Annotated in this window: 49 protein-coding genes, 1 pseudogene and 2 riboswitches (2 of these 52 running past the window's edge); of the genes and pseudogenes, 28 read left to right on the forward strand and 22 right to left on the reverse strand. The window is 64.0% G+C overall.

What is annotated here, in order from left to right:
- Positions 1-1,174: the 5' portion of a TonB-dependent receptor domain-containing protein gene (locus E1N52_RS12350; protein ID WP_133183073.1), read on the reverse strand. Its footprint begins 770 nt before the window's first position; 1,174 of the gene's 1,944 nt are visible here — the first part of the coding sequence; the start codon lies at positions 1,172-1,174; the stop codon falls past the left edge of the window.
- A gap of 103 nt (positions 1,175-1,277) precedes the next feature.
- Positions 1,278-1,459, reverse strand: a riboswitch (cobalamin riboswitch).
- A 107-nt stretch (positions 1,460-1,566) separates the two neighbouring features.
- Positions 1,567-1,718, forward strand: a riboswitch (adenosylcobalamin (AdoCbl) riboswitch).
- A 217-nt stretch (positions 1,719-1,935) separates the two neighbouring features.
- On the opposite strand from E1N52_RS12350, the gene E1N52_RS12355 reads away from it, so the two are divergent.
- Positions 1,936-3,030: a porin gene (locus E1N52_RS12355; RefSeq protein ID WP_133183074.1), complete on the forward strand. Its 1,095-nt coding sequence runs from the start codon at positions 1,936-1,938 to the stop codon at positions 3,028-3,030.
- 58 nt (positions 3,031-3,088) lie between these two features.
- Here E1N52_RS12355 and E1N52_RS12360 read toward each other — a convergent pair whose 3' ends face one another.
- Both E1N52_RS12360 and E1N52_RS12365 read right to left on the reverse strand, forming a co-directional pair.
- Positions 3,089-5,050 (reverse strand): acid phosphatase, encoded by a 1,962-nt coding sequence (locus E1N52_RS12360; protein ID WP_133183075.1) that lies wholly within the window; start codon positions 5,048-5,050, stop codon positions 3,089-3,091.
- Positions 5,051-5,209: 159 nt separating this feature from the next.
- On the reverse strand, positions 5,210-6,793 hold the full coding sequence (locus E1N52_RS12365) for an MFS transporter (protein WP_133183076.1): 1,584 nt from the start codon (positions 6,791-6,793) through the stop codon (positions 5,210-5,212).
- A gap of 311 nt (positions 6,794-7,104) precedes the next feature.
- Here E1N52_RS12365 and E1N52_RS12370 point away from each other — a divergent pair, with 311 nt between their 5' ends.
- The 3 genes from E1N52_RS12370 (at position 7,105) to E1N52_RS12380 (ending at position 9,570) form a co-directional block, all read left to right on the forward strand.
- Positions 7,105-7,500, forward strand: a complete 396-nt coding sequence (locus E1N52_RS12370) for a DUF305 domain-containing protein (protein WP_133183077.1) — start codon at positions 7,105-7,107, stop codon at positions 7,498-7,500.
- A gap of 40 nt (positions 7,501-7,540) precedes the next feature.
- Positions 7,541-9,013 (forward strand): YncE family protein, encoded by a 1,473-nt coding sequence (locus E1N52_RS12375; protein ID WP_133183078.1) that lies wholly within the window; start codon positions 7,541-7,543, stop codon positions 9,011-9,013.
- Positions 9,014-9,147: 134 nt separating this feature from the next.
- Positions 9,148-9,570 (forward strand): hypothetical protein, encoded by a 423-nt coding sequence (locus E1N52_RS12380; protein ID WP_133183079.1) that lies wholly within the window; start codon positions 9,148-9,150, stop codon positions 9,568-9,570.
- 16 nt (positions 9,571-9,586) lie between these two features.
- Here the strand turns inward: E1N52_RS12380 and E1N52_RS12385 are convergent, their stop codons facing one another.
- A complete protein-coding gene (locus tag E1N52_RS12385) occupies positions 9,587-10,498 on the reverse strand; it encodes a CHAD domain-containing protein (protein ID WP_133183080.1) in 912 nt (303 codons plus the stop codon).
- Positions 10,499-10,730: 232 nt separating this feature from the next.
- On the opposite strand from E1N52_RS12385, the gene E1N52_RS12390 reads away from it, so the two are divergent.
- Positions 10,731-11,099 carry an NUDIX hydrolase gene (locus E1N52_RS12390; protein WP_069263547.1) on the forward strand — a complete coding sequence of 123 codons (369 nt, stop codon included), beginning with the start codon at positions 10,731-10,733 and terminating at the stop codon, positions 11,097-11,099.
- A gap of 110 nt (positions 11,100-11,209) precedes the next feature.
- On the opposite strand, the gene E1N52_RS12395 is transcribed toward E1N52_RS12390, so the two are convergent.
- Entirely contained in the window at positions 11,210-11,695 is a 486-nt protein-coding gene (locus E1N52_RS12395) for a hypothetical protein (RefSeq protein ID WP_133183081.1), read from the reverse strand.
- Positions 11,696-11,934: 239 nt separating this feature from the next.
- Here E1N52_RS12395 and pstS point away from each other — a divergent pair, with 239 nt between their 5' ends.
- Positions 11,935-12,960 carry a phosphate ABC transporter substrate-binding protein PstS gene (gene pstS, locus E1N52_RS12400; protein WP_133183082.1) on the forward strand — a complete coding sequence of 342 codons (1,026 nt, stop codon included), beginning with the start codon at positions 11,935-11,937 and terminating at the stop codon, positions 12,958-12,960.
- Positions 12,961-13,041: 81 nt separating this feature from the next.
- Here the strand turns inward: pstS and E1N52_RS12405 are convergent, their stop codons facing one another.
- The 3 genes from E1N52_RS12405 to E1N52_RS12415 all read right to left on the reverse strand — a co-directional run bounded on the left by E1N52_RS12405 (position 13,042) and on the right by E1N52_RS12415 (position 15,545).
- The gene (locus tag E1N52_RS12405; RefSeq protein WP_133183083.1) at positions 13,042-13,239 is read right to left on the reverse strand and encodes a DUF3562 domain-containing protein; all 198 of its coding nucleotides are present in this window, start codon (positions 13,237-13,239) and stop codon (positions 13,042-13,044) included.
- Between the two features lie 136 nt (positions 13,240-13,375).
- The gene (locus tag E1N52_RS12410; RefSeq protein ID WP_133183084.1) at positions 13,376-14,095 is read right to left on the reverse strand and encodes a response regulator; all 720 of its coding nucleotides are present in this window, start codon (positions 14,093-14,095) and stop codon (positions 13,376-13,378) included.
- Positions 14,088-15,545, reverse strand: coding sequence for an ATP-binding protein (locus tag E1N52_RS12415; protein ID WP_133183085.1), 1,458 nt, complete (start codon positions 15,543-15,545; stop codon positions 14,088-14,090). Before E1N52_RS12415 ends, E1N52_RS12410 begins: the two co-directional genes overlap by 8 nt.
- Before the next feature lie 232 nt (positions 15,546-15,777).
- Between E1N52_RS12415 and E1N52_RS12420 the strand changes: the two genes are divergently transcribed.
- The 4 genes from E1N52_RS12420 (at position 15,778) to E1N52_RS12435 (ending at position 19,926) form a co-directional block, all read left to right on the forward strand.
- The gene (locus E1N52_RS12420; RefSeq protein WP_165979365.1) at positions 15,778-16,509 is read left to right on the forward strand and encodes a response regulator; all 732 of its coding nucleotides are present in this window, start codon (positions 15,778-15,780) and stop codon (positions 16,507-16,509) included.
- A gap of 287 nt (positions 16,510-16,796) precedes the next feature.
- Positions 16,797-17,762 (forward strand): glycosyltransferase family 9 protein, encoded by a 966-nt coding sequence (locus E1N52_RS12425; protein ID WP_246089039.1) that lies wholly within the window; start codon positions 16,797-16,799, stop codon positions 17,760-17,762.
- Positions 17,763-17,873: 111 nt separating this feature from the next.
- A complete protein-coding gene (locus E1N52_RS12430) occupies positions 17,874-18,746 on the forward strand; it encodes a glycosyltransferase family 9 protein (protein ID WP_133183087.1) in 873 nt (290 codons plus the stop codon).
- 67 nt (positions 18,747-18,813) lie between these two features.
- Positions 18,814-19,926, forward strand: a complete 1,113-nt coding sequence (locus E1N52_RS12435; protein ID WP_133183088.1) for a glycosyltransferase family 4 protein — start codon at positions 18,814-18,816, stop codon at positions 19,924-19,926.
- 9 nt (positions 19,927-19,935) lie between these two features.
- On the opposite strand, the gene E1N52_RS12440 is transcribed toward E1N52_RS12435, so the two are convergent.
- The 3 genes from E1N52_RS12440 to E1N52_RS12450 form a co-directional block, all read right to left on the reverse strand.
- Positions 19,936-20,847: a transglutaminase family protein gene (locus E1N52_RS12440; protein WP_133183089.1), complete on the reverse strand. Its 912-nt coding sequence runs from the start codon at positions 20,845-20,847 to the stop codon at positions 19,936-19,938.
- Positions 20,844-23,477: a circularly permuted type 2 ATP-grasp protein gene (locus tag E1N52_RS12445; protein WP_133183090.1), complete on the reverse strand. Its 2,634-nt coding sequence runs from the start codon at positions 23,475-23,477 to the stop codon at positions 20,844-20,846. The genes E1N52_RS12440 and E1N52_RS12445 overlap by 4 nt, the downstream gene beginning before the upstream one ends.
- A 77-nt stretch (positions 23,478-23,554) precedes the next feature.
- Positions 23,555-27,013: a transglutaminase family protein gene (locus tag E1N52_RS12450; RefSeq protein WP_133183091.1), complete on the reverse strand. Its 3,459-nt coding sequence runs from the start codon at positions 27,011-27,013 to the stop codon at positions 23,555-23,557.
- A gap of 173 nt (positions 27,014-27,186) precedes the next feature.
- Between E1N52_RS12450 and E1N52_RS12455 the strand changes: the two genes are divergently transcribed.
- The gene (locus E1N52_RS12455; RefSeq protein WP_133183092.1) at positions 27,187-28,260 is read left to right on the forward strand and encodes a zinc-binding metallopeptidase family protein; all 1,074 of its coding nucleotides are present in this window, start codon (positions 27,187-27,189) and stop codon (positions 28,258-28,260) included.
- Positions 28,261-28,297: 37 nt separating this feature from the next.
- Here E1N52_RS12455 and E1N52_RS12460 read toward each other — a convergent pair.
- Together E1N52_RS12460 and E1N52_RS12465 are read right to left on the reverse strand one after the other, a co-directional pair.
- A pseudogene (locus tag E1N52_RS12460) lies at positions 28,298-29,770 on the reverse strand (circularly permuted type 2 ATP-grasp protein).
- Positions 29,771-29,925: 155 nt separating this feature from the next.
- Positions 29,926-30,585, reverse strand: coding sequence for a glutathione S-transferase family protein (locus tag E1N52_RS12465; protein ID WP_069263162.1), 660 nt, complete (start codon positions 30,583-30,585; stop codon positions 29,926-29,928).
- Between the two features lie 312 nt (positions 30,586-30,897).
- On the opposite strand from E1N52_RS12465, the gene E1N52_RS12470 reads away from it, so the two are divergent.
- Positions 30,898-32,238, forward strand: a complete 1,341-nt coding sequence (locus tag E1N52_RS12470; protein ID WP_133183093.1) for a polyhydroxyalkanoate depolymerase — start codon at positions 30,898-30,900, stop codon at positions 32,236-32,238.
- A gap of 19 nt (positions 32,239-32,257) precedes the next feature.
- Here E1N52_RS12470 and E1N52_RS12475 read toward each other — a convergent pair whose 3' ends face one another.
- Complete coding sequence (locus E1N52_RS12475; protein WP_133183094.1) at positions 32,258-32,695, reverse strand: cupin domain-containing protein; 438 nt, start codon at positions 32,693-32,695, stop codon at positions 32,258-32,260.
- 207 nt (positions 32,696-32,902) lie between these two features.
- Between E1N52_RS12475 and E1N52_RS12480 the strand changes: the two genes are divergently transcribed.
- From E1N52_RS12480 to E1N52_RS12495, 4 genes are all read left to right on the forward strand, one after another.
- Positions 32,903-34,015: a BMP family ABC transporter substrate-binding protein gene (locus E1N52_RS12480; RefSeq protein WP_133183095.1), complete on the forward strand. Its 1,113-nt coding sequence runs from the start codon at positions 32,903-32,905 to the stop codon at positions 34,013-34,015.
- 26 nt (positions 34,016-34,041) lie between these two features.
- Positions 34,042-34,578: a nucleoside deaminase gene (locus E1N52_RS12485; protein WP_133183096.1), complete on the forward strand. Its 537-nt coding sequence runs from the start codon at positions 34,042-34,044 to the stop codon at positions 34,576-34,578.
- Positions 34,579-34,930: 352 nt separating this feature from the next.
- Positions 34,931-35,698, forward strand: a complete 768-nt coding sequence (locus tag E1N52_RS12490; RefSeq protein ID WP_133183097.1) for a ParA family protein — start codon at positions 34,931-34,933, stop codon at positions 35,696-35,698.
- A gap of 101 nt (positions 35,699-35,799) precedes the next feature.
- Entirely contained in the window at positions 35,800-37,155 is a 1,356-nt protein-coding gene (locus E1N52_RS12495; protein ID WP_246089040.1) for a tryptophan leader peptide, read from the forward strand.
- Positions 37,156-37,202: 47 nt separating this feature from the next.
- Here E1N52_RS12495 and E1N52_RS12500 read toward each other — a convergent pair whose 3' ends face one another.
- Both E1N52_RS12500 and E1N52_RS12505 read right to left on the reverse strand, forming a co-directional pair.
- Positions 37,203-37,964, reverse strand: coding sequence for an ABC transporter permease (locus tag E1N52_RS12500; RefSeq protein WP_042270119.1), 762 nt, complete (start codon positions 37,962-37,964; stop codon positions 37,203-37,205).
- On the reverse strand, positions 37,961-38,956 hold the full coding sequence (locus E1N52_RS12505) for an ABC transporter ATP-binding protein (protein WP_133183098.1): 996 nt from the start codon (positions 38,954-38,956) through the stop codon (positions 37,961-37,963). Before E1N52_RS12505 ends, E1N52_RS12500 begins: the two co-directional genes overlap by 4 nt.
- A gap of 171 nt (positions 38,957-39,127) precedes the next feature.
- Here E1N52_RS12505 and E1N52_RS12510 point away from each other — a divergent pair, with 171 nt between their 5' ends.
- The 7 genes from E1N52_RS12510 to hutG all read left to right on the forward strand — a co-directional run bounded on the left by E1N52_RS12510 (position 39,128) and on the right by hutG (position 45,027).
- On the forward strand, positions 39,128-39,877 hold the full coding sequence (locus E1N52_RS12510; RefSeq protein WP_133183099.1) for an IclR family transcriptional regulator: 750 nt from the start codon (positions 39,128-39,130) through the stop codon (positions 39,875-39,877).
- Positions 39,878-39,947: 70 nt separating this feature from the next.
- On the forward strand, positions 39,948-40,703 hold the full coding sequence (locus tag E1N52_RS12515) for a transporter substrate-binding domain-containing protein (RefSeq protein ID WP_133183100.1): 756 nt from the start codon (positions 39,948-39,950) through the stop codon (positions 40,701-40,703).
- A 17-nt stretch (positions 40,704-40,720) separates the two neighbouring features.
- The gene (locus tag E1N52_RS12520; protein ID WP_133183101.1) at positions 40,721-41,389 is read left to right on the forward strand and encodes an amino acid ABC transporter permease; all 669 of its coding nucleotides are present in this window, start codon (positions 40,721-40,723) and stop codon (positions 41,387-41,389) included.
- Positions 41,386-42,153, forward strand: a complete 768-nt coding sequence (locus E1N52_RS12525) for an amino acid ABC transporter ATP-binding protein (protein WP_133183102.1) — start codon at positions 41,386-41,388, stop codon at positions 42,151-42,153. The genes E1N52_RS12520 and E1N52_RS12525 overlap by 4 nt, the downstream gene beginning before the upstream one ends.
- Complete coding sequence (locus E1N52_RS12530; protein ID WP_133183103.1) at positions 42,150-42,767, forward strand: HutD/Ves family protein; 618 nt, start codon at positions 42,150-42,152, stop codon at positions 42,765-42,767. The genes E1N52_RS12525 and E1N52_RS12530 overlap by 4 nt, the downstream gene beginning before the upstream one ends.
- A gap of 4 nt (positions 42,768-42,771) precedes the next feature.
- A complete protein-coding gene (locus E1N52_RS12535) occupies positions 42,772-44,190 on the forward strand; it encodes a formimidoylglutamate deiminase (protein ID WP_425468045.1) in 1,419 nt (472 codons plus the stop codon).
- A 27-nt stretch (positions 44,191-44,217) separates the two neighbouring features.
- Entirely contained in the window at positions 44,218-45,027 is an 810-nt protein-coding gene (gene hutG, locus E1N52_RS12540) for an N-formylglutamate deformylase (RefSeq protein WP_133183104.1), read from the forward strand.
- 59 nt (positions 45,028-45,086) lie between these two features.
- On the opposite strand, the gene E1N52_RS12545 is transcribed toward hutG, so the two are convergent.
- On the reverse strand, positions 45,087-45,800 hold the full coding sequence (locus E1N52_RS12545; protein ID WP_133183105.1) for a Type 1 glutamine amidotransferase-like domain-containing protein: 714 nt from the start codon (positions 45,798-45,800) through the stop codon (positions 45,087-45,089).
- Between the two features lie 216 nt (positions 45,801-46,016).
- Between E1N52_RS12545 and E1N52_RS12550 the strand changes: the two genes are divergently transcribed.
- Positions 46,017-46,820 (forward strand): transporter substrate-binding domain-containing protein, encoded by an 804-nt coding sequence (locus tag E1N52_RS12550; protein WP_133183106.1) that lies wholly within the window; start codon positions 46,017-46,019, stop codon positions 46,818-46,820.
- Positions 46,821-46,890: 70 nt separating this feature from the next.
- Here E1N52_RS12550 and E1N52_RS12555 read toward each other — a convergent pair whose 3' ends face one another.
- From E1N52_RS12555 to E1N52_RS12570, 4 genes are all read right to left on the reverse strand, one after another.
- Positions 46,891-48,213 carry a c-type cytochrome gene (locus tag E1N52_RS12555; protein ID WP_133183107.1) on the reverse strand — a complete coding sequence of 441 codons (1,323 nt, stop codon included), beginning with the start codon at positions 48,211-48,213 and terminating at the stop codon, positions 46,891-46,893.
- 11 nt (positions 48,214-48,224) lie between these two features.
- Positions 48,225-50,489, reverse strand: coding sequence for a xanthine dehydrogenase family protein molybdopterin-binding subunit (locus E1N52_RS12560; RefSeq protein ID WP_133183108.1), 2,265 nt, complete (start codon positions 50,487-50,489; stop codon positions 48,225-48,227).
- 1 nt (position 50,490) lies between these two features.
- Positions 50,491-50,946: a (2Fe-2S)-binding protein gene (locus E1N52_RS12565; protein ID WP_133183109.1), complete on the reverse strand. Its 456-nt coding sequence runs from the start codon at positions 50,944-50,946 to the stop codon at positions 50,491-50,493.
- A 192-nt stretch (positions 50,947-51,138) separates the two neighbouring features.
- Positions 51,139-52,680, reverse strand: a complete 1,542-nt coding sequence (locus tag E1N52_RS12570) for a methyl-accepting chemotaxis protein (RefSeq protein ID WP_133183110.1) — start codon at positions 52,678-52,680, stop codon at positions 51,139-51,141.
- 366 nt (positions 52,681-53,046) lie between these two features.
- Between E1N52_RS12570 and E1N52_RS12575 the strand changes: the two genes are divergently transcribed.
- From E1N52_RS12575 to E1N52_RS12590, 4 genes are all read left to right on the forward strand, one after another.
- Positions 53,047-53,619 (forward strand): TetR/AcrR family transcriptional regulator, encoded by a 573-nt coding sequence (locus tag E1N52_RS12575; RefSeq protein ID WP_133183111.1) that lies wholly within the window; start codon positions 53,047-53,049, stop codon positions 53,617-53,619.
- A 76-nt stretch (positions 53,620-53,695) separates the two neighbouring features.
- Positions 53,696-54,577: an NAD(P)H-binding protein gene (locus E1N52_RS12580; RefSeq protein ID WP_133183112.1), complete on the forward strand. Its 882-nt coding sequence runs from the start codon at positions 53,696-53,698 to the stop codon at positions 54,575-54,577.
- Positions 54,578-54,621: 44 nt separating this feature from the next.
- Positions 54,622-55,338, forward strand: coding sequence for an SDR family oxidoreductase (locus E1N52_RS12585; RefSeq protein WP_133183113.1), 717 nt, complete (start codon positions 54,622-54,624; stop codon positions 55,336-55,338).
- Between the two features lie 373 nt (positions 55,339-55,711).
- On the forward strand, positions 55,712-56,548 hold the full coding sequence (locus E1N52_RS12590) for a hypothetical protein (RefSeq protein WP_133183114.1): 837 nt from the start codon (positions 55,712-55,714) through the stop codon (positions 56,546-56,548).
- Between the two features lie 12 nt (positions 56,549-56,560).
- Here E1N52_RS12590 and E1N52_RS12595 read toward each other — a convergent pair whose 3' ends face one another.
- Positions 56,561-56,591, reverse strand: the 3' end of a protein-coding gene (locus E1N52_RS12595; protein WP_133183115.1) for an ATP-binding protein. 1,379 nt of this gene lie beyond the right edge of the window; the window shows 31 of its 1,410 coding nt (coding positions 1,380-1,410); its start codon lies beyond the right edge, outside the window; it ends in the stop codon at positions 56,561-56,563.

Genomic DNA, 56,591 nt, shown 5'->3' on the forward strand with positions numbered 1-56,591 from the left:
CGGCCGAATCGTTGCGCGCGGGCAGGCCGCCCGGCACGTCCACGGGCAGGAACGCCAGCTCGCGCGTGTAGTCGTAGGCGAGCTTGGTCTCGCCGTCGAGCGGCATGCCGAAGAGCGTGTGGCCCCTTTCCTGATGTGTGATCGACGTGGAGGTGGAAAAGCGCGTCGAGTCGATCTCGTCGGTCGGGATCGTCGGGTCGTTCGAATAGATGAATTGACGGTCCGTCGCGTAGCCCACCGACTGGTCGAACTGCGTGGTCGGCGTAATGTCGAGGTGGAACGCGAGGCCGGTCGTGAGCTGGTTGTCGCGCTGGCGGTCGTTGCCCCCCGCGTTGTCGTAGGAGAGATCGGAGCGGTGGTAGAGCGCGAAGGTCGAGATCGACCAGTTGTCGTGCGCGTAGCCAAGGCGCGCGTCCAGATTCTGTGCGTGGTACGGGTTGCGGCCGTCTTCGTGGCCATAGGCCCAGGGCTGCGTCGCGTCGATGCCCGCCGTGTTGTAGTCGTGCAGCCCCAGCGAGTAGGTGAGGCCGCTCAATGCGGAAAGCGGTCCTGTCGAGCCGATCGTGCCCGAGGTGCGAACCTGCGTGTCGAAGGTCTTGTTCGAGCCGCCGCCGAACGAGACGGTGGTCTGGTTCGGCTGGTTCGACGCGTGGCGCGTGAAGAGCTGCACGACGCCGCCCATGGCATCCGCGCCGAACGACGCGGCCGCGGGGCCCGAGATCACCTCGACGCGGTCGAACGAGGCAGTCGCCAGATCGGCCCATTCGGCCGTGCCCGTGGTGACGGAGCCCACGCGTATGCCGTCGATGAACACGGCCACCTGTTCGGCCGACGATCCGCGGATGCTCACTCCCGTGTACGAACCCGGCCCGCCATTCTGCGAGACGGTGACGCCCGGCAGCGTGGCGAGTGCCTGCGCGATGCCCGGATCGATGGGAGAAACGCGGTCGAGGTCTTCGCGCATGAGCACCTGGGTGGTTGCGTAGCGTTGGTCGAACGATTGCGGCAGATGCTGCGTGTCGCCCACGACGAGGATATTGGGCAGCGTGGTGTAGTCGCCGGCTTGCTGCTGCGCCTGGGCGGGCGATGCGTTGGCGCCATCGGTGGCGGCATGCGCGGTTTGCCACGCACAGGCGAGCGCGGCGGAAGTCAAAACGAATTGGCGAAACTTCATGATGCGGTGGCTGGAAACAGCTCCTGAAATACGGGCTGTCCGTGCAACGGGCGACCGGCGCGTGGGCGGTGCTTGCGCATTGGGGATCCCCGCCCGCTGCGGCTGCTGGACTCGGCTGATGGCAGGTCTCCTGGCTCGCGGGTCGACATCCGTTGCCGGCCTTCCCGGTTTCCCAGTGGCACGTTCTGGCATGGACTCGCCGCTAACAGTTGCGGGGGCAGCCGCAGTCTTGCACTGCGTTCCCTTTTGATCCCGTCGCCGGGAACCATCAGCGCGCAAGGGTAAGGGCCGCGCATTCGGCGCGTCAACCTTTGATGAATGTGGTGTGGCGAAAACACCCGGTTTGGCCTCCCTCTCGACTTACGCTATCCTTTCGGCTGTTTTCTGCCCGTAAGCGTTGCACGAGCGAAACGCAGCAGGGAAGCCGGTGGGAATCCGGCACGGTCGCGCCACTGTGACTGGCTCTCAGTCAATCGAGCCAGAAGTCAGGCCTCGCTGCGTTCTCTTCACGACTCATTCCAGGGCGCGTAACCCAAGGAGCCGTCAATGCACACCCTCAAGCCTTAGAAAAGCGGTCCATTCCGGCCGCAACCTCCGGCTCCCAAGCGGCGAAAGACCGTTCACGGGCCGCAATGCGTTCGCTGTTCAATGGCGCGCTGGATAACAACGAATTAACGACGACGTCGGGGCACCTCGCCGCATCGAGCGAGGGCGGATGGCGCTCGTCCATGCATTTCCCACAAACAGAAACAAGAAGACTCATGAACAAGAACATTCTGGCCGTCCTCGGTGGGGCGGCTTTGGCATTCACGGGCGCCGAAGCCTCGGCGCAGCAGGTGACGCTGTACGGTGAGATCGACGCGAGCGTCGACTATGTCAGCGACGTTGGCGGCCGCACCCAGTATCGCGCGGGCTCGGGCCTTATCGATGGCAGTTTCTGGGGCCTGCAGGGCACCGAGGATCTCGGCGGCGGCAACGCTGCGATCTTTCGCCTCGAGCGCGGCTTCTCGGTCACGTCCGGCGAAGCCTTCAACGACCACCCATTCTATGTTGGTTTGCAATCCGAACGACTTGGCACGATCACGCTAGGCCGCCAGTACGACACGATGCACGACTACTTCGCCCCGTTCACGCTCACGGGCGGCGCGGGTGGCACGGCATTCGCGCATCCGTTCGACAACGACAACGCCAACAATTCGTGGCTCGCCTCGAACGCCGTGAAGTTCGCGAGCGCAACGTACGGTGGTTTTAGCGCCGGCGCGATGTACGCGTTTTCGAACGAGGCGGGACGCTTCGCGCAAAATCGCGCTTACGGCTTCGGCGTCCATTACGAAGGCGGCCCGTTCAGCGCAGGTGTGGCGTGGATGCACATTAACGGACGCGGCGCTTCTTCGGTGGGTGCGTACGATACGTCGGTGCTGCCGGGTGCGGGTCTCGTGCCGACCGAGGTCGCGGTGCAGCGCGAAGACACCATTGGCGCGGGCATGAGCTACGCGCTCGGCGACGTGACGCTCGGCGCGGCCTGGTCTCGTTCCATTCATACCGGAGTAAGCGAGGCCGACGGCGGCGCACCGTTGCCGTCGATCGCCTTCAGCAACTACGAAGTGAATGCGCTTTGGCAGGTGACGCCCGCGTTCTCGCTGGCAGGCATGTATGCCTATACGGGCGCGACCTCCGCGCATTGGCATCAAGGCGCGCTGCAGGCCGACTATCAACTGTCGAAACGCACGGACGTTTATACCGAGGCGATCTATCAGCGCGCGTCGTCCGGTGCGTTCGCGATGATCAACACCTGCGACCCGTCGGGTGGCCGCAACCAGGTGCTCGTGGCGGCGGGCATCCGGCATCGCTTCTGACGCATAAAAAAAGGCCCCGAACCGTTGCGATTCGGGGCCTTTTTACTGCGTGGTTACATCACGAAGCCGACAGTTTCACCGAAACGCCGGTCGAAGAATAAACGGGCGTGGCCTTGAAGCCATCCACCGTGACCGTCGCGAACTTCACCGATGCGCCGCTGCCGTCGATCACGTCGATCGTGTCGCCCGCTTTCGGCACATAGCCATTCACGAATTTCACATGCAGCGTGCCGCCCGCCACCGTGAGCTGGCCGCCAACACGCAGGCGACCGCCGCCGTTGCCGTCGATGTCGAGTTCGAGCGTCGTGCCGTCGAGCTGCGTGTACTTGCCCGCCACCGTCAACGGCGCGCTCGTCGCCACGGCAACGCCGCCGCCGGACCCAACGTACACATCGCCGTTGCCGAAGGCCGTGGTTGACGCTGCGGCGAGCACGCCGCCGCTCACCTGCGATCCGCCCGTGTAGCTGTTATTGCCCGCGAGCGTGAGCGTGCCGCTGCCCTGCAGCGTGAGCTTGCCCGAGCCGGCGATGTCGTTGCGCCACGTGTCGGCGGCATTGAAGCTGCCCTGGGATGCGTCCATTGCCACGATCACGTTGCCGTTGAATGCGCCATAACCATCTGCAGCACTAAACATGTTCAGACGGCCCCAGCCTTCGGCGTCGTCCATGACCGGATAGCCCGAGACGACTTCGGTCGTCTTCAGCACGACGCGGCGCTGGTCGGCGCTCAGATATGGGAAGCGCGTTTCGAGCAGCACCTCGGCGCCCTTGGGCACGACGGGCGGCGCTTCGGTGGATTCGATCTGGCTGAAGCCGAACGTCATGCGGCGCACGAATTCCGACTTGTTGGTCGCATAGTCGGCAAAGCGATCGGTCGCGGTCGTGGCCGAATGCGCGAACGCGGCGAAGGTCGTGGCGTTCGTGCCGGTGGCCTGTTCGAGCGCGCTGTGCGCCTGCGTGTAGGCCGCGCTCTTGAGCGTGGCGTTCGTGGGGTCGTAGAGATTCGCGGCAGTGGCGGCCAGCGCGAACATGCGGCCGCCGATCACGTCGAGCGGCGAATGCATGCCCGCGAGAATGCGGTTTTCGCCGAGTTCGAGGCCGCGGCTCGCCATTTCCTGGTAGCGCTCGGGCACGAGGTACGCCATGGTCAGCGCGTCGCGCATGGCTTCGGCTTCGTGGCCGCTGATAAAGCCGCCGTCTGTCGAAGGCGTCGTGCTGATGGCCGGCACGAGCGTGGGATCGACCACGACGCTCGTGCTCCAGCGGAACGGTCGCGCGTATTTGTAGAAGCGCTTGGCGGGCTCGGTGGAAGCGTTGTTGCCCATCGTGTTGAGCAGATCGACCACCTTGCCGAACGTCGCGTTGGTCGTGCTGCCTACGCCCGTGTTGTTGCCCGAGTCGTTGTAGAGCGTCGTGGTCGCGTCCGCGGGAATCGACGTGATGCTCGTCGTTTGCTGTGCAGCCGAGCGCCAGGCGGCGGTGAGCGGACCCATGCCGTCGGTCACGCTGTAGCCCTTGCCGCGGCGGTCGTCGTAGTAGGCCGCGTCGGCTTGCGCCTGGGTGCGCTGGGTCGTCGCGGTCACGACGTACTGAATGTTCGCGTTCAGCACGGTGCTGTTGAGGATCGTGCCGTTGGGCGTGCCGTCGGTGGGGACGCCCGTCCACGTCGACTGCACGACCGCAGGGAACGTGCCGTTGGCGGGCGCGGAAACGCCTGCGTCCACGAGCAGCGTGAGCGGCTGCCAGAGATCGAGAAAGCGCGCCACCACGCGCACGCCCGCATTGGTCGCGAGCGTGGCGTAGCGCGCGTCGCCGCGCTGGTTGGTGGCGATGTTGTCGACGAAAGCGGGGACGTCGGGAATCGGTGCGTTGTCCACGAAGCCGGGGTCGGCGGGCGGCGCGGGAACGGCGGCGGTCGTGGCGGGATCGCTGTTGCCGCCTCCGCAGGCGGTCAGCGCGGCTACGCTGGTAAGCACTGCCAGGCAGAGTGGCAGCGGAATTCGATGGCGTGATGCGGGCATGCTGAGGGCTCCGTCGTCGTGATTGATGCTGTGTGGTTATTTCTGACTGACGGCGGCGAATTATGCTTACCCTCGATTACTCCCTAATTACTAATTTATTACGCGGATGTTAAACGGTAATGGAAATGAAGCATGGGTGAAATATTATTGGTCGCTCATTTACTGCCTCGCTTCGAGATAGCCGACTCGCACGGGCGGCACGAACCACGCGAGACACAGGCCGGCCAGCGCGGCCACGGCGGCGACGATGAGGCCCATGTGGATCGAATCCACGAGCGCGCCGCGCGCCGAGTTCATCATCGCGTCGCCGGCATGGCCCGCGCTCACGAGTCGATTGATCAGTGCGGCCTGATCGGCGCGGTCCACGAGCAGTTCGGGACTCGCAAACGACTTGAACCACTGCGTCGCCTGATACGAGTCGAGCGAGCGATTTACGCCCATGGTGTAAAGGTGTCCGAGCAGCGCGCCCGTCATCGCCGTGCCCAGCATGCCGCCGAATGTGCGCAGCGATTGCAGCATCGCCGTGGCGGCGCCGAGATGGTCTCGCGAGACGATCTGCTGCGAGCAGACCGTGAGGCTCGTGCCCACGAGGCCCAGCCCCAGGCCGCTCGCGCCCATGCACGCCATCCACACGAGATGCGGCTCGTTGCCTCGCAGCACGACCACCGCGAGGCTCGCGAAAGCGGACAACGCGAAGCCGACGTAGAGGATCGCGTTGGCCCGCCGGATGCGTGTGACCACGCGATTGTTCACGAAACTGCCGACCGTCGTGCCGAGCAGGAGCGGCGTGATCAGCATGCCCGAGGCGCGCGGCGACATCGCATAGCCGCCCTGGAACAGCAGCGGCACATAGAAAACGAGCGAGAACAACGCAAATCCGCCGAGCACCGACATCGCAAAGAGTGGACCGAGCTTGCGGTCGAGCAGCATGTCCACGGGGATGATCGGATAGCCCATGCGTTTTTCCCAGAAGAAGAGCGTCAATGAACAGACGACCACGATCGCGGCCAGCACGATCGTCGACGTCGTCCAGCCTTGTCTCGGCAGAAGCTCGATGGCGAGCTGCAGCGCGCCGAACGTGACGGCGACCACGCAGGCGCCGAGCCAGTCGAGACGCAGCCGCGCGCCATCGCGGGCATGATGCAGATGCGGCAAGAAGGCGTGCACGAAGAAGAGCGCCACCACACCCACCGGCACGTTGACGAAGAACACGAGGCGCCAGCTGCCGTGCTGGGTCAGCATGCCCCCGAGCGTTGGCCCGACCACGTTCGCCAGGCCAAACGCGGAGGAGACGAACACCAGCCAGCGCAGGCGTAGCCGCGGATCGGGGAACAGGTCGGCGACGGTCGCGAACACCGTCCCCATCATGATGCCGCCGCCGATGCCCTGCAGGCCGCGCGCGAGCACGAGAAACAGCATGTTCGTCGCTATTCCGCAGAGCACCGAGGCGAGGGTAAAGAGAAGGATGGCTGCGAGCATGAAGGGCTTGCGGCCGAACAGATCGCCCAGACGCCCGAAGATCGGAATCGTGATGACCGACGCCAGCATGTAGGCCATCGCGACCCATGCATAAAGCTCGAAACCCTTGAGTTCCGCAACGATGCGCGGCAATGCAGTGCCGACGATGGTCTGGTCGAGCGCAATCAGCATCGAAACCGACGCGACGCCGAGCATCGCCAATACCGACTCGCGAAAGGGCAACAGTTGCCGTCCTTGATCGTGAAGACCAATGCTCGTGGCCATGTAGCGCTCCTTATCGCTGCGGCGCGACTAATCTGCTATGCAGCGCCCGGCAAAAGATGAATCGGTTGGGCCCGCGCGAGCGACCTTCACGCGCTGTGCAATGATGGTACGCCCGCTTTCGCGAATCTCACGGAACGAACACGCCATCGACGAAGTTATTCCACTCGGCCCGCGCAGAGAAATGGCAAGCGTTTGCCAACGTTCCGTGTCTCGTCGATCTGCAATTCGAATTTGGTTTCTATGGAGTAAATCGGCTAGTCCGCTGTTTGCCTTCACGTCGAACGGGATTCGACCGATACGGAGGGGACATCATGAACGCTGCAATTCGACTCGTTTTGCGGGCAACGGTGTGCGGTGCGGCCGTGCTTTCCTTGGCCGGCTTATGCGCCGCGTCGTCGAGTGACGCGGGACCTTCTCGCAACAGCGAGGAAGGCTCGTTTCTTTCAGAGAACGACGCGGCCATGACGAAGATGATGGCCGGGATGGCGGCGAAGCCCACGGGCGACATCGACCGCGATTTCGTCGCAACGATGATCCCGCACCACCAGGGCGCGATCGACATGGCCATGGCGGAACTGCGGCATGGACACAACGAACAGCTGCGCAGGATCGCTCAGGAGATCGTGGTCGAGCAACAGCAAGAGATCGTGGCCATGCGTCTCGCGGTGCATGACTCGAATACCGTGCCGGCGCCGATGTCCCATTGACCCACCGACCCACTCGCATTACGACGCAGGAGACAATGTCATGAAATACAACTCCATGCTTGGCGCGGCCCTGACCGCCGCTGCGCTTGCCGCCGCAACGCTCGCGGAGGCGGGGCAGGTCCCTGGCTCGCTATCGGCCGCCGATATTCCGGTGAGCCATCGGGACCGCGTTTATTCGTCTGATCAGTTTTCGAACACCGTCTCGATCATCGATCCCGCAGCCAATCGTCTGGTCGGTGTCATCCGCCTCGGGGAACCGACTCCGGCCAACTTCAGCCCGCTCTATCACGGTCAGTTGCTCGTGCACGGTATGGGCTTTTCTCCCGATCACCGCACACTGGCCATTGTCTCCATCGGCTCGAACTCGGTGACCTTCATCGATACGCAAACCAATGCGGTCAAGCACGTGACCTATGTGGGCCGCTCGCCGCACGAAGCCTTCTTCACGCCCGACGGCAACGAGGTGTGGGTGACCGTGCGCGGCGAGAATTACGTCGATGTGCTCGACGCCAAGTCCTTCGAAGAGAAGACGCGCATTACCGTGCCGGCTGGGCCAGGCATGCAGATCTTCTCGCCGGATGGAAAGTACGGGTATATCTGTTCGTCCTTCAACCCGGAAACCGATGTCGTTTCGGTAGCCGATCACAAGATCGTGGCCCGGGTCACGCAGGCGAGTCCGTTCTGTCCGAACATTGCGGCGACGCCTGATGGCCGGCAGGTCTGGTTCACGCTCAAGGATGTGGGCAAGACGCAGGTGTTCGATGCGCGCCCGCCGTTTGCGCTGCTCAAAACGATCGATACGGGGCCGATCACCAATCATGTGAACATCGTGCAGAACGCCAACGGCATGTTTGCGTACGTGACGGTGGGCGGCCTGAATCAGATCAAGGTGTTCCGTACCGACGATTTCTCGCAGGTGGCGACGATTGCGGTCGGCAGCCTGCCGCACGGCATCTGGCCGTCTGGCGACGGCACGCGTGTCTACGTGGGCCTCGAAAACGGCGATGCGATGACGGCAATCGACACGCTGACCAACAAGGTCATCGCCACGGTGCCCGTCGGCCAGGCGCCGCAAGCCGTGGCGTATGTGCCCGACGCCGTGCCCGATGGCGATGGCACGGCCAACACGCAGCCGCTCGGCGCAGCAGGCGAGGCGACGCACGTCACGCTGATGCCGGTGGGCGGCGGCGCCGGCCATGGCGATGCGCCCACTTCGGTGGCGTTGTTCGATCAGGGATTGCTGCAGGTGCTGCAGGCTGCGGTGACGGGATTGCAGGCGGGCCAGCCGTACTTCCTCGGACTATCGGATCACGCCGACGGCAGCGGCCGCATCGACGTCCTCGCGAGCTTCAAGACCAATCCGGCCGGCTCGGCGATCGTCAACACGCTGGGTCAGATTCGACAGGTCGTGACGCCTGGCACGCCGGGCATGCCCGATCGCCGAAGATATCTCGTGATCGCACCGAGCGTGGGCGGCGCGCCTGGGCCCGCCGTGCAGGTGCAAGCCTTGTGAATGTCCCGGGCATCGCGCCGGTCATTTCGAAATCCTTAGTAAAAGTCCCGGGTCTCGTGAGCGGCAGTGTCTGTTTGCCCACGTAACGAGCCGCCAGACGCTTGACGCCGGTTTCTGTGGGAAGCTAACTAACGATGATCGACACCCGAAAGCGAGGTGAAGAAATGACAGCTTCCCGCAATCTGGCTAACAGGCGACTTGCGGTACTTCTCCTGATCCTGCTGGCGCATGGCACGGCCAGCGCTGCCGGCGATCGTGCGGCGCCCACGGTCTCACCCCGCTTCGAGCCGAGCGAACTTTCGACAGACTGTATCGACCGGGAGTATCGCGGGAAAAACGCCAAACTCGGACTCGACTACACCGACCTGATCAACAACTGCGGCGCGTCGGTGATCATCACGTGGCAGTCGTTCAACAACGGCGCGCCGCAAACGGAAGGCGGGGGAATGGGCCAATCGGAATGCATACCGCCCGGCGGCTCCATCACCACCGCAGCGCGCGAGCGGCTCGGCACGGCGAGCGAGAACCTGCCCGTTAGCGTCGTGACCTGCCAGTGATGGCCGCGGAGCCGGTTCAATCGGAAATGGCTCTCACCCTCCGCGAGGCGACATCTATTCGCTGGCACTTCTTTTCTTCCAGCCACTGCAACGACTTCTCGACGACGTCGGCAGGCACCTCGTCGAATGTCGTGTTGCGGATCAAGGTCTCGCTCGCGGCAATGTCGTTGAACTCCCCCAGCGTCTTTTGCACGGAGGTCAGTTCCTTGATGGTGCGATCGTGGTCGCCCTTGATGACGGGTTGAAAAAACTCGAGCAGATAGCGCAGCTTTTTGCCGGCCTTGCGCACGTCATGGAGGTTTTCCTCGTGGCCAGCCTCGCTTCGCGCGGCGCGCCTGCTGCGTTTTCGAAGCGTGCGCTGCGCCATACGGACTCGTTGCTTCGCAAACGCGCGGATTGGAAGATCATTGCAACGCGACTGCAGCGTGGTTTGCGCGCGAAGCACGGTGTCGTTCAGAAATGCTTCGACGGCTTCGCTCTGGATCATGGCCTGACTATGCGCCACCGCTTGCGCGCGCTTCTCGCGCGCGGCGGTCACGAGCAGTTCGATGGAGGCGTCTGACTTCTGCGCGGTTTCCAGGAGGTCGCCTGCGATGTCCCAGTCGCGCGTTCCGCCGGCCACGGCGGCCAGGCGCTTGAATTCTTCGCTGGCTTGCGCGGTGGCTTCCTCACCGAGCCAGGGCGAGTACGCCCAATACAATGCACGAAGCTTTCTGAAGGCCACCCGAAGCTGATGGAATGCTTCGGGGTCGACGCCTGTCGACAGGGCTTTCGTCCTTTGCACCGCTTCGATGACCACTGGCATGGCCAATGATGAGAAGGTGCTGGCGATGGAGGTCTTGCGGGTGAGTGACGCTTCGGAGCGTCGCCGATCGATTCTGAAGCGAGTGCGCGGCCGTGGCAAAGGCCAGTCACCGTCCATATCCATTCAAGCCTCGAGTCTGACAAAAATAGGTTGCCCCAAACCATACCATACGGCCGGTTGGCAACCTAATCTTCGTGACGATTTGATGAAGTGTGCAAATTCTGACAAGTTGACAGCCTTTGCGTCGCCGGCAGGTTGACCTTCTGATTTTCTGTATTACGATGCTTACCTACGTCAGGCGTCGCTCTGCGGATGCATCGAGAAGCGCCTCCCGGGAACGAAGTGGGAGTTCGAGTTGAAGAAACGGGCCACCGTGATCTGTCGTAGAGGTAAGCGAATTCTCCTGGTAGCACGCAGTCAGTCGAAGTGGGCACTACCGGGTGGCATGTTAAAGCGCGGTGAGCATCTTACGCAGGCCGCGCTTCGAGAACTCAAGGAGGAGACCCGGCTCCTGGGCAAGTCGGCCAGGTATCTGTTCGACATTCGCGGCAAGCAGAAACACCACCACGTCTTTTCCTGCGAAATACCCAGGCAGGCCAAGGCACGGCCGAGTAGCGAGATCGCCAGGTGTCGATGGGTCCACCTCGACGACATCCCGCGCCTGCTCACCAGCGGCCCAACGAACGATATCGTGCGGCTGATCAATCAGCGGCGCAGGAAGTAACACCACACCCCTCGTGGTGAGAGATTGAACGCCCACGGCGTTCAATCCGGATGCATCCGCCTTCCACAGGCAGATGCCCCAAGCCCATCATCACCAGCGCCTCGCGCACATCACGCGTTTTCTTCGCCTTTGGCCGGACGGCCCGTCTTCACGGTTTCAAGCGCTTCGATTGCAGCGAGCAGCCGCTTCTGCGGTGCTGCTTCCAGCAGTTGAAGGCCGGCGCGCAGAAGTTCGCTCTTTCTCACCGCAACGCCAGCCTCGAGGCACTTGCGTTTGAGGAGTGCGATGCGCTGATAGTCCGTCTTGGGCATCGTGAAGCTGTCGCGCACGACTTTATCTTTCTTCACGCGCTTGGCCTTGACCTTTTCGGCAGGAGCCGCTGCAGGTGCGGGAGCCGGTGCTTCTGCAGCGCCGTTAGCGGGTTTCGCCGTCGCTTTGGGTGCGGCCTTTTTGCGTTTGGCCTTAACCGCCGCTTCCGCTGCTGGCTCCGTTGCCGCAGCGGGCTTTGCTGCTTCGCCTTGCTCTTCCGCGGTTGCCGCGGACTTCGGGAAGTGGAACGCCTTCTTGGTGGGTTTGCGTGTGGTCGCTACAGTCATGTCGATCTCCGGTCTGAAAACGGTGCAAACAGTATAAACAGTATATACGGTTTAGGCCGACATTCCACACGGGCCGCGATCCATCTGCGAACGTATTCAGTGGGTCCTTGCTAACACGTCCTGTGAATGGTTACGTCAGCATCCATAAGGCCTCTTTTGCGATCGATTCCAGTGTCACCCAATCGTCACATTGCCTACGTAACGTCCAGCGCATCAATAACGATTTTAAGGAGTACGGGATGAGAGTCAGTCTCTTTGCGATTGTCATTCTCGCGCTGGGCACGAGCATCGCCCAGGCTGCGGATATCACGGGCGCGGGCAGCACCTTCGCTGCGCCGATCTACACGAAATGGGCGGACGCCTATCAAAAGTCCGGCGGCGGCAGGGTCAACTACCAGGGCATCGGCTCGTCGGGCGGCATCAAGCAGATTCAGGCCAAGACCGTCGACTTCGCGGGCTCGGATGCTCCGCTCAAGGATGACCAGCTGGCCAAGGACGGCCTGTTCCAGTTCCCGACGGTGGTTGGCGGCGTCGTGCCGGCGATCAACGTGCCGGGTATCAAGGCCGGCGAAATCACGCTGTCGGGCCCGGTGCTCGCCGACATCTACCTCGGCAAGATCAAGAAGTGGAACGATCCGGCCATTGCCGCGCTGAACCCGAAAGTCAAGCTGCCTGATCTCGACATCGCCGTGGTGCGCCGCGCCGACGGTTCGGGCACCAGCTTCATCTGGACGAACTACCTCTCGAAGGTCAGCCCCGAGTGGAAGAGCAAGGTCGGCGAAGGCACGACCGTGAACTGGCCGACGGGTACGGGCGGCAAGGGCAACGACGGCGTCGCCGCCTTTGTGCAGCGTCTGCCGGGCGCAATCGGCTACGTCGAATGGGCGTACGCGAAGCAGAACCACATGGTCTACGCCGCGATGAAGAACGAAGCGGGCGCGGTCATTCAGCCGAGCACGGAAACGTTCAAGGCAGCGGCCGCCGGTGCGGACTGGAAGAAGTCGTTCTACCAGATCCTCACGAACGAGCCGGGCAAGGACGCATGGCCGGTTGTCGGAGCGACTTTCGTGCTGCTGCACACGGCACAGGACAAGCCTGACCAGGGCAAGGAAACGCTCAAGTTCTTCGACTGGGCCTTCAAGAACGGCTCCTCGGCCGCCGACAGCCTCGACTACATTTCGCTGCCGGAATCGGTCGTGACCGAAATCAAGTCGCAGTGGAAGGACAAGATCAAGGACGCGAGCGGCAAGCCGATCGCGCCGTAATCTGCAATGGAATGCAAGCGCGCGCAATGCATGCGCGCGCTTGCATCTCCAGCCACTCAGAGCGTTCGGGGCTTCACGAGCCTAGTGCGCGTCCTGGCGCAAACTCCGAAGATTCTCGCGCACGCGCCGCGCGACCAGCACGCTCAGGTAATCCATGATGCGTGCGCCGTCGCTGAATGCCGCCCAGGTTTCTTCGTACATCCTGGAAACGGTCTCCATGGGAGCATGGGTCTCGGCTGCAATCGCCTTTACGAGTTCTTCTGCGGCGTGCTGGTTCATCGATGCCTCCATGCGTATAGAGGGGAACGCGGGAAGGCCATTAGACTGCATCGCGCGTCCGGCGCGCCAATACATTTAGCCTATCTACCGATGCTTTTCGTTCGATGCGAATTTGTCGGTGTACAGCCTGTCAAATTCATTTGCCGGCAGGCGCGATCTCCAGGCGATAACCCACACCGTAAATCGAGCGAATCATGTCCTGCTCGGGACGAACCGACTGGATCTTGCGCCGCAGGTTCTTGACGTGCGAGTCGATCGTGCGGTCGGCCACGACACGGTGATCGTCGTATAGCGCGCGCAGAAGAAAATCGCGCGCGTAAATGCGGCCCGGGCCCGAATGCAGCAGCGCGAGCAAACGAAATTCGATGGGCGTGAGATTCAGATCCCGACCGTCCAGGCGCGCGGCGTGTTGCGCAACATCGATTGAAAACGGTGAGGCAACGGTGCCTTCGGCTTCCTGGTGCGCCCGCGCAAGCAGTTCGGCCCGGCGCAGGATCGCCTTCACGCGCGCGACGACTTCACGCGGACTGAACGGCTTGCACACGTAGTCGTCGGCACCCAGTTCGAGCCCGAGCAAACGGTCGATTTCGTCCACGCGCGCCGTGATGATCATCACGGGAATGGCGGAGAACGTGCGAAGTTCGCGGCACACGTCGAGGCCGCTGCGTCCGGGCAGCATCAGGTCGAGCAGCACCATCGACGGTTGATGTTCGCGAACGTATGGCACGACCTCCCGGCCGTCCGCAAGGATCGTCGTGGCGAAATCGTCCTTCGCGAGGTAATCGGCGAGCAGAGCCGCGAGCTTGGGCTCGTCTTCGACGATGAGTATGGAAGGCCGCGTGGTCGGATCAATCATGATGCGTGTGTAGGCGAGGAAGTTGTACCAGGATCCGCAGCCCGCCGAGCGGGGAGCGCGACGCCTCGATGGTGCCGCCGTGCTGCTCCACGATGTGTTTGCACAATGCGAGCCCGAGACCCGCGCCGCCGCTTTGACGGCTGCGCGATGGATCGACGCGGAAGAACCGGTCGAACAGATGTGGCAGCAGCGGCGCGGGAACCGGCGGAAACGAATCTTGAACGTCGACATGGATGTCGTTGTCGTTCGACGTGACCGAGAGCCTTACGCGGCCACCGGCATTGGTGTAGCGCAGCGCGTTTTCCAGCAGGTTTTTCCAGAGCTGCGTGAGGCGATAAGGATCGCCCGAGAGTGTTGCGTGCGCGTCGTCGGGATCGAATTCCAGCGTGATTTGCTTGGCTGCGAGGCGCTCGCGGAATACGTCGCATGAAGCTTCGACGATGGGCACGAGATCGAGCGGCACTTTCTCGAACGAGAGCTGGCCGATGTCCGCTAGCGAAAGTTCGTAGAGGTCGTCGATCAACTGGCTGAGCATCGCTACTTCGGACTGCAAAGAAGTGATGGTCGCCGCGTCGGGCCGGCGCACGCCGTCCTCGATCGCCTCGAGTTCGCCACGCAGGACCGAAAGGGGCGTGCGCAACTCATGCGAAATATCGGCGATAAAGTCGCGCCGGTCGCTCTCGGCTTTTTCGAGCGACGCCGCGAGCCGGTTGAAATCGCTCGCGAGCATCTGCAATTCGTCGCTGCCTTTGGCCGGCACGCGCGTGGCGTAGTCGCCGCCCGCGAGTCGATGCGTGGCCGTGACGATCCGCTTGATCGGCGTAAGCAGCGTGCGCGCGAGAATGATCGACACGGCGGCGGAGAGCAGCGCGGTAAAGCCCACGATGATCCACGTCGCCTGCATCTGGCGGTCCTTGAAGCGCTGTTCCGCCTGATTGATGAGCGAGGCGGGTCCTGCCACTGCGACCCAGCCAACTGTTTGACCCTTGACGCGCAGCGGATGGCGTACCGCCTCGGGTGGCGGGGGCGGGCCCGCGCTCGTGACGAGCTTCATGTTCGCGTCGTAAAGCGTGTAGGGCGGGCGAAACGGTCGCGAGTGCCCGGCAATGCCGGGCGCGAAGGGACCACCCTTGCCGTCGTCGCCGCGGAAGCCGCCCGGCGCATCGGGCGGTGGACGGCCGTCGCCCGGTGGCTCGCCTGGCGGCGGGCCGCCTTCGAATGGAGGCCGGTCTTGCGTGTGCTCGCGAACGAAATCCCAGTTGCCATGCTGGACGTACGAGGCTTCCAGTTCCTGCTGGAGTGCCGCCAGTTCGCTCGCACTTTGCTCCTGCAGAAAATCCACGAAGCCGAATTCGAAGCTCGTCCGGATCGCGACGCCCATGGCCACGGCGGCAAGCACGCAAGCCGAAAGAATCGCGAGGAAGAGTTTGGAGGTGATGCTGACTTTCATGAAGGGTTCAGCAGGGAGCAATAAGGGTGAGTGCGCATTTATTCGGCACTATTTTCGCCCGAAGCGTACCGTAAGGTGTACGTGGCCCGTCCGAATCCACATTTTCTCCAGATTTCCCTTCTTTTTCCTGCACCGTTGTTCCGTATGATCCGCTGCAGATCGAAGCGCATCCATGCGTTCGTGCGCGGGATCCGTATGGAATGACGTGCATCTCAGAGGAAGGGACAGATCGATGGACATTCACGTGCTGCTTGTCGAGCCCGATCAGGCGTATCGGGACGACCTGCGTACATACTTGCAGCGACAGCAGATCGCGGTGTCGGTGCTGTATGGCGTCGAGCGGCTTGAGCAGCGTCTTGCGCGAGAAACGCCTTCGCTCATCATCCTGCGGCACGACGCGCTCAGGATCGACGGCATTGCCACGCTGCGCGCGCTACGTGAACGCGGGTGGTTGACTCCCACCATCATCGTGAGCGAGTCCGCCGACGTCGCCGACAAGGTGCTCGCCTTCGAATTCGGCGCCAACGACTATATGGTCGATCCGTTCGATCCTCGCGAACTGCTCGCGCGCTTGCACCACGCGCTGCGCTGCAAGATCGACTATCCCGCGTCGCCGCGCAGGGAGACGAAGTACATCTTCGACGGATTCGAACTCGACGCCATCGACAATCAACTGTTCAGGGACGGCCTCAAGATTCCCGCGCCTCCCCTGGTTCTCGCTGTGCTCGCGGTGTTTGCTGCGAACCGCTTGCGGCCGCTTTCGCGTGAGCGCATCGTGAGCATGATCGATCGCAATTCGTCGCTTCACGCGCGCAGCGTCGACGTTGTCGTCTTTCGTCTGCGCAAGCTGCTTGGCCTGTCGCCTTGCGGCCGCCAATATATTCAAACGCGTTACAGGGATGGTTATGTTTTTTGCCCTGACGACGCGCTTCCCGATCTGGACCAGGCTGCTGCCCGCGGATGAAAAAAACCCGGCGATTCGCCGGGTATGCAAAGGGTTTGAAGGTAAGGCACCCTTCATCCGCGGTCGAGGCCCACCGCGCAATGTCAGGCCAGGACCAGCGTAGCAGGTGACGTTGCATTCTCAAACGCCGGAAACATTGCTATTTCTTAACGCGTAATGGGCCCCGTAACGCTCGAGCGCGTTGGCGTGGCGCGGAAGAAATGTGCAGAAAGATCACGTAACCCGAGAACTGCGCCGCAGTGGCAACATGCGTGTCCATAGCCGCAACCCGATCAGACACGTAACCGATGCTACAACCCGCCCGCGTGAGTCACGCCCAGCACGACACGCCTGCAGCGGGTCCTTCCTTTGCGCACGCGAAAGCACGCAACGCGGCATTTGTGATGTCGCCGGCGCTAGGGGATTCGCTGAATCTGCTGGTCATCGCGCACAACCTCGTGCGAGCGGGCTGGCGGGTGGAAATATTCGGAGATCACGCGTGGTCGCTTGCGCGCTGGTTCCCGCACCTGTCGATGAACCCGGCGCTCAGCGAGGAAGAAGCACGCGATCGGCTGGCGAGCTTCGACGTCGTGGTGCAGATGCACCGGGACCGGCCGTTCAAGGATCTGCGTGCATGGCATTCGGGCTTCGTCGACCTGCACGATATCGAATACGCCGATGACGGCCGGTGCATGGCGCACCGCTTTGCAGCGTTCGCGGTGACTCATTTCGGATTGCAAACCGTAGAGACATCGAACGGCATTCGCGCGCCGCGAGAGTTTCAGCAACGCCGTTACGCCCAACGCGTGGCGGTGCATCCGGAGGCCAGCACGGCCGACAAGCGCTGGCTGGCAAACCGCTTCATTGGCTTGTCCCGGCGTTTGAGTGGGGAGGGCTTTGCGCCTGAGTTCGTGGTTGCCGAGAGCGAACGCTCGCACTGGTTGAAGCATGCCGACGTAGCACCGCCGTTGCGCTCGTTTCGCAATGCGGCCTATCTTGCAGCGTGGCTCTACGAATCGGGCTGGTTTATCGGCAACGATTCGGGCCTCGGGCATCTCGCTTCGGCGCTCGGTATTCCGACGCTGACCGTATTTCGCCGGCGACGCGTCGCGCAACGCTGGCGCCCCGGCTTTCAGCGCGGTGAGATCGTGCTGCCGCCGTGGTGGGTGCCGACCGCAGGACTCAAGGAAAAATGGTGGCGCGAAAGCATCTCGGTGAGACGCGTGCAGCGCGCGTTTCGGGTATTGCGGGAGCGCGTGGCGTCGAATACCTGAAGCCTGCATCGCAATAAATGCGCGGTGGCGTTCACTACGAATGCCGAATGGAAAGTTAGCGTTACTAACGTAGTACGTGCAGAAATATTTGGACTCAACTTTCGTACAAAAATGAAATTCCAGATTCAGGGCAGTGTTGCAGTGGCGTTGCCGCCGCCGATCGGCGACAGCCTCATCGGGCTCGTGCTCGTCAACAACCTCATTCGGAATGGCTACCGTCCCATCGTGTTTGGCTGGGTAGCCGAGCAGCTCGAGGCCTGGTTTCCGCATATGACGGTCGGGTATCAGGCGGCGTATGCGGGCGCTTTCGATACGGTGATCGAACTGCGTCCGACCGAGTTCGGACCGATGCTGAGCCACACCGGCAAGACGTTTCGTCTGGCTGAACTGCCCGAATACGGCGGCGGGAAGCACATGGTCGATCGCATTGTCGATATCGCCGCGAATGTGTTCGGGTTGCGCGACGTGACGCATTCGAACGGCCTCGTCGTGCCGCCTGGCGTGCAGCGTGGCCGTTTCGCGGATCGTGTCGTGATCCATCCGACCGGCAGCCATCGGGAAAAAATGTGGAGCCGCGATAAGTTTCTCGCGCTCGCACACGAACTCAAACGCGCTCAGTTGCATCCGAGCTTTCTCGTTGCGCCCGGCGAGTTTGCCGCCTGGCGGGAAAGCACGGTGCAAGGGCACGAAGTTCACTCGCTGCCGCGACTCGAAGACGTGGCGATGTGGATTGCCGAGTCGGCGTGGTTCATCGGCAACGACTCGGGCTTGGGCCACCTCGCTTCATCGATCGGTGTCCCCACGCTCACGCTTTTCATGCGCCGCGGCCTCGCACGTACGTGGCACCCCTGCTGGGGACCCGGCCAGATCGTATTGCCGCCCAACGTCATACCGTTCGGCAATCTCAAGGAGCTGCTTTGGACGAAGCTGCTCAGCGTAAGCCGTGTGATGGCGCACTTTCAGGCGTTGCAGTCGCGCTCATGAGCACAAGCCGTACAAAGCGGCCCTGCTTGAAGTACTGGATCGGCCAATTTTAGAGGAGCGGATCCCGATGAAACTCGGTGTTTCCTGCAACGTCATGAAGCATAGCGGCGGCATGGAGCGCTACGCGAGAGATCTTGCGCGCGGCATTGCCGAGCGCGGCTTTCGACCCGCCTATTTCGCGCGGAAACTCGACCACGCGCTGCCTGAATATGCGATGGTCGAGCCGCATCGTATCAACGTGTCGTTTCTGCCGGGCAAACTGCGCGACGCCTGGTTCTCGTGGCGTCTGCGCAGCGCGAAGCGTGTAGCCGACGTGGACGTCATGATCGGCTGCAACCGTGTCGACAGTTCGGATATCGCAGTGTGTGGCGGCACCCATCGCGGGTTTCTCCGCGCAACAGGCCGCAGACTCAAGCTGACCGACCGTTGGCAGATTGCGCTGGAAGAGCGCCTCTATGCCAATGCGGCGATCATCCTCGCGCATTCACCGTTGATGCGTGACGAACTGATCGAACTGTACGGGATCGACGAAGCCAGAGTGCGCATCCTGCGTCCCCCGGTCGATACGGCGCGTTTCACGCCCGTCGATGCGGCTGCTCGTGCCGCGCTGCGCAAGCGGCTCGGTTTCCAGGACAACGAGTGCGTGTTGCTCTTTCCTTCGAGCAGTCATGTGCGCAAGGGACTCCCGCTCATCGAAGCCGCTGTGCGAGACTTGAAGGAACCCGTCGTCGTCGCAGTGGCGGGCCGCCCGGTGGCCAGTCTCTTGCCAAATGTGCGTTACATCGGCTTTCAGCGCGAAATCGAAGACTGTTATCGCGCGGCGGACTTCACGATCCTGGCTTCCGCCTATGAGCCTTTCGGGCTGGTGGGTATCGAATCCGTCATGTGTGGCACGCCGGTGATCATGCCGTCGACGATGGGGTGCTGCGATGTGATTGCGGCGCATGCGAAACACGTCTTCGAACGGGGAGATGTGCGATCGCTGCGCGAGACGATCAGGCGCGCAATCGCGAGCCGGCTTGGCGGAGAGAACCCCAACGAGAACGGGCAAGCCGTGCTCTACGACGCCAGCGTGGCCGGGCACGTCGACTCGCTGCTTTCGCTGGCCAGCCAGGTTCACACGGGGTGGAGTATCAGCCCGTTGGCGCCTTATGCGGCGCCGCTTCGGCGCTTGGTCTGAGCGCCGCTGCTATTGAGCGTTCACGTTGACCGCCACATCCACCTGATGCGCGCCCCCGCCAAGAATGACGCCGCGCAGGAGCGACACGTCGGTGTAATCGCGGCCGATGGCTAGCGTCACGTGGCCCTGATCGGCGAGCACGTCGTTGGTCGGATCGAGATCGATCCAGCCGGCTGACGATACTGACGGTGCAGACGGCGCCGAAGGCACGTAGAGCGATACCCACGCATGCGAGGCGTCCGCGCCGATCATCGGTTGGGCGCCTTCAGGCGGGTCGTTGCGCAGATAGCCGCTCACATAACGCACGGCGAGCCCGATCGAGCGCAGGCAGCCGATCATCACCTGGGCGAAGTCCTGACACACGCCGTGGCGCAGTTCGAAGGCGCGCGCGGCGGGTGTGTCGAACGACGTTGCCGAAGGACGGTACGCGAAATTGGCGTGGATGCGATGCATCAGGTCGATCGCGCCGGCCAGAACCGGGGCGCCGGGCGTGAAACTCTCCAGCGCGTAAGCACGCAATTCCGGCAGCAAGGTGATATTCGGCGAGGCGAAGCAAAATTCGGACTCCGCATGAAAGGCGCCGCCCGCCGTGTAACGCAGCATGCGCGCGACGTCTTCCCAGGCCGGCGTGCCGTCTGCGTCGAGCGTCGCGTAGCGCGGCGTGAGCAGTACGCTCGTCTCGCTCGTCATCTGCAAGTAGTCGTGCGGCGCGTCGAACGAGAAGTAAAGAACCTCGTTGCCGAAGGCGTCGCGGCGGATCGTCTGATACGACGGCGCGGGTTCGATACGCTCGCGATGCGCGAGCACGCGCTGCCACGGAAGGTCGAGCGGGCGGATGGTCGCGAGATGCTGCGCGGTCTCGACGAGCGTCGAATAGCGGTAGGTCGTGCGGTGCGTGACCGCGAGGCGCGTGCCGTTCATGACCAGACCTGTGCGGCGAGCGGCGCGGCGTGGCTGAACCAGCGCGCGCTGATCTCGTTCGACATCGCGGCCATGCGCTCGGCGAGACTGTCACACAGCGCGGTGAGCGCAGGATAGCGGCCGTCGTCGCCGGGCTCGCACAGCGCCTCCAGCGTCGGCAGTGCCTCGACGGGCGCGAGCTGCGAGGCGAACGGCTCGCGCTTGGGGCCGCGCGCCGCCTGGGCGATTTCGTCGAGCCGCGCCCGCAGCCGCGCGTAGACGCCGTAGAGGCCGCGCGGATTGGTCGGGTCGGTCACGATCACGTCGAGCAGGGCAGGCACTTCGAGTCGCCCCGGATACAGCGAGCGATACGTGAGCGTGCTGTCGAACAGTTGCAGCAGCACGTCGAAGCCCGCGGGCGTGGCGAGCGTGCGTTCGTGCGCGGCGATACGGAGCATGGTGGCCAACGCGGCCACGCGTTCGATATGGCGCCCCGCAAACAGCAAGCGCCAGGCTTCGTCGCGGGTCATGCGGTCGCCCTGGCAGCCGCTGATGGCGCTCAACTGCGTGGCGAGCGCATCGAGCGCGCCCATCAGCGCCATGCGGTCGTACGGCGTGGGACGCCTGAATTCGATTGCCGCTCCCTGACGCGCGGCCGCAGGCACGAGTGAAAGCGCCTGAAGCGCATCGCGGAAGTCGTTGCGCGAGGCGAGCACAGTGCGCCAGTGATCGTTCGACAGCCGGCCGCGAATCTCGCCGCACGCATACGCCTGGCTCGCGAGCGTGCGGCCGATGCCCGTTGCGCCGGCATTCTCGTGCAGATTGGCTACGAGTGAGCGCTCGAAGTCGTCGAGGCTGCGCCGGGCTTCGCTGACCGTGGCGGGCACGAGCCCGTTGGCGGCGGCCAGTTCGACGAAGGTGCCAAACAACTCTTCGGCGTCGCTGCCTTCGAGCGAACCGAGAATCAGCCTGCACAGGCGCACGCCGTTTTCGGCGCGCTCGCCATAACGCCCCGCCCAGAACAGGTTCTCCGCCGAGCGGCTCGGCACGCGGCGGCGCTCGCGGCGCAGTTCACCCGGCTTGATGGGGCTCGGCAGGAGCGTGAAGGTCGAACCGGGCTGGCTCGACAGCACCCAGGTATCCACGCTGCTGCCGCCCATCTGCATCGATACGGATTCCTGATGTTCGGCTGCCAGGCGCGTGAAGCCGCCAGGCAGCACACGCCAGCCGCATTCCTGGTCGGCAATCGCGTAGACGCGCAGCACGGCAGGCCGCGCGCCGAGCATGCCCGCACCGGCCTCGTAGCGCGGCGTGTAGCTGTAGCGCAGCGGCTGCTGGACCGTGAAGGCGTCGGGCAACTGCTCGATGCGCTCGCGCCAGTCGGCGAGCGTTTGCACGCCCGCGGCGAGTCCGGGCGGCGCGGACGACCCGTTCGCCGCGCCTGGCCACGTCGGCACGAGCAGCGCCTCGGGCACCTGCGCGAGCGCGTCGCGCCAGGCCGCGTCTTCGCCGCACCACCAGGTCGCGATGCCCGGCAGCGCAAGCTCCTCGCCGAGCAGCGCCTGCGCGATGCCTGGCATGAAGCCGTGCAGCGCAGGCGATTCGACGAAGCCCGCGCCGGGCACGTTCGAGACCATCACGTTGCCCGCGCGCATGACCTGCAGCAGGCCCGGCACGCCGATGGTCGAGTCGGCGCGTAGCTCGACCGGGTCGCAAAACGTATCGTCGAGGCGGCGCAACACGGCGTGCACGCGCTCCAGCCCGTCCAGCGTTTTAAGGTACAGCATGTCGTCGCGCACCGTGAGGTCCTTGCCCTCGACGAGCGTGAGTCCGAGGTAGCGCGCGAGGAACACGTGCTCGAAGTAAGTCTCGCTGAACGGCCCCGGCGTGAGCAGCACGATATGCGCAGACGCGCCGCTCACGCTGCGCTCGTCGGCGCTCATGATTGCGCGTGCGGCCGCCGCGAGCGTGGCGATGAGCTGCGAATAGGACGGTGCGAGACGGTGCACCCGCATGGTGCGAAACGGCTCGGCGAAGAGGCTCGAGACGATGAGCCGGTTTTCCAGCAGATAGCCGAGCCCCGAGGGCGCTTCCGTGCGGTGCGAGACGACGGTCCACTGGCCTTCGGGCGAGCGCGCGAGGTCGAGCGCGACGATTTGCAGATACTGGCGGTCGGGCGGCACGAAGCCTTTCACTGCGCGCAGATAGCCCGGGTGGCCGAACACCAGCGCGGGCGGCAGCAGGCCGCGCGCGAGCAGCGTTTGCGGCCCGTAGATATCGGCGACGATCTCGTTGAGCAGGCGCGCGCGCTGCGCGGCGCCGCGCTCGATCTGCGCCCATTCGGCTTCGTCGATGATGAACGGCAGCACGTCGAGCGCCCACGGCCGCGGTCCGCCCGAGTCCGCGTAGACGTTATAGGTGATGTCGTTCTCGCGCACCTGGCGCGCGACCGACGCCGCCGCGCCGTCGAATCCCGCCACGCCCGGCTTGCCGAGCAGCCCGAAGAACTGCCGCCACGGCTCGCGCAGCTCGCCTTCTGCCGTTTGCAGCTCGTCCCAGTGTCCGCCGCGCACCGGCAGCGTGCGCAGCGGCGCGCCCGCCTGCTCGTCGCTGGCGGAGGAATCGAATGGCAGGGTGGATTGGGTCGGCAAGATCGTGGGTCGTGGCAGCGCGCCTCACTCGCGAGGCGCGCTTTCGGTTAGGGCTCTTGACGGGTTATCGGCCGCAATCAGCCGCGGCGTAGATCCAGTGTGAACGGAAATTCGAGGCTGCGCTCGGGCGGCGCCACTTCCACGGGCCCAGGCGTGTGGCCGGTCGTGAAGAAGCGCGCGCGCCGCCGGCTCTCGGCCTCGTAGGCGTTGACGGGAAACGTCTGATAATTGCGGCCGCCCGGATGCGCAACATGATACTGGCATCCGCCGATCGCGCGAGCGTTCCAGGTGTCGACGATATCGACCGTGAGCGGCGCGTGCACACCGATGGTGGGATGCAGCGACGCCGCCTGCTGCCACGCGCGAAAGCGCACACCGGCTACGCTCTCGCTCACGCGTCCGGTCGGCTGAAGCGGCAGCGCGCGGCCGTTCACGGTCACGACGTGGCGGTTTTCGTTGATGCCGAGCACGCGCACTTCGAGCCGCTCCACCGAAGAATCGACATAGCGCACCGTCGTGCCGGCTCCGCCTTCTTCGCCCATCACGTGCCACGGTTCGAGCGCATGGCGCACCGAGAGCGCAATGCCGCTCGTCTGAAGTTCGCCGACCAGCGGGAAGCGGAATTCGAAGTGCGGTGCGAACCAGGCGGGATCGAGCGCGAATCCCGCTGCGGACGTTTCGGCGAGCACGTCGTCGAAATCCATCTGCACGAAGGTCGAGAGCATGAAGCGGTCGTGCAATTCGGTGCCCCAGCGCGTGAGGCGCTGCGTGTACGGCGTCTTCCAGAAGCGCGCGACGAGTGCACGCAGCAGCAGTTGCTGCGCGAGGCTCATGCGCGCGTGCGGCGGCATTTCGAAGCCGCGCAGCTCGAGCAGGCCGAGGCGGCCGGTCGGGCCGTCGGGCGAGTAGAGCTTGTCGATGCAGAACTCGGCGCGATGCGTGTTGCCGGTCACGTCGATGAGGATGTTGCGCAGCGTGCGGTCGATGAGCCAGGGCGGTACGCGCGGGCCGTCGTCGAAGGGGCTTCCGAAGCCGCGCAGCAGATCGACCTGACGCTGGATCTCGGCGAACGCGATTTCCAGTTCGTAGACCTGATCGTTGCGTGCTTCGTCCACGCGCGGTGCCTGGCTCGTTGGCCCGATGAAGAGCCCCGAAAACAGGTACGACAGCGACGGATGGTTGTGCCAGTAAGCAACGAGGCTGGCGAGCAGGTCGGGGCGGCGCAGGAACGGGCTGTCGGCGGGCGTGGCGCCGCCTAGCACAAGGTGATTGCCGCCGCCGGTGCCGGTATGCCGGCCGTCGAGCATGAACTTCTCGGTGGAGAGCAGCGTTTCGTGCGCGGCCTGATAGAGGAATTCGGTGCGCTCGACCAGTTCGTCCCAGTTCGACGACGGGTGGATGTTTACCTCGATCACGCCGGGGTCGGGCGTCACCTGGAGCATTTTCAGGCGCGGGTCGCGCGGCGGCGGATAGCCTTCGATCACGACGGGCAGCGCCAGGTCTGCAGCGGTGGCTTCGACGGCGGCCAGCAGGTCGAGGTAATCGTCGAGTTCGGCGAGCGGCGGCATGAATACGTGAAGCTGGCCTTGCGAGCGCCCAAAGGAGGCGGCTTCGGCTTTCGGCCCTGCGGCGCGCGCGGGGTCGCGTGCTTCGACGCACAGTGCGGTGCGGTGGAGCCAGGCGGCGGATTCGCCGCGCTCTGGGGGGCGGTTTGTTTCAGGTCCGTTCGCGCTTCCCGCATTTACCGCGTGCCGCGATTGCCCGCCGGCATCGAAGCCCGCCTCGTACTGCATCCGAAGTTCGGCCGCGCTGCGCAGCGGCGCCGGCGCGGCGAACGGATCGCGCGAGTGCTGCCACGGGTAGTCGCCCTCTGCGACCCACGGCAGCGAATCGAGCGGCAGACGGTAGCCCATCGGCGAGTCGCCGGGAATGAGGTACATGCGCTCGTCGCGGAAGAACCACGGACCGCTCACCCAGCGCGGGCCCTGCAGGGCGGGTTGGGTCGCAGGCTGCTCGTCGCGCGCGCACGCGAGCGGCAGCACGTAGCCGGTCACGGTGTCGAGGCCCGCGTGGAACAAGCGGCGCAGCCGCATGCGTTCCAGTTCGTCGTCGAGGCGCGAGTCGAACGGATCGACGTTCACGGGCAGGCGGCGCTCGCGCCACAGGTAATACCAGGTGTCCTCGTAACCGGGCTGCACGTGTTGTGGATCGACCGCGAGCTTCGCCGCGAGGTGCGCGATGAAGCGCTGCGCGTCAGCCGCCGTGTGATGGGTCGGCGAGCGCTCGTCGGCGAAGAGCGCGGGATCGCGCCAGCAGGGCTCGCCGTCCGCACGCCAGAAGAGCGAAAGCGCCCAGCGCGGCAACTGCTCGCCCGGATACCACTTGCCCTGGCCGATGTGCAGAAAGCCGAGCGCGCCGTAGTGCGCGCGCAGCTTGTCCATCAGCGCGATCGCGTAGCGGCGCTTGGTCGGCCCGAGCGCATCGGTGTTCCATTCGGGCGCGTCGCGGTCGCCCGCCGCCACGAAGGTCGGCTCGCCGCCCATCGTGAGGCGCACGTCATGGGCGGCGAGCGCGGCGTCCACCTGGACGCCCGTTGCGTGCATATCGGCCCATTGCGCTTCGGTGTAGGGCTTCGTCACACGCGGCGTTTCGAGCACGCGCGAGATCGACATCGAATGCGTGAACTCGACTTCGCATTCGTCGAGCGCGCCCGAAATCGGCGCCGCGCTGCCGGGCTCCGGCGTGCACGCCACCGGAATATGGCCTTCGCCCGCGAGCAGTCCCGAGGTCGGATCGAGCCCGATCCAGCCCGCGCCCGGCAGATAGACTTCGCACCAGGCGTGCAGGTCGGTGAAGTCGGCCTCGGCGCCGCGCGGGCCGTCGATCGCCTTGACGTCGGGCGTGAGTTGCAGCAGGTAGCCCGACACGAAGCGCGCCGCGAGCCCGAGCTGACGCAGCGTCTGCACGAGCAGCCAGCCCGTGTCGCGGCACGAGCCGGAGCCTTTCTCCAGCGTTTCTTCGGGCGTCTGCACGCCCGGCTCCATGCGGATCAGGTAGCCGATCTCGTGTTGCAGGCGCTGGTTCAGATCGACGAGGAAGTCGATGGTGCGCGGCGGCGGGGACGGCGTACGGTCGATCGTCTCGACGAACGCGGCGAAACGCGGCGTCGGCTCGCTGTGCGCCAGATATGGCGCAAGCTCCGCGGCAAGTTCGGGCGCGTACGTGAACGGAAAGCGCTCGGCGCTCGGTTCGAGAAAGAAGTCGAACGGGTTGTAGACCGCCATTTCCGCGACCAGATCGATCGTGACGCGGAATTCGCGCGTCGGCTCGGGAAACGCGAGCCGCGCCTGATAGTTGGCGAACGGGTCCTGCTGCCAGTTGACGAAATGACCGGCGGGCTCCACGCGCATCGAGTACGAGAGGATAGGCGTGCGGCAGTGCGGCGCGGGGCGCAGGCGCACCACGTGAGGCGCGAGGCGCACGAGCCGGTCATAGCGATACTGCGTGACATGGTTTAACGCGACACGGATGGACACACCCGACTCCTCGATCGACGTGGATGGAACGGCGGAAAAGGCGCACGGCGCAGCGCGCCTATGATGCGCATGGCAAAAGTGCAGGATGTGACAGCGGCGGCCGCGCGAGGGCGAGGCACGCGGCGTGCTGCGCGGGGCACAGCGGAACGCGCGGCCATCACAGGAATGCGGCAATGAAGACCTTTCACTGCGATCAGTGCAATCAGCTGGTGTTTTTCGAAAACGAGCGCTGCGGGCGATGCGAGGCGCGACTGGGTTATGTGCCGCAGACGGGCGAGATGCACGCGTTCGAGGATGCAGGCGAGGGCCGCTGGGGCAGCCTGAATGCGCAAGCTCAAGGCGCGCTCTTTCGCCAGTGCCACAACTACGCGATCGAAAATGTCTGCAACGGCATGATCCCGGCCGATTGCGAGGACACGCTGTGCCGCGCCTGCCAGTTCACGCTCACGATTCCCGACCTCTCGCGGCCCGAGAACCGCCTTTACTGGTATCGCCTCGAAACGGCCAAGCGGCGCCTGCTCTACACGCTGGGGGCGCTCGGTCTGCCGCTCGTCACGCGCGTCGAAGACCCGGAACATGGCCTGCAATTCGAGTTTCTCGAGGAGACGGGCGATGGCCAGCGCATCATGACGGGCCACGATCACGGGCTCATCACGATGAACATCGCCGAGGCCGATGACGCACATCGCGAGCGCACGCGCGTTTCGCTGCACGAGCCGTATCGCACCTTGCTGGGGCATTTTCGCCACGAGGTCGGCCACTACTATTTCGATCGTCTCATCGCGCAGGAGCCGACGGGCCGTTGGCTCGAACCGTTTCGCCGTCGCTTCGGCGACGAGCGCGCCGACTATGCCGCCGCGCTTGCCGCGCATTACGCCGACGGCCCCGCGCCCGACTGGGCCGAGCGCCACGTGAGCGCGTATGCGTCGGTGCATCCGTGGGAGGACTGGGCCGAGACGTGGGCGCATTACCTGCATATCGTCGATACGCTCGACACGGCGACGGCCTGCGGCCTCGCGCTGCTGCCCGAAAGCCCCGACGAGCCCACGCTGGTCGACCAGACGCCGGTGGACGAGGCGAGCTTCGACAGCCTGATGGCGCGCTGGTTTCCGCTGACCTACGCGCTCAACAGCCTGAACCGCAGCCTCGGCATGCCCGACGGCTATCCGTTCGCGCTGGCTTCGCCCGTCATCGACAAGTTGCGCTTCGTTCATCGCGTGATCTCGGCTTCGTCTTCGCGGTCGTGAAGGCCCACGCGCCGCGCGAGTTCGTTGCTGTGCCCGCTCAGCGCTCCAGCACCCAGGTGTCCTTCGTGCCGCCGCCCTGCGAGGAATTGACCACGAGCGAGCCCTCGCGCAGCGCGACCCGCGTGAGCCCGCCCGGCACCATGCGCACTTCCTTGCCGGAGAGCACGAACGGACGCAAGTCGATGTGGCGCGGTGCGACGCCCGTTTCGACCCACGTCGGGCAGGTGGAAAGGGAGAGCGTGGGCTGCGCGATGTACTTGTCCGGGTTCGCAATGAGCGCTGCGCGAAACGCCTCGATCTCGGCACGCGTGGCAGCGGGACCGATCAGCATGCCGTAGCCGCCCGCGCCGTGCGTTTCCTTTACGACCAGTTCCGGCAGATGGTCGAGCACGTAGCGCAGGTCGTCGGGTTTGCGGCACATCCACGTGGGCACGTTCTTGAGCAGCGGTTCCTCGCCCAGATAGAAGCGCACCATGTCGGGCACGTAGGGGTAGATCGACTTGTCGTCGGCGACGCCCGTGCCCACCGCGTTGCACAGCGTCACGTTGCCCTTGCGGTAGACGTTCATGAGGCCCGCGGCGCCGAGTGTCGAGTCGGAGCGGAAGACGTGCGGATCGAGAAAGTCGTCGTCCACGCGCCGGTAGATCACGTCCACGCGCTGCGGGCCCTTCGTGGTGCGCATATAGAGGTGATCGTTCTCGACGAACAGGTCCTGGCCTTCCACGAGCTCGATGCCCATTTGCTGCGCGAGGAACGCGTGCTCGAAGTAGGCCGAGTTGTACATGCCCGGCGTGAGCAGCACGACCGTCGGGTTGTCGGTGCCGGGCGGCGCGGCGGCGCGCAGCGTGTCGAGCAGCAGGTCGGGGTAGTGCGCAACAGGCGCCACGCGATTGCGCACGAACAGATCGGGAAAGAGCCGCATCATCATCTTGCGGTTTTCCAGCATGTACGAGACGCCGGAGGGCACGCGCAGGTTGTCCTCGAGCACGTAGAACTCGCCCTCGGCGGCGCGCACGATATCGATGCCCGCGATATGCGCATAGATGTCGTGCGCGACATGCACGCCCTGCATCTCGGGGCGGTACTGCGCATTGCGCAGGATCTGGTCGGCGGGCACGATGCCGCGCTTGACGATCTCCTGATCGTGATAAATGTCGTGGATGAAGCGGTTGAGCGCGTTCACGCGCTGGCGCAGTCCGCGCTCGAGCGTGTTCCACTCCTGGCGCTGGAAGATGCGCGGTATGACGTCGAAGGGGATCGTGCGTTAGGTGCCCGCGCCCGTTACGTCCTTTTCGCCATAAACGGCGAAGGTGATGCCCACACGCCGGAAGATGGCATCGGCTTCCGTGCGCTTCTTGAGCATCTGCTGCTCGCTCTGCCTGCGCATCCAGGCGAAGAATTCACGGTAGTGGGCGCGCGGCTCGCCGGCCTGCGTGAACGCCGTGGCCGCCAGGCCCCGAACGTCGAAATCCCCGTGCTCGAACATCTCGTTGAAGAATGTTGGCTTCATATGCGTTTTCCGTTCGCTGCTTTATTGCGCTCGTTTCTTCGAGTTTCTTCGCGCCGTTTCTTCGTACTGTTCGGTGATCGGGCTGCAAGGGGCCAATGCAACTTCCATGCCGATGCCAGGGGCCCGGCGCGCGCGATGTTGGTGCACGGGGACGCTCAGAACTCCATATCGAGTTCGTCGATGTCCTCGGTTTCCGACTGGGCCGCCGCGATCCATTCAGCGACGTAAGGCTGCTTGAGCACGCGCATGCAGTAGTCGCCGATGTCGGGGTCGATCGGCACGTCATACGTGAGCAGGCGCGTGACGACGGGCGCATACATCGCATCGGCCGCGCCGATCTCGCCAAAGAGCCAGGGCCCACCATACTTCTGCAGACATTCGCGCCAGATAGTCACGATGCGCGCGATGTCGTCCTGCGCGCGCGACCAGACGCGAAAGTTCGGAAAGTGGCCGCGCAGGTTCATCGGCAGTGCGGAGCGCAATGCGCTGAAGCCCGAATGCATTTCCCCGCACACCGAGCGGCAGTGCGCGCGCGCCGTGCGGTCGGCGGGCAACAGTTGCGCCTGCGGCTGGATCTCGTTGAGGTATTCGCAGATCGCGAGCGTGTCCCAGACCGTGATGCCGTCGTGGCGCAGGCAGGGAACGAGAATCGAAGGCGAGAGCAGCAGCAGTTCGGCGCGCGTGGCCGCGTCGTCGAGCGGCACCGTCACCGTGTCGAATTCGAGTCCTGCGAGTCTGGCGAGGAGCCAGCCGCGCATGGACCACGACGAATAGTTCCGGCTGCTGATCGTCAGGGTCGTATTCGTCTGACTCATGGGAAGCTCCTGAACGGTGAGGACATGGCTGCGAGCAGTGTGACGGTCATAAGGCCGCATGCACCGAATGCGCGCATCGCGCCTGCATGCACCGCTCGCGCCGATTCGACGCACTACATTGCGGCATGCAGGAAGGCAACGCCGCCGCTTCCTGCCGAGCGCCCGCGCCCGGCAGCCATGGCGTGGCGCGCCGGCCAACGCACGCGTGCTCGCGCGCCTCGCCGAAAAGGTGCAAGCACTGTGCCAATGAACGCTTCTGGCATACGTATTGCCTGCTTCGCTTCGCGTTCAAAACAATCGAGAGCTGCGCCCATGAACCTGCTCGCCTATCTGGCCTACCAGACGATCGCGGACTCGACGAGGTTCGGGCGCGCCAGCGCGTCGTTCTCGCGTGCGGCGCTCGCGGCGTGGCCCGCGCTCGCGTGCGGATTCGATGCGCGCTATCTCGACGCCTGGTGGGAGCAAATCGAGCTTGCCGGGCTCTCGCACGCGCGTCCGCCGTTCGAAATCGGCGGGGTGGAGGTGGATGGCGTGCACACGCCGGTGACGGAAGCCGTCGTCAAGCGCACGCCGTTCGCCTCGCTGCTGCACTTTCGCAAGGACGTCGCCACGCCGCAGCCGCGCGTGCTGCTCGTCGCGCCGATGTCGGGGCACTTCGCGACGCTGCTGCGCGGCACCGTGCGCACCATGCTCGCCGACCACGACGTCTATATCACCGACTGGCACAACCCGCGCGATGTGCCCTTGTCGGCGGGGCGCTTCGGTTTCGACGAATATGTCGAGCACGTCATGTCCTTCATTCGGCGGATCGGCCCCGATGCGCATCTGGTGGCGATCTGCCAGCCGACGGTCGCGGCGCTCGCGGCCGTATCGTTGATGGCCGCCGACAACGATCCCGCGCAGCCCGCGAGCATGACGCTGATGGCGGGACCGATCGATTGCCGCGTGAATCCCACCAAGGTCAACGAACTCGCCAACAGCAAGCCGATCACGTGGTTCGAGCGCAATCTCATCAGCGCGGTGCCAGGCGGTTTTCCCGGCGCGCAGCGTCGTGTATATCCGGGTTTCGTGCAGCTCAGTGCGTTCATGTCGATGAACCTGGAGCGTCACCTGGCTTCGTTCGAGGAGATGCGCCACGAGCGGGCGAAGGGCGACCCCACGAGAGCGGATGCGCTCAACGTGTTCTACCGCGAGTACTTCGCCACGTCGGATCTCACGGCCGAGTTCTACCTGGAAACGGTCAGTTCGGTGTTTCAGGAATACGCACTGCCGCTAGGCAAGCTCAAGGTCGGCGAGCGCCTCGTGGAGCCGCATGCGATCCGCCGCACCGCGCTGCTCACGATCGAAGGCGAGAAGGACGATATCTGCGCGGTTGGCCAGACCGTGGCCGCCCATGACCTGTGCCGGGGGCTGCGCCCGTATATGAAGACGCATCATGTGCAGACGGGCGTAGGCCACTACGGCGTATTCAATGGCCGCCGCTGGGACACGCAAATCTATCCGCTCGTGCGTTCGACCATTCACGACCACGAACCGCGCGCGCGGCGCATCGCGGCGCCGGAGGCGGTAGGCGACGATCGGGTGACCCTGCGCGCGCTGCTCGACGCCGATGCGCATGCCGCGACGGCAATCAGCCGCGCCGCCGCAACATAGCCCAACCAGGGCGGGTGCATTACGTTATGGGGCTCGCTTGCCAGGTTGTCGGCGCGGGCACGGCGCAGGGCGCTTCCACATCGATCGACTTGAAGTCGGCGGGGCTCACGATTTCGAGGTACTCCATGTCGGGCGAGTAGTCGAAGAGATAGTGGGCGATGCCCGGCGCCTGATGCACGCAGTCTCCCGCTTCGACGAGCGTTTCCTTCTCGCCGTACATGAAGCGCGCCCAGCCCTTGAGCATGATGACGATATGAAAATCTGCCTCATGCCGGTGCCAGCCCGTGCCCAGTTCCGGCGCAAGATTTGCCCTGACGAGTTGCGCGACCACTTTTCCATGCGTGGCCTTGGCGATGCCCAGGTCGCGATAGACAAAGAAGTCGCGCAGCCCGCCGCTCGTGAACGACGTGTCCTGCGGCTTGACGTGCGAAAAGTCAGTAGCGAGTGCGGTTTGCATGACAGGTCTCCCGAGCACAAAGGTTGAAGGGGCAAGGGGTTCGGCAAGCACGACGCGTTCCAGCGTGAAACGGTGGATGTTCGCGTGCTTCAACGATATACGGAGCGTTATATCGATTCCGTTATTCACCACATAATGAATCGACATTTCGGCCTCGATTTTGACTGACCACTATTTGACCTTCCCATTCCCTGCTTCGGAGACCTCATGGCAACAACATTCGCTTGCGCGGCGGCGCGTTCACTGCGCGTCGTAGCAACGCTTTTCGCCGCGCTCGGCGCCTGTGCCGCGCTGAGCGCCACGGCGACCGCCGCGGCGCCGATGGGCGTCGCGTTCGTCTATCTCGGCAACCCCGGCGACGCAGGCTGGACCTATGCGCACGAACAGGGCGTGAAGGCGATCGAAGCGAAATTCGGCGACAAGATCAAGGTCACGCGCGTCGAGAACGTACCCGAATCCGCCGACTCGGAGCGCGTGTTTCGCGATCTCGCGAGCAAGGGCAACAAGATCATTGTAGGCTCGAGCTTCGGATTTCAGGACTTCGAACTGAAGACCGCAAAGGACTATCCCGACGTCGTCTTCGAGCATGCGACGGGCTACAAGAAGGCCGCGAACTTCGCCACCTATGACGTGCGCACGTACCAGAGCGCGTATCTGGCCGGCCTGGTTGGCGGCTATACGACGAAGACGAATACGCTCGGCTTCGTCGCCTCGGTGCCGGTGCCCGAAGTCGTGCGCAACATCAACGCCTTCACGATGGGCGCGCGTTCGGTCAATCCGAATGCGAAGGTCAAGGTTATCTGGATCAATAGCTGGTTCGATCCGGGTAAGGAGAAACAGGCGGCCGAAACGCTGATCGGACAGGGCGCGGACGTGCTGATCCAGAACACCGACTCGACGGCGACGATGCAGACGGCCGAGCAGAAGAAAGTGCACGCATTCGGTTGGGACTCCGATATGAAGAAGTTCGGCCCGAATGCCCAATTGGGGGCTTGCGTGAGTTACTGGGGCGTCTATTACTCTCACCTGATCGACCAGGTGCAAGCGGGCACGTGGACCAACACGCCGACGTGGTGGGGCCTCAAGGAAAAAGCCATCGACCTCGCCGACATCAACACCGCAACCGTCTCGCCTGCCGCGCAAAAGGCGCTCGCGCAAAAGCGCGACGACATCATCGCCGGCAAATTCGATCCGTTCGCGGGGCCGATCAAGGATCAGAGCGGCGCGATCAAGGTGGCGGCGGGCACGTCGCTGCCCGACGCCGAGTTGCTGCGGCTGAACTGGTTCGTACAGGGCGTAGACGGCGCGTTGCCGAAGTAACACCACTAACAAGGAGGAGACACGTTTTGAGCCTGACCAATCCCCCGCAACAGAACGCTTCGGCATTCCCTGAGCAAGGGCTCGCGCCGACGCGCGAACAGATCGTCCGCCATTTGCGGCACGCAAGCGTAGTCGCGGAACGCGCGACGCAGTTGGGCCATCACCCGTTCGGCGCCATTCTCGTCGGGCCCGATCAGGAATCGGTTCTCATCGAACAGGGTAATGTCGATACCGTCAATCACGCGGAAGCCGTGCTCGCGCGCATCGCCGCGCTCAACTTCACGCCGCAGTTCTTGTGGAGTTGCACGCTCTATACGACGGTCGAGCCGTGCTGCATGTGCGCGGGCACTGCTTATTGGGCGAACATCGGGCGCGTGGTGTTCGGCATGACCGAAGAGCGGCTGCTGCAGGCCACGGGCAATCACGCGGAGAACCCGACCATGAGCGTGTCGTCGCGCTATGTTTTCGATCATTGCCAGAAGCGCGTCGACCTGATCGGACCCGTAGCCGAGGTCGAAGAAGAAGTGATGCAGGTGCAGCGCAAATTTTGGGGACACTCTTGAGCGAAGGCTTCTGGCTGTAATCGCGCGTAATTGCGCTTTAACTCACCTGACCTATGCTTAACGCACCGGCATCCATTTGAACAGGAGAAACGCAAATGAAAGCTCGGCGCATCTTTGCAGCCCTGTTGGCTCTATCGCTTGTCCTGGCGCTGCCAGCCACCGCAAGTTACGCATGCGACGGTGGTACTGGTTATAACCAGCCAGGCTCTGGAAAATGAAGCGGTTATGTAATTAGCCGCATGCCTGCGCTTGCCAGGAAAACCGCCACCAAAAAACTTTTTTGCACCGCCGCATCGGGTATGCTCATCCCAATCCATCTCATTGATTGAGAGAGAAACAGGGGAGCGAAGACATGCGGCGCGTGGTGTTCAATCAGAAGGGTGGCGTAGGCAAGTCAACGATCGTTTGCAATCTCGCTGCGATCAGCGCGAACGAGGGGCGGCGTACGCTCGTCATCGACCTCGACGCGCAGGCGAATTCGAGCCAGTACCTGCTCGGCGCGGCTTCCGCCGACGCGAAGCCCAACGTCGCCGACTTCTTTGAAACCGCGCTGACGTTCAGCTTCCGGCCGATCGAGGTCACGTCGTTCATTCATTCGACACCCTTCGAGAATCTGGATGTAATGCCCGCGCATCCCGATCTCGACACGCTGCACGGGAAGCTCGAGTCGCGCTACAAGATCTACAAGCTGCGCGACGCGCTCAAAGAACTCGACATGTACGATGCGATCTACATCGACACGCCGCCTGCGCTGAACTTCTACACGCGCTCGGCGCTGATCGCGGTCGAGCGCTGCCTCATTCCATTCGACTGCGACGACTTCTCGCGCCGCGCACTCTATACGCTGCTCGAGAACGTGAAAGAAATTCAGCAGGACCACAATGCCGCGCTCACGGTCGAAGGCATCGTCATCAACCAGTTCCAGCCGCGCGCGAGCCTGCCGCAGCAACTTGTCGACGAACTCGTCGATGAAGGGTTGCCGGTGCTGTCGTCGCGGCTGTCTTCGTCGGTGAAGATTCGCGAATCGCATCAGCAGGCGAAGCCCGTTGTTCACCTCGATCCGGCGCACAAACTCACGCGCGAATTCGTCGCGCTCCATCAGGAACTGAGCGGGGCTTGAAGGGCAACACCGGACATCACCGGTTTACGCCCTCGGCGGAGTGTGCAAGTATCCCTCGCAGCGAGTCGCACCACGACTCTTGCTCTCTTGCGAGGTGCAGAATGGACTGGAGGTTCTGGAAGACAGAGAAGCGCCAGGAAGAGGCGCGCAACTGGCCCACCGATACGCATGAATCGATACGCCAACTCTTGAGCATGTATCAGGGCGTTGGCACGCCGCCGTTCACGAACTGGGCCGCGCCCGGCATCGCGTTCACACCCGAAGTCGAATCGATCGCCCAAAATGGGGTCAAGGGCTATCAGCTCGCCCTCTGGTTTTGGCTCTTTGCCGAGAAGCACGGCACCATCGCGGCGAGAATGGCGCGCGAAACGTTCTGCCTGCTAGCCGACGCGGCGCAGCCGTCGTCGGGAGAAGCGATCGATGCGCTCCTCGATCAGGAGAACCGCCTCGCGCACGCTGTCGAGGCGATTGCCTCCGGGCAGCGTGTGTTCAGTCTCGAAGGCATGAGCGTCGAGTTGCCGATGGAATTCTTTCTGGCCACCGGCACCCTCAGGCTCAGGCCCGACTCGCCTTATGCGGGGGATGCGGCCGCCTCCCTGCATGGCAACGACTACAAGCTGGCGGACTGCTTTCGCCACGCCACCGACGAAGCGCTGTCCGTTTTCCGGCCGATGATTCAGGCGGTCGAATTCGACGCGAAATCGTTGCCCAACTGGAAATGGAGCGCCCGGCCGGGCGCGGCTGAGCGGCACTTGCAGCGGCGCTACAGCAATCCGCTCTTTCCACTGCACCGGCAGATGGTGACGGCGCACGACGTGCATGAGGCGCGTCTTGCCGACAACCAGGCGCTGCAGGATATTCGCAACGAACTCAATGACGTGCGCCGCGCATTCTTCGAAAAGCCGGAGCTGCCGTTGAACTGGCTCGCATACCTCGAAAGCTATCGGGACGAAGTGGACCGGCTCGATGAACGCCGCCTGGTCGCCGGTGGGCAGAACGCGGCGCTCGGCGAAGCGATCGCGGCGCTGCGTGCCGACGTTCTGGCGCCGTGGCGCGCAGAGATTCAGAAGAATCGCCACAGCCTCGCCGCGCTCGAGCAGGACGAAGCGCGCAGGGCCGAACGGCGCTCACTGCTGTACGGTTGCGACTGGACCGCGCAATTGCTGAGTCACGGCTCGCTGATCCCGCCGGACGAAGTCGTTCCCGCTTTGCTGAGCGAATCTCCCGCGGATCTGGAGAAGGCGGTGACCGGCCTGCAGTCGGATCCACGTCTGCACGAAACGCTGGCGCACTGCAGGGCCGTTGCGCATCGGCTCGTGAACGAGCTGCGCGCGGCAGGTCACAACTTTCCCGATATGACCGACAAGCTGCGTATTCTGGACGGCACGTTCGCCGCTCCCCTGAACGGCCAGCACGAACGGCCGCTCGACGGCGCGCCGGGAGAAGTGCCGGCCTGAAGTTCGAGGCGGGCACCCGGCTAGTTAGCCAACGTCAGTCGCTAATGTCAGGTTTTCAGCCGGTAGCCCGTCTTGAAGATCCATGCGGTGATCGCGAGGAACAGCGCGAGAAAGGCGGCTGTCATGCCGAGACTCACGCCGACGTCGACATCCGCGAGCCCGTAGAAGCTCCAGCGAAAACCGCTGATGAGATAGACGATCGGGTTGAACAGCGTGATCACCTTCCACGCCGTAGGCAGCATGTCGACCGAGTAGAAGGCGCCGCCGAGGAAGGTCAGCGGTGTGATGACCAGGAGCGGCACGATTTGCAGCTTCTCGAAGTTGTCCGCCCAGATGCCGATGATGAAGCCGAGCAGGCTGAACGTGACCGCGGTGAGCAGCAGGAACAGCGCCATCCACACGGGATGCTGGATCTGGATCGGCACGAAGAGCGCCGCGGTCGCGAGGATGATGAGCCCGAGCACGACCGACTTGGTCGCCGCCGCGCCGACATAGCTGACCACGATTTCGAGGTAGGACACGGGCGCGGAGAGCAGCTCGTAGATCGTGCCCGTGAAGCGCGGGAAGTAGATGCCGAACGACGCGTTCGAGATGCTCTGCGACAGCAGCGAGAGCATGATCAGGCCCGGCACGATGAACGCGCCGTAGCTGACGCCGTTCACTTCCTTGATGCGCGAACCGATTGCCGAACCGAATACGATGAAGTAGAGCGAGGTCGAAATAACCGGCGCGACAATGCTCTGCATCAGCGTGCGCCGCGTGCGCGCCATTTCGAACCGGTAGATCGCGCGAATTGCGTAATGGTTCATCGGGAAGTTACCTGTCCTTTGCCGTCTTCTGCGACCGAATCTGGCGTGGGCCGTGAAGCGGCCGCCGGGTCTTTATGGACGAGACTCACGAAGATGTCCTCCAGTGAACTCTGGCTCGTTTTCAGGTCCGTGAAGCCGATGCCGGCCTCGTTCAGGTTCTTGAGCAGCGTCGTGATGATGTCGTTGCGTTCGTTTTCGCTGTCGTAGGTATAGGTGAGTTCGGAGCCGCCATCGGCCAGCTCCAGCCCCCAGGCGGCGAGCCCGTCCGGAATGGCGCGCAGCGGGGCGTCGAGCTGCAACGTCAGCTGTTTGCGGCCGAGCTTGCGCATGAGCTCGTCCTTGCGCTCGACGAGCATGATCTTCCCTGAGTTGATGACGCCGATGCGGTCGGCCATCTCCTCCGCCTCGTCGATGTAGTGCGTCGTCAGAATGATCGTCACGCCGTTCGCCTTGAGCCCGCGCACGAGTTCCCACATGTCGCGGCGCAACTCGACGTCCACACCCGCCGTCGGTTCGTCCAGAAACAGGACTTGCGGCTCGTGCGCGAGCGCCTTCGCGATCAGCACGCGGCGCTTCATGCCGCCCGAGAGCGTCATGATCTTGTTGTTCCGCTTCTCCCACAGCGAGAGATCGCGCAGCACGCGCTCGACATACGCGGGGTTGGGCGGCTTGCCGAACAGGCCGCGACTGAACGATACAGTGGCCCAGACCGTTTCGAACGCGTCGGTCGTCAGCTCCTGAGGCACGAGGCCGATCAGCGAGCGCGCGGCGCGGTAGTCGGTGAGGATATCGTGACCGGCCACGCGCACACTGCCTTCGCTCGCATTGACGATGCCGCAGATGATACTGATCAGCGTCGTCTTGCCCGCGCCATTCGGCCCCAGCAGCGCGAAGATTTCGCCCCGCTGAATGTCCAGATTGATGTTCGTGAGCGCCCGGAGTCCCGATGCATAGACTTTCGAGAGATTCTCGATGGAGAGGATCGTTTGCATGTGCGTGACATTACCAGAAGCCGGTAAAAGACACCGCGCGGACCCACGCGGGACATCGAACATCGCCAGGGAAAACCCTCTCGTGTCATTCCCATTCGCTGGGAATCGTATTTTTGATTTCTGGGAGTGACGTGGCATGCTGAGTGCATCAATTCAGCCTTCGTCATTCAGGTGAAACAGGAACCCGGTGTCACCGGCGCAGAGCGCCTGCTACTGGTGCTTTCGGCACTCGCGAGCCGCGGCAAGGCGATGTCCGCGAAGGACATGCTTGCGGCCACAGGGCTCGCGCAAAGCACACTTTACCGCCAGGTCGCGGTGCTCAAGCGCTGGGGCTTCGTGACTGAAGACGCCGGCTACTACGCGCCGGGCCCCATCAGTCTGCAGCTTGCGCTCGGCTTCGACGTCAATTCACTGCTTGTCGAATCGAGCCGCGAAGGCATGCTGCAACTCGCGCGGACCTCGCAGGAGAGCGTCGGCCTCGTCGTCGCCGTGAACGATCAGGTCGTCTGCCTCGAAATGGTCGAAAGCACGCATTCGCTGCGCTGCTCGTTCGAGAAGGGGCGCGCGGTTGCGCTCAAGGCCGGCGCGTCGGCCAAGTCGTTGCTCGCGTTCATGCACGAAAAGGCGCGCGGCGAGACGCTCGATCGCCTCTTCGCCGGCGACCTTCAGGGCCGCGCCGCCATGGAAGCGGAACTGGAGCAGATCCGCGCGCGCGGCTACGCGGTGAGCGAAAGCGAAGTCGACCCTGGCGTATGGGGCGTGAGTGCGCCTGTGTTCCGGCGCGTTGCGCGCGGCGCGGGCGCTAACGCGTCGATCACCTTGATGGCGCCGTCGTCGCGCGTGGCGGGCCGCGAGCTGCAGCTCGCCGACTGGACCTTGCGCACCGCGCACACCATTTCCGCCCGTCTGCAAACCGATTGACTGCAACGAACGAAGCCAAAGAACGAAGCCCAAAACCGCAGCGTCCCGAGAAACCACACAGGAGTCCAACATGAAACTGCACAAACTGCTGTCCGCCACGTGCGTCGCCCTCGCCATGTTCGCCGCCGCCGCTCCCGGCACCGCGAGCGCACAAGCGCAGAACGTCCTCCAGGTCGCGACCGACGCGACGTTCCCGCCGATGGAGTTCACGGAAAATGGTCAGCGCACCGGGTTCGACGTCGACCTGATGAACGCGCTCGCCAAGGCAATGGGCAAGCAGGTCCAATGGACCGACATCGACTTCAAGGGGCTGATTCCGGGTCTGATCGCGCACCGCTTCGACGCCGCGATCTCCGGCATCTACATCACGCCTGAACGCAGCCAGGTGGTGGACTTCACGCAGCCGTATTTCGCAGGCGGCCTCGTCGCGCTCGTGAAGGCCGACTCGCCCATCAAGACGCTCGCCGATCTCGACGGCAAGAAGGTCTCGGTGCAGGTCGGCACGAAGTCGGTGAACTTCCTGCGCGACAACTACCCGAAGGTCACGCGCGTCGAGGTCGAGAAGAATCAGGAAATGTTCGATCTCGTCGGCATCGGCCGCGCCGACGCCGCCGTGACCGGCAAGCCCGCCGCGTACCAGTTCGCCCGCACGCGCTCGGGCTTTCGCGTGCTCGACACGGAGCTGACGAAGGAAGCCTATGGCATTGCCGTGCGCAAGGACGAACCGCAACTGCGCGATTCGCTGAACGCTGCGCTTGCGAAGATCAAGGCGGACGGCACCTACGCCCAGATCGTGAACAAGTGGTTCGGCACGGGATCGAAGTGAAGCGGCGGATCTGATCCATGCAACTCGACTTCTCTCCGGCTATCGCCGGTTGGGCCGACATCGCTCACGGCGCGCTGGTCACGGTGGAAGTGACCGCCGCGGCGCTCGTGCTCAGCTGCTTGCTCGGCCTCCTGATCGGCATCGGCCGGCTCGCGCCGCAACGGCGGCTCATTTACGGCTTCTGCACGGGCTACCTCGTCTTCTTTCGCGGCACGCCGCTGCTCGTGCAGCTGTTCCTGCTGTTCTTCGGACTGCCGCAGTTCAACATCCTGCTGCCGGCGTTCGTCTGCGGCATGCTGGGGCTCGGGCTCTATTCGGCGGCCTATGTCTCGGAGATCGTGCGCGGCGCGATCCAGTCCGTCGATCGCGGGCAGATGGAAGCCGCGCGTTCGATCGGCATGTCGTCGGCGCAGGCCATGCGCGCGATCATCCTGCCGCAGGCCGTGGTTCGCATGATTCCGCCGCTAGGCAACGAATTCATCGCGCTCATCAAGAATTCCGCGCTGGTCTCGCTGCTGACGATCGACGACCTGATGCATGAAGGCCAGAAGATCATCAGCGTTTCGTATCGCTCGCTGGAGGTGTATCTCGTGATCGCGCTCGTCTATCTCGTGCTGACGCAGACGACTAACTATGCGCTGCATCGCGTCGAGCGCCGCTTGCGCGCAGGAGGGATGGTGCAATGAGCGCGCAACCGGATCCGATCGTCAGCATTCGCGGACTCAAGAAGTCGTTTGGTTCGCACCTCGTGCTCAACGGCATCGACTTCGACATTCAGCCGCAACAGGTGGTCGTGGTGATCGGCCCGAGCGGTTCGGGAAAGAGCACATTCCTGCGCTGCTGCAACGGGCTCGAGCAGCCCGAAGGCGGCACCGTCGATATCTGCGGTCATCGCCTCGTGGAAAACGGCGCGATGCTCAAGGACCGCGCGCTCAATGCGCTGCGTACCGAAGTCGGCATGGTGTTCCAGTCGTTCAACCTGTTCCCGCACCTCTCCGTGCTGCACAACATCACCGTTGGACCGCGCATGTTGCGAGGGGCTACGAAGGCGCAAGCCGAGTCCGCCGCGCTTGCGCTGCTCGAGAAAGTCGGGCTCGCGCACAAGGCGCATGTGATGCCGGCGAGCCTTTCGGGCGGGCAGAAGCAGCGTGTCGCCATTGCGCGTGCGCTCGCCATGCAGCCGCGCGTGATGTTGTTCGACGAGCCGACATCGGCTCTCGACCCGGAGCTGGTCGGCGAGGTGCTGCAGGTCATGAAGCTGCTGGCTTCCGAGGGCATGACGATGGTGGTCGTCACGCACGAGATGGGTTTCGCGAAGGAAGTGGCCGACGTCGTGGTGGTGATGGACGGCGGCGAGATCGTCGAGGCGGGGCCGCCTTCGACGATCTTCACCGCGCCGGCACAGCCGCGCACGCGCAGTTTCCTGCAAGCGGTGTTGTCGCGAGCATGAGCCAAGGTGCAAAAGTGACGCTGCTGCGCGGCGTCGATCTTGTGCCCGCGCCCTGGAAAAACGGCGGCGGCGTGACGCGTGAAATCGCGACGGCTTGCGCAGCGAGCGCGCTGCCCGATGGGTTCGCGTGGCGTGTGAGTCTCGCGGATATCGCGCAAGCCGGGCCGTTTTCGTGCTTCGCGGGCATAGACCGCACGCTCGTGTTGATCGACGGTGCCGCCTTGCAGTTGAATGAGGCGCGCGCAGGCGGGCAAGAGTCTCACGCCACGCATACGCTGAAACGCGTGCTGGACATCGCCCGCTTTGCCGGTGAAGCCGCAACCGATGCACGGATCGCCGCCGGGCCCGTGCGCGTGTTCAACCTGATGGTGCGCCGCGAGGCCGCGCGCGGCGCGCTCGAAGTGTGGCGCGAGGCAACGCGGCGCAGCGTGCATGCGCAGACCGTGTTGCTGCATGCCGTGCAACGTCAAGCCGAGGTGAGCGTGGCGGGCGAGGGCTTCATTGCGCTCGCGCCCGGCGACACGTTGCGCGTGGACGCGGAGCAAGCCGTGGACCTCGAAACGCGCGTCGAGGGCGCGCTGCTTGTCGCCACACTCGATATCGCGCAAGCCTGATTTCATGAGCACCCTGATTCCTCCGCTTTCCATGACGAACGCGCTCTTCGCGGATCATGCGTATTTGCCCGGCGGTTGGCGCCGCAATGTGCTGCTCGAATGGGACGCCACGGGCACGTTGCGCCGCGTGACGCCCGATCTGGCGCAAGTGCCTCAAGGCGTCGCGCACGCGCCGGGCCCGATCATGCCTGGCATGCCTAATCTCCATTCGCATGCGTTCCAGCGCGCGATGGCGGGCCTCACCGAATATCGCGCGAATCCGACCGACAGCTTCTGGAGCTGGCGCGACCTGATGTACCGCTTCGCGGCGCGCATCACGCCCGACGATCTTGCCGCGGTCGCAAGCTGGCTCTACGTGGAAATGCTCAAGGCGGGCTACACGTCCGTCTGCGAGTTTCACTACGTGCATCACGCGCAGGACGGCCAGCGTTATGCGAGCCCCGCCGAACTGGCGCAGCGTGTGGTGGACGCAGCGAGCGTGACAGGCATCGGCATGACCATGCTGCCCGTGCTCTACCAGTACAGCGGCTTCGGCGCGCAAGCGCCGCGCGACGATCAGCGGCGCTTCATCAACACGCCGGACCAGTTGCTCGGCATCGTCGAGGCGCTGCGTGCGTGGCGGCCCGAGCACGGCGCGTTGCGCTATGGCGTCGCGCCACATTCGTTGCGCGCGGTTTCGCAGGACTCGTTGCGCGTGCTGCTGGAAGGTCTGAACCACGCGTTTCCTCACGCGCCCGTGCATATCCACATCGCCGAACAGACGGCCGAGGTCGAGGCTTGCATGACGACCGAAGGCGCGCGGCCGGTGCAATGGCTGCTCGACCGGTTCGACGTGAACGCGCGCTGGTGCCTCGTCCATGCGACGCATATCGATGCGCGGGAGACCGCCGCGCTCGCACAGAGCGGTGCGATTGCGGGCCTGTGCCTCACGACCGAAGCGAATCTTGGCGACGGCATTTTCCCCGCGCGCGACTATCTCGATGCGGGCGGCGCGTTCGGCGTGGGCTCGGACAGCCATATCGGCGTGGACTGGCGCGCGGAGCTACGCTTGCTCGAATACGGTCAGCGGCTCGCACGGCGCGAGCGCAACGTGCTCGCGTCGCCCAAGACCGCGCAGGTGGCCGACCGTCTTTTCGACGCGGCGCTCGCGGGCGGCGCGCGCGCGACGGGGCGCGCGGTGGGCGCATTGCAGGAGGGCGCCCGCGCGGACTGGCTCGTGCTCGACGCGCAGCATCCGAACCTCGCGCAGCAGACGCCGCAAAGCTGGCTATCCTCAGTGGTGTTCTGCGAGCACGGCGAGACGCCGGTGCGCGACGTCTATGTGGGCGGCGAGCAGGTCGTTGCGCAGCGCCGCCACCGCGACGAAACGCGCCTGTACGCCGGCTATCGCAACGCGTTGAACCATCTCCTCGCCGGCGCTTGAGTGCGCGGCCAACCGAACGGAGCCCCCATGACCGACCTCTTTACGCTCGAACGCGGCACGGCGCCGCTGCTGATCTCGATTCCCCATCTCGGCACGCAGATTCCCGAGTCGCTGCGCGACGCTTATACGGACATCGCACTCACGGTCGCCGATACCGATTGGCATCTCGACCGCCTCTATGCGTTTGCGAAGACGCTGGGCGCGACGATACTCGGTGCGCGCGTGTCGCGCTATGTGATCGACCTGAACCGCCCGCCCAACGACGAAAGCCTGTATCCGGGGCAGACAACGACTTCGCTGTGCCCGACCGAAACGTTCCGTGGCGAGGCGCTCTATCGCGAGGGTCGCGCGCCTGATGCGCACGAGCGGCAACGCCGCGTCGCCGCGTACTGGCAGCCGTATCACGACGCGCTGCGCGCCGAGCTGCAGCGCCTGCGCGCACAGCACGCCAACGTGCTGCTGTGGGAAGCGCACTCGATTGCGAGCGTGCTGCCGCGGCTATTCGACGGCAAGCTGCCCGATCTGAACATCGGCACGCAGGACGGCCGCACGGCGGCGGCGCCGGTGCAGGCGGTGGTCGAGCGCGCGGCAGCCGCGAGCGACTTCACGTGGATCGCGAATGGCCGCTTCAAGGGCGGCTACAACACGCGTCATTACGGCGCGCCGCAGGACGGCGTACATGCCGTGCAACTCGAAATGTGCCAGTCGACGTACATGCGCGAGGCAGCGCCGTTCGACTACGCGCCTTTGCTCGCGCAGAAAGTCGAGCCGGTGGTGAGCAGGATGGTTGGCGGCGCGTTAGAGGCCGTGAAGGCGATGAACGCCTCCGCGGGCTGATTGCGCGGCGCGTGAATGCACTATTAAGCGAATCCCTACCTTTCACGCAGCCGCCGACATCAAAGGCGTTCCGGCGCGAGCGCGGTCTCGACGACCTCGTCGCCGTCGGCGCTCACGCGCCATGCGCTAGCGCCGTCGCGCCAGGCGAACACCCGATCGATGCGGGTATCGGCGTACAGCACCGCCGCGAAATCGTCGATCGCTACCGAGGGCGGCACGGCCCGCGCGCGCTGCGCGGCGTGCAGCGTTTCGCGCCGCTTCGGGTCGCTGCCGTAATGCACGGCGCAGCCGCCCGGGAGAAACCCCAGGCATGGCAGCGGGCGGTAGGCGCCGCCCCAGAACGAGTCGGTGAGTCCGGCCTCGAACCAGCACATCGCGCCTGCGCTCATGCCCGCAAGCAGAATGCCCTGCTGCCACGCTTCGCGCAGCACGCCGTCGAGCGCCCATTCGCGCCACACCGCGAGCGCGGATTTCGTATTGCCGCCGCCGACGAATATCGCGTCCTGCTGCAACAGGGCTTCGCGATAGCTGGACGGGTTGATCGACCGGGAATCGGGCTGGCGGAAGAACGCCAGGTGAGACGTGTTGCAGCCGAGGGCGCCATACATTTCGTGAAAACGGTCGACATGCGCGGGCAGATCGCCGCTTGGCGTGGCGAGAAAACAGACGGCCGGTTGTGCCTTCGCGGTTAAATCGCGAATGAGTCGATCGACCGGGGACGGCGTGCTCTCCATCATGAAGCCGCCGCCGCCGATTGCGAGGATTTGCCGCATGCGCGCTCCACGTATGGCGAATGGCCGATGATAGCGCGGTGCCTGGCGCATTCGGGTTTGCCCCGTTCCGCGCGCCGCTCAGCGCGGGAAAGTACTCAGTTGTGCGGGCTACGATCGCGCTGCCGATCGTAGTATTCTCTAGCGACGCGGCCTCGGGGGGGCGCTGATGTGCCATCGCGAAGCAGTCGAGACATCCACATAAAGAGGAGAGTTTGAATGAAGTTGAAGAAGCTCCTGTTCACAAGCGCGCTTGCCGTATCGGCACTCGGATTTACCGCCCTTTCCGCCCATGCGGAAGATCTGCTGGATTCGGTCAAACAGGCCGGGGTGCTCAAGATCGGTCTGGAAGGCACCTATCCCCCGTTCGATTCCCGTGACAGCAAGGGCGACCTCGTCGGCTTCGACGTGGACGTCGCGAAGGCAGTGGCGGCCAAGCTTGGGGTCAAGCCCGAGTTCATTCCGACCGAGTGGAGCGGCATTATTGCGGCGCTGCAGGCCGGCAAGTTCGACGTGATCGTCAATCAGGTGACCGTTACGCCGCAACGCCAGCAGGCGCTCGACTTCAGCCAGCCGTACACGTACTCGGCTGCGCAGCTGATCCAGCGCTCCGACGACAAACGCGAATTCAAGACGCTCGACGAATTCAAGGGCGACAAGAAGCTCGGCGTGACGCTCGGCACCAACTATGACCAGATGGCGCGCGCTGTGCCGGGCATCAACGTGCAGACGTACCCCGGCGCGCCCGAGAAGCTGCGCGACCTGGCCGCGAAGCGCATCGACGCGACGATGGACGACCGTCTGATGCTGCCGTACATCATCAAGACGTCGAATCTCCCGCTGCGTCCGGGCGCTGTGTTGCCGGGCGCCGATCAGGAAATGGCCATTCCGTTCCGCAAGGGCAATCCGAAGTTCGAGAAGGCGATCAACGACGCGCTTACCTCGCTCAAGCAGGACGGCACGCTCAAGAAAATCTCCATGCAGTGGTTCGGCCAGGACGTGACCCAACCGCTCGCGCACTAACGCTAAACGCATTTCGCAATACTCGCGCCGGCCGAATTCCTGGCCGGCGCGATCGTTTCAACACTCCTTCCTATCGCGCCGCCTGCGTCCTGGTACGCATCTTCGCGACCTCTGCTGCACCCACCGAGCCTGCCTTGTTGTTCCAGCCCGCGCGAACGAACGTGAGCACATCGGCGATCTGCTTGTCGCTTAGGACATCTGTATAAGCGGGCATGGGGTACGGCGCGGGCATGCCCTGGATCACGAGATCGCCCGTGCCGTTGAGCGTGACGTTGATGAGCGACGACGCGTCCTTCTCCAGCACGTTCGGATTGCCCGCGAGCGGCGCGAACATCGGCGCGAAGCCGCGCCCGTCGGCGCCGTGGCAATGCATGCAATACGCCGTGTAGACGCGCGCGCCCGCATCGTTCGCCGGACGCGAGAGCGACACTTTCGTCGCCTGCGCGTCATAGGCGTAGGCCGGTCCGCCGTCGTCGCCCTTCGCCGGCAGCGACTTCAGGTAGACCGCGATCGCGTTGACGTCCGCGTCGTTCATGCTCTGGGTGCTCTTGTTGATCACGTCGGTCATCGCGCCGAACGCTGAGGCGTGCTGGTTCGCGCCCGTCTTCAGGAACTGTGCGAGGTCGGCTTCGCTCCAGCGCCCGAGGCCCGTGTTGTGCGCGCCGGTCAGGTTCGAGGCGAACCAGCCGTCGAGCAGGGCGCCCGTGAGCCAGGCGTCGCCGCTTTCGTCGAGCGCCTTCTCGTTGAAGCCGATGCCGCGCGGCGTGTGGCACGAGCCGCAATGGCCGAGACCCTGCACGAGGTACGCGCCGCGGTTCCATGCCACGTCCTTGCCCGCTTTGTCCTGGTACGCGCCTTTTTCGAGGAAGACGGCGTTCCAGATCTTGAGCGGCCAGCGCATGTTCATCGGCCACTTGATGTCGGCGTCGCGGTTGCTCTGCTTGACGGGTTGCACGCCTTGCATGAAGTACGCGTAGAGCGCGGCGACGTCCTCGTCGCGCACCTTCGCATACGAGGGATAAGGCATCGCCGGATAGAGGTTGTGGCCGTCCTTGGCGACGCCCTCGCGCATGGCGCGCGCGAAGTCCGCTTGCGTGTAGCCGCCAATGCCGGTGTCCGGGTCGGGCGTGATGTTGGTCGAGTAGATGCGCCCAAGCGGCGTGGTCATCGGCAGGCCGCCTGCAAACGGCTTGCCGTGCGGCGCGGTGTGGCACGCCGCGCAGTCGCCCACGGCGGCGAGGTAGGCGCCGTGCTGGATCGTGGCGGCGTCCGCAGCGGCCGCCGCGAGGGCGGGGCGCGCAGTCACGCCCGCAAACGCTGCTAGCGCGAGCGTGGCACCCGCAAAGCGGCGCAGGCCGCGGGCTCGTTGGGATGCGTCGATCGTTTTCGTCATGGTTCGCTCCCTCAAGCCGACTGTGCGGACGCGCCCGCGTTCACGAGCTGGCGACCCACGGGCAAGTGCCGCAGACGCTTTCCGGTCGCCGCGTAGATCGCATTCGTGACGGCCGGTATGACCGCCGAGGTGCCGGGTTCGCCGATACCGCCGGGCGCTTCGGCGCTTTTCACGAGATGCACTTCGATGACCGGCGTCTGGTCGATGCGCATGATCCGGTAGTCGGTGAAGTTGGTTTGCGTGACGCGTCCGCGCTCGATCGTAATCTCGCCCCACAGCGCGGCCGTGATGCCGAATACGATGCCGCCCTGGATCTGCGCCTCGATGGTCTCGGGATTCACTGCCATGCCGCAATCCACGGCGCAGACCACGCGGTTCACGCGGACCTCGCCGTCGTCAACGGTCACGTCCGCGACCATGCTGAGGAAGCTGCCGAACGCGTGCATCACCGAAACGCCGCGTCCCTGGCCCTTCGGCAAGGGTGGGCCCCAGTTCGCGGCGCGCGTGGCCACGTCGAGCACGTTGAGCGCGCGCGGCGACTTGCCGAGCAGGTTGCGGCGGTAGGTGACCGGATCGGTTTTCGCTGCCACGGCCAGCTCGTCGACGAAGCTCTCCACCACGAACGTGCCGCGCGTGGGCCCCACGCCGCGCCAGAACGCGGTGGGCACCGCGTGCGGTTCCTGGCGCACGTATTCGATCAACTGGTTCGGCAGGTCGTAGGGGAGGTCGGCGGCGACTTCGACGGCGTCGGGGTCGACGCCGTGCTGGAACGCGGGGGGCGCAAAGCGCGCCATGATCGAGGAGCCCGCGATGCGATGCTGCCAGGCCACGGGCTTGCCGTTCGCGTCGAGCCCGGCCGAGAGACGGTCGTAGTAATACGGCCGGTACATGTCGTGCTGGATATCTTCTTCGCGCGTATAGAAGACCTTGACCGGCACGCCGAGCTGTTTGGCGATCTTGACGGCCTGGGTAATGAAATCGGTTTCGAGTCGCCGCCCGAAGCCGCCGCCAAGCAGGTGATTGTGCAGCGTGACCTGCTCGGGCTTCAGACCCGTGACGGCCACGGCCGCATCCACGGCTCGCGTGGGCACCTGGCTGCCCACCCAGATTTCGCAGCTATCGGGCTGCACGTGGACGGTGCAGTTGACCGGCTCCATCGTTGCGTGCGCAAGAAACGGCTGCTGATAAACGGCGTCGATGCGCGTTTTTGCGGTGCCGAATCCCTGCTGCACGTCGCCGTCCTTGCGCGCGACGGCGCCTTCGCGTTGCGAGGCGCCCGCGAGATCGGCGACGATCTGCTGCATCGAAACGGTCGCGCCCGCGCCTTCGTTCCACTCGACGACGAGCGCCGCGGCGCCTCGTTTCGCGGCCCACGTGTGCGCGCCGATCACGGCCACGGCGTTGTCAATCTTCACGATCTGCGTGACGCCGGGAACCTGCTTCGCGTGCGTGTCGTCGACCTTCGCGAGCGTGCCGCCGAACACAGGGCAGTTCACGATGGCGGCGTAGACCATGTCGGGCAGGCGCACGTCGAGGCCGAAAAGCGCCGCGCCGTCCACCTTCTCGGGCGAGTCGAGGCGCTTTGTGGGCTTGCCGACCAGCGTGAAGTCTTTCGGGTCCTTGAGCGCGACCTTCTGCGGCACGGGCAGATGGGCGGCCGCATCGACGAGCTGGCCATAGGCGATGCGCCGGCCGCTCGCGTCGTGCAACACCTCGCCCGCTTTGGCGTGGCAGGTGGCCGGATCGACTTGCCACTGCTGCGCCGCCGCCTGGATCAGAACGGTGCGCGCGGCGGCGCCCGCTTCGCGCATGGGCTGCCAGGCAAAGCGAATCGACGTCGAGCCGCCCGTAAGCTGGCCGCCGAGCAGCGGATCGGTAAAGAGCTTCGCATTGGGCGGCGCGTGATCGATCGTGACGCTATCGAGCGGCACTTCGAGTTCTTCCGCGATCAGCATCGGAATCGATGTGTACACGCCTTGCCCCATCTCCACCTTCGGGACGATGAGCGTGACCTTGCCCGAGCGGTCAATCTGGACGAACGCGTTCGGCTCGAACACGCCGTCTTGCGGGGCTTCGTTGCCGTCGCCGCCAACGACCGATCGACGCGTCTGGCTGTCGCCCTGCGCGCCGGCAGAAAAGCTGATCCCGAGCAGCAGGCCGCCGCCCGCCGCCGCGCCGAGCTTGAGAAAAGTGCGGCGCGAGAATTGGCCGCTTGCGGTGACATGCTGCTTGCGTTCTGGCGCGCCGTTTTGCGCATCGAGGAGACCCTGTGACATCTCAGGCCTCCTTCGCGGCTTGCTTGATGGCGGCGCGAATGCGCACATAGGTGCCACAGCGGCAGATGTTGCCCGCCATGGCGGCATCGATATCCGCGTCGCTCGGGTTCGGATTCGCGGCAATGAGCGCTGTCGCCGACATCACCTGCCCCGATTGACAGTAGCCGCACTGCACGACGTCGATCTCGCGCCAGGCCTTTTGCACCTTCTGTCCAGCGGGGGTGGCGCCGATCGCCTCGATGGTGGTGATCTTGCGGCCCGCAACGGCCGCGACGGGCAGCACGCACGAGCGCGTGGCCATGCCGTCGAGATGCACCGTGCATGCGCCGCACTGTGCAATGCCGCAGCCGAACTTCGTGCCGGTGAGGCCGACGATGTCGCGCAGGACCCAGAGCAGCGGCATGTCGGGCGGCGCGTCGACCGTATGTGTTTCTCCGTTGATGGTTAGCGTCGTCATGGGGCGGCTCTCCGAGAGTGGGGATTTGTCGTTCTTGATCGTGCAATCGAAGCGTCCGCGCGCTGGCTGTTCCGTTTGGCCCGCCTAATGAGCGGGCTAAAGCGCAGGCCCGTGGGCACGGCCTTTCGACAACCGCCCGAGTGTAGCGCCGCCTTTAAATATGTGCAGAAAACAGGCCACGTGGTGGCTCGCTTACGATGCCAGTCTGAACGCGCCCACCGTAGAGCGCAGCCGCGCCGCCTGCTCATCGAGCGCTGCGGCCGCCGCGGCGGCTTCTTCAACGAGCGCCGCATTTTGCTGCGTGACCTCGTCCATTTGCGAAACAGCGCGATTGACTTCCTCGATCCCCGTGCTTTGCTCGACGGAGGCCGATTCAATCTCGCCCATGATGTCGCTCACGCGCGTGATCGAATGCACGATCTCCTTCATTCTTTCGCCCGCGAGCGAGACCTGTCCGGTGCCTTCGTCCACGCGTCCCACCGACGCGCCAATGAGCGCCTTGATGTCTTTCGCAGCCGATGCACTGCGTTGCGCAAGCGCGCGTACTTCCCCAGCGACGACCGCAAATCCGCGACCTTCCTCGCCAGCGCGAGCAGCCTCGACTGCCGCATTCAGCGCGAGAATGTTGGTCTGGAACGCAATGCCTTCGATCGTGCCGATGATCTCTTCGATTTTTTTCGATTCTTCGGCGATTCCCCGCATGGTCTGGATGACTTCGTTGACTGCGGAGCCGCCGCGGCCGGTCGCGTCCGAAGCGAGTGCCGCGAGCTGGCGTGCCTGACGGGCGTTTTCGGCATTCTGCTTCACAGTGGCGGTCAATTGCTCCATGCTCGCGGCCGTTTCCTCGAGCGAGGCGGCCTGTTCTTCCGTACGTTGCGAGAGGTCGATGTTGCCGTGCGCGATCTCCGATGCGCCGGTTGCAATCGAGTCGCTCGATTGTTGAATGCCTTGCACGAGTTCACGCAGCTTGCCGCGCATTTCGCTGAGTGCGTGTAACAGACTCGACTTGTCGCCCACGCGAAGTTCGATGTGTGCCGCGAGATTGCCCGCTGCGATCTGCGCGGCGAATTCGGCTGCGTCGACGGGTTCGCCGCCCAGCGCACGACGAATGCCACGCATCATCGACCACGCCATGATGCCGACCATTGCGAAGATGAGCGCGGAAACCGCAAGCATGGTCCGCGCGACGCGCCAGAAAGCGGCATCGATGTCGTCATAGAAGAAGCCCGTGCCGATCCACCACTGCCATGCGGGAATTGCGACGACGCCCTGCAATTTGGGTTCGAGCGGGCTTGTAGGGGTGCGGTGGATCAGCACGTCGACGAGCGCGATATGGTTGGTGGCGAGGCCCTGGGCGTAGGCCTGCGTATCGGTGAGATCTCCGGAAGTGGTGCGGTTGCCGCCCGACTTCTTGCCGATCAACTCGGCCACGGGATGGACGAGATTGACGCTGTCTGACGTCGTTACCCAGAAATAGCTTTTGCTGTTGGCATTCAACTGACCGATGGCGGTTTTAGCGGCGGCCTGGGCGTCGAGGCGCGTCATCTTTCCCTGCGATTCCAGCGACTGGTAATAGAGCACCAGGTGCTCCGCCTTCAACAGCAGATTCTGGATTTGCTCCTGGCGGCCTTCGACGAGCGCCTGCTTCAGTTGCGTCAGCGTGACGGCGGCGATGCAAAGCAAACCGATGAGTGCGGTGCCGACGAGTAGTGCGAGCTTGGTCGAGACTTTCATTTCAGGCCAGTGGGAGCGATGTCGAAGGATAAATTAACCAATTGGTTAACACTATCGGCACCCGGTCTGTCGACTTTAATGCTCGGTATCCCTGGGTATCAGTGGAGCGAGAAACCACAAATCGTGTGCAGCGTGAGCGCATGATGCATGTGGAGTAATGCGCTCGCCTGCAGAGCGTCTGTACGCATCGACTATTGCAATTTTATGTACGAAATGGTTAAAACTTTCCATGTGGCCAGTGCCAGCTTTGGAACAGCAAAACGGGGGCGTATCGAAGATGTCTGGGTCACCCCAAAACGCGCCTTGACTTCCATATAGATGATGACTACCATCTAAACAACATCGAGTCACGGAGCGCAGGTCATCATGAGGAAGTCGAAGGTCGAAACGGCGCAAACGCGGGAGCGCATCGTGGAAGTCGCGGCTGGGGCATTCAGGGCGAATGGCATCCACGCAACGGGACTCGCCGACGTGATGGCCGCCGCCGGGCTTTCGCATGGCGGCTTTTATCGCCATTTCGAGTCGAAGGACCAACTGGTTGCCGAGGCGTGCGAGGCGGGGCTTGCCGGCATCGTCGAAAACCTCGTCGCCGCTGCGGATGGGGCCGCGGGCGAGCAAGCGTTCCGGGCGATCGTGGACGCGTACATGTCGACCGGCCATCGCGACGCGCGCGCGAACGGTTGCCCGCTTGCCGGCATGGGCAGCGAACTGGCGCGCGCGGACGACGCTACACGCGCGGCGGCGTCGCGCGGGTTCGACGCACTGGTGGACATGCTGGCGGCGCGCATGGCGCCGCCGGAGGAAGAGGCGGACCGCTCGCAGGCCGTTTTCGCGCTCGCGGCCATGATCGGCGCGTTGACCATGGCGCGCATCATCCCCGATCAGGACGCTTCTGCGTCGCTGCTGGAAGACGTCAGGCAACACATCGAAATGATCTGAACGAAAGCGCTCGCCAGGCACTGGCGATTTCATTTGCTTATATATGTGCATATGCACTTTTAACGGAGAATTCATCATGCAACAACGTAAATTCCTGATTACCGGCGCCACGGGCAAAACCGGCGTGCACGTAGTCGATAACCTGCTCGCAGCCGGACATGCGGTTCGTGCGATGGTCCGCACGGAAGACGCCCGCAGTGCAGCGCTGCGGGCCGCCGGTGCCGAAGTCGTGGTGGGCGATCTGCTCGATCACGACGACCTGATTCGCGCCACCTCGGGCGTGACGGGCGCATACCTCTGCTATCCCGTTCGGCCCGGGTTCATTCAGGGCACCGCGTATTTCGCGGACGCCGCGCGCCGCGCCGGTCTCGAAGTCGTCGTCGAAATGTCGCAGATTTCGGCCCGCGAACACGCGAAGAGCCACGCCGCACGCGATCACTGGATCGCCGAGCGCGTGCTCGACTGGTCAGGGGTACCGACCATTCATGTTCGCCCAACCTTCTTTTCCGAATGGCTGATCTTCCCGTGGGTGCGCGACACCATCGTCAGCGATGGGCAGATTACGCTGCCTTACGGAGCGGGACGCCACGCGCCGATCGCCGCCGTCGACCAGGCGCGCTTCATCGCCACGGTGCTCGCGCAGCCGTCGGGCCATATTGGCAAGAGCTACGAGCTTTGCGGGCCAGTCGAACTCGACCACCACGGCATTGCCGACGAGATCGGCAAGGTGATTGACCGGAAGATCGTTTATCGGCCCAGTACACTCGATGCATATCGCGCGCATTTGCAGAAGTACGATCTCCCCGAGTTCATGATCCAGCACTTCATCGAAGTCGCCGTCGACTACCAGAACGGCGTGTTCAAGGGGACCGACAGCATCATCGAGCAAGTGACCGGCAAGGCGCCGCAGACGGTCGAGGCGTTCGTTCGCGCCCACCGTGAGCTTTTCCAGGCCTGATTCAAACGAACACTTTGCAAGACTAATTTTTGTGGAGATTCAAAATGAAGATCAAGAATTCCGTCGTATTCGTAACCGGTGCAAGCCGTGGTCTCGGTCTGGCCTTTGCACGTGAGGCGTTGGCCCGCGGGGCTGCAAAAGTCTACGCGGGGGTGCGCAACCCGGAGGGCTTTAGCGAACCCGGCATCGTTCCCGTCAAGATCGACGTGACGGACCCAGCGTCCGTTACGGCGGCGGCGAAAATCGCTTCGGACGTGACGCTGCTCGTGAACAACGCGGGGATCGCAGAAATTCTTGCGTCCCCGCTTGCGGCAGAGGCGGAAGACCAGGCGCGGCGCATCTTCGAAACGAACTTTTATGGCGTCATTCGCACGACGCGCGCGTTCGAATCCGTGCTGCCGAGCGATGGCAACGGCGGCGTGATCAACGTGCTCTCCGATGTCTCGTGGCGAGCCGTGCCGTTCCTCGCGCCGTATTCCGCTTCGAAGGCGGCGGCCTGGAGCTATACGAACAACATCCGGCTGCACTTCAGGGAACGCAAGATTGGCGTGGTCGGCGTGCATGTCGGCTTCGTGGATACCGATCTGACCAAGGATTTCGACGTGCCGAAAGCGAGTCCCGTCGATGTCGTTCGTCAGGCCTACGATGCGCTCGAAGCGGGTGAAAGCGAAGTGCTGGCGGATGCGGGCAGCCGTGAGTTGAAGCAATCGCTTTCGGCTGCGGTGCCGGGGTATATCGACCCCGCGGTCCTGCAGGCATAGCGTGCCGTAGTAGGCGGAAAAGTGCCGGTGTGCCGCGCGCGCATGAAGACTGCGCGGCTCCGGCCCTCGATATCGCCTGCTTGCGGAGCGAAGTGGCCAACCCGGTATGTTTCGAATCATCATCTCGATCCGTCAATGATTCGAACTACGAAGGTTTGGATTCTTGTAGCGGCAGTTAATATGAGTAGTCCATCCGATGCTTCCTCTATGTGAGATTCCCCACACAACCCACATTTACGCTCTTGAGCGTCGTGTCAAAACCGCTGATCGTTGAAGCGAGGGCTCCCGCCATGCGATCGTCTCGAACATGTTTCGACGAGCAGCCGGATGCGCAGCCTCTCGTCTCTCGAAGTGCCAGCACGCGGAGCCGCACATGTTCAACAGCACCGTACTCGAAGTCGGCATTGGTTTAGTGTTCTGCTATTTTGCGGTGAGCCTTGCCGTCAGCACCGTGACTGAGCTTTTCGCATCGCTCTTGCAACTGCGCGCGAAATGTCTGCTGTCAGGCGTCAAACAGATCCTGAATGACCCGCAGTTCAACGGCATGGCGCGCGACCTCTACAATCACGCGCTCGTGAGCCCGCGCGACTCCGGTGACGCGAAGAATGCGAGCGACCTGAAGTACAAGCCCTCCTATATTCCGTCGAAGGACTTTGCCCTCGCGATGATCGATATCCTTCGGCGCGCGCCTGGTGCGAACCAGGACATCGGCCAGTCGATCGCCACCATACAGAACCAGCAGTTGAGGGAGGTATTGCAGGCGATGTACCGCCACGCCAACGAGGACGTCGGCCAGTTTTCGGACGCGCTCGGCAAGTGGTTCGACAACGGCATGGACAGGCTCTCCGGCACCTACAAGCGCTGGTCGCAGTTCATTTCATTTGCGGTGGCGCTCGTCATCGTGATCGCACTGAACGTCGATACGGTTTTTCTGTTCAGGATTCTATGGTTGCATCCCTCGCTCGCGGGTGCGCTGCACGGGAATGCTTCTTCCGATGCGGTTTCCCTGATGAACCAGTTGCCGATCGGCTGGCAAAGGGCTGATGCCTACGCAGACGGCGTGGCCTGGATGATCGTCGGCTGGCTGCTCACGGCGAGCGCAACGTTGTTCGGCGCGCCGTTCTGGTTCGACCTGCTGCAAAACGTCACGAACCTGCGTGGGACCGGTCCGTCCACCGACGACGCTGCGCGCAAGGCAGCTTCGAACTAGGGGCCAGTCGGCTCAATCGCCCCTCGGCAAGTCCAGCTGCGCA

It is taken from the genome of Paraburkholderia guartelaensis, from assembly GCF_004353905.1.
GTDB lineage: Bacteria > Pseudomonadota > Gammaproteobacteria > Burkholderiales > Burkholderiaceae > Paraburkholderia > Paraburkholderia guartelaensis.

What these genes read in the sequence shown, in the direction of transcription:
- E1N52_RS12355 (WP_133183074.1), top strand. Translation starts at nt 1,936, where the DNA reads ATGAACAAGAACATTCTGGCCGTCCTCGGTGGGGCGGCTTTGGCATTC.
- E1N52_RS12360 (WP_133183075.1), bottom strand. Translation starts at nt 5,050, where the DNA reads ATGCCCGCATCACGCCATCGAATTCCGCTGCCACTCTGCCTGGCAGTG.
- E1N52_RS12365 (WP_133183076.1), bottom strand. Translation starts at nt 6,793, where the DNA reads ATGGCCACGAGCATTGGTCTTCACGATCAAGGACGGCAACTGTTGCCC.
- E1N52_RS12370 (WP_133183077.1), top strand. Translation starts at nt 7,105, where the DNA reads ATGAACGCTGCAATTCGACTCGTTTTGCGGGCAACGGTGTGCGGTGCG.
- E1N52_RS12375 (WP_133183078.1), top strand. Translation starts at nt 7,541, where the DNA reads ATGAAATACAACTCCATGCTTGGCGCGGCCCTGACCGCCGCTGCGCTT.
- E1N52_RS12380 (WP_133183079.1), top strand. Translation starts at nt 9,148, where the DNA reads ATGATCGACACCCGAAAGCGAGGTGAAGAAATGACAGCTTCCCGCAAT.
- E1N52_RS12385 (WP_133183080.1), bottom strand. Translation starts at nt 10,498, where the DNA reads ATGGATATGGACGGTGACTGGCCTTTGCCACGGCCGCGCACTCGCTTC.
- E1N52_RS12395 (WP_133183081.1), bottom strand. Translation starts at nt 11,695, where the DNA reads ATGACTGTAGCGACCACACGCAAACCCACCAAGAAGGCGTTCCACTTC.
- pstS (WP_133183082.1), top strand. Translation starts at nt 11,935, where the DNA reads ATGAGAGTCAGTCTCTTTGCGATTGTCATTCTCGCGCTGGGCACGAGC.
- E1N52_RS12405 (WP_133183083.1), bottom strand. Translation starts at nt 13,239, where the DNA reads ATGAACCAGCACGCCGCAGAAGAACTCGTAAAGGCGATTGCAGCCGAG.
- E1N52_RS12410 (WP_133183084.1), bottom strand. Translation starts at nt 14,095, where the DNA reads ATGATTGATCCGACCACGCGGCCTTCCATACTCATCGTCGAAGACGAG.
- E1N52_RS12415 (WP_133183085.1), bottom strand. Translation starts at nt 15,545, where the DNA reads ATGAAAGTCAGCATCACCTCCAAACTCTTCCTCGCGATTCTTTCGGCT.
- E1N52_RS12420 (WP_165979365.1), top strand. Translation starts at nt 15,778, where the DNA reads ATGGACATTCACGTGCTGCTTGTCGAGCCCGATCAGGCGTATCGGGAC.
- E1N52_RS12425 (WP_246089039.1), top strand. Translation starts at nt 16,797, where the DNA reads ATGCTACAACCCGCCCGCGTGAGTCACGCCCAGCACGACACGCCTGCA.
- E1N52_RS12430 (WP_133183087.1), top strand. Translation starts at nt 17,874, where the DNA reads ATGAAATTCCAGATTCAGGGCAGTGTTGCAGTGGCGTTGCCGCCGCCG.
- E1N52_RS12435 (WP_133183088.1), top strand. Translation starts at nt 18,814, where the DNA reads ATGAAACTCGGTGTTTCCTGCAACGTCATGAAGCATAGCGGCGGCATG.
- E1N52_RS12440 (WP_133183089.1), bottom strand. Translation starts at nt 20,847, where the DNA reads ATGAACGGCACGCGCCTCGCGGTCACGCACCGCACGACCTACCGCTAT.
- E1N52_RS12455 (WP_133183092.1), top strand. Translation starts at nt 27,187, where the DNA reads ATGAAGACCTTTCACTGCGATCAGTGCAATCAGCTGGTGTTTTTCGAA.
- E1N52_RS12465 (WP_069263162.1), bottom strand. Translation starts at nt 30,585, where the DNA reads ATGAGTCAGACGAATACGACCCTGACGATCAGCAGCCGGAACTATTCG.
- E1N52_RS12470 (WP_133183093.1), top strand. Translation starts at nt 30,898, where the DNA reads ATGAACCTGCTCGCCTATCTGGCCTACCAGACGATCGCGGACTCGACG.
- E1N52_RS12475 (WP_133183094.1), bottom strand. Translation starts at nt 32,695, where the DNA reads ATGCAAACCGCACTCGCTACTGACTTTTCGCACGTCAAGCCGCAGGAC.
- E1N52_RS12480 (WP_133183095.1), top strand. Translation starts at nt 32,903, where the DNA reads ATGGCAACAACATTCGCTTGCGCGGCGGCGCGTTCACTGCGCGTCGTA.
- E1N52_RS12490 (WP_133183097.1), top strand. Translation starts at nt 34,931, where the DNA reads ATGCGGCGCGTGGTGTTCAATCAGAAGGGTGGCGTAGGCAAGTCAACG.
- E1N52_RS12495 (WP_246089040.1), top strand. Translation starts at nt 35,800, where the DNA reads ATGGACTGGAGGTTCTGGAAGACAGAGAAGCGCCAGGAAGAGGCGCGC.
- E1N52_RS12500 (WP_042270119.1), bottom strand. Translation starts at nt 37,964, where the DNA reads ATGAACCATTACGCAATTCGCGCGATCTACCGGTTCGAAATGGCGCGC.
- E1N52_RS12505 (WP_133183098.1), bottom strand. Translation starts at nt 38,956, where the DNA reads ATGCAAACGATCCTCTCCATCGAGAATCTCTCGAAAGTCTATGCATCG.
- E1N52_RS12515 (WP_133183100.1), top strand. Translation starts at nt 39,948, where the DNA reads ATGAAACTGCACAAACTGCTGTCCGCCACGTGCGTCGCCCTCGCCATG.
- E1N52_RS12520 (WP_133183101.1), top strand. Translation starts at nt 40,721, where the DNA reads ATGCAACTCGACTTCTCTCCGGCTATCGCCGGTTGGGCCGACATCGCT.
- E1N52_RS12525 (WP_133183102.1), top strand. Translation starts at nt 41,386, where the DNA reads ATGAGCGCGCAACCGGATCCGATCGTCAGCATTCGCGGACTCAAGAAG.
- E1N52_RS12530 (WP_133183103.1), top strand. Translation starts at nt 42,150, where the DNA reads ATGAGCCAAGGTGCAAAAGTGACGCTGCTGCGCGGCGTCGATCTTGTG.
- E1N52_RS12535 (WP_425468045.1), top strand. Translation starts at nt 42,772, where the DNA reads ATGAGCACCCTGATTCCTCCGCTTTCCATGACGAACGCGCTCTTCGCG.
- hutG (WP_133183104.1), top strand. Translation starts at nt 44,218, where the DNA reads ATGACCGACCTCTTTACGCTCGAACGCGGCACGGCGCCGCTGCTGATC.
- E1N52_RS12545 (WP_133183105.1), bottom strand. Translation starts at nt 45,800, where the DNA reads ATGCGGCAAATCCTCGCAATCGGCGGCGGCGGCTTCATGATGGAGAGC.
- E1N52_RS12550 (WP_133183106.1), top strand. Translation starts at nt 46,017, where the DNA reads ATGAAGTTGAAGAAGCTCCTGTTCACAAGCGCGCTTGCCGTATCGGCA.
- E1N52_RS12555 (WP_133183107.1), bottom strand. Translation starts at nt 48,213, where the DNA reads ATGACGAAAACGATCGACGCATCCCAACGAGCCCGCGGCCTGCGCCGC.
- E1N52_RS12560 (WP_133183108.1), bottom strand. Translation starts at nt 50,489, where the DNA reads ATGTCACAGGGTCTCCTCGATGCGCAAAACGGCGCGCCAGAACGCAAG.
- E1N52_RS12565 (WP_133183109.1), bottom strand. Translation starts at nt 50,946, where the DNA reads ATGACGACGCTAACCATCAACGGAGAAACACATACGGTCGACGCGCCG.
- E1N52_RS12570 (WP_133183110.1), bottom strand. Translation starts at nt 52,680, where the DNA reads ATGAAAGTCTCGACCAAGCTCGCACTACTCGTCGGCACCGCACTCATC.
- E1N52_RS12575 (WP_133183111.1), top strand. Translation starts at nt 53,047, where the DNA reads ATGAGGAAGTCGAAGGTCGAAACGGCGCAAACGCGGGAGCGCATCGTG.
- E1N52_RS12580 (WP_133183112.1), top strand. Translation starts at nt 53,696, where the DNA reads ATGCAACAACGTAAATTCCTGATTACCGGCGCCACGGGCAAAACCGGC.
- E1N52_RS12585 (WP_133183113.1), top strand. Translation starts at nt 54,622, where the DNA reads ATGAAGATCAAGAATTCCGTCGTATTCGTAACCGGTGCAAGCCGTGGT.
- E1N52_RS12590 (WP_133183114.1), top strand. Translation starts at nt 55,712, where the DNA reads ATGTTCAACAGCACCGTACTCGAAGTCGGCATTGGTTTAGTGTTCTGC.